Raw genomic sequence first — 57,671 nt, forward strand, 5'->3', positions numbered from 1 at the left:
CTAATTCACGCATGGCATCATCAATGTTTTTTTGGTTTAAGCAATTTTTCCCTTTTAACGTTGCTGCAATGTGTAGATTAATGTTTTCCACAGCCTGTAGTGTACCTTTTCCGCCATACCGCTGTGGATTATTGTCCCGCAGTTCATGGGCTTCATAAATACCAGTAGATGCACCGGAGGGAACACTGGCGGTTCCCACTTTTCCATTTTCCAAAACCACAGTTGCTTCTACCGTTGGATTTCCTCTGGAATCAATAATCTCTCTACCAAAAACCGATTTAATCGTTGACATAATAAACGGCTCCTTTTTTCTTAATTTTAGTTTTAGTATGGGCTGTTTAAGCAATTTTTATCATAGAGTATTCAAAAATCCAGAATATTCCAATTGTTTTTTGGAAAATCCTTGGCATACTAGTAAAGCAAATCAAAGTAATGAACCCCACAATTGCGGGGGATTTTTAAATGGAGATGAAGATCTTATGAAAAAAATATTAGTAACATTGATGGTTTCTTTCTTATGTTTAGTAATGTTATCCGGATGTTCTGGAGATAAGGACAAAGATAACTCATCCAAAAATTCTTCTGCGTCCAGCAGTTTATCCAGTACTGTTTCCGATTTGGAATCCAAAGGTTCTGATGTTGCTAGCGATATAAAAGACACGACAAGCAAAGTAGTAAGTGATGGAAAAGAAGCTGTTAGCAGTATGATGGACCATAGTAGTACCAATGAAAGTTCTAAAGGATAAATGATGAAAAATTATAAAAAAATAGCAATCCAACTGGTAGCAGTTGGATTGGCTAGTACCATATTAACTGGCTGTGGTACAAAAGGAAAAGATAGCTCATCCCAAACATCCTCTAAAGTACCATTGCCGTCAACCAGTTCTTCCCCTGTTATCAATGCAGTTTCCCCTACTTTCGGTAATTTAGATACGAAAAAACAAGGTTGGGGCCAGGGAGTACAGTTTGACGAACAAAATATACCCATTTCCTGTACAACATTTCAAGAAAAATACGGAAAATATAATGCTGTTTTTGTCAAACAGAATTGTGAAAATCAGATTTTCCTTACCTTTGATGAAGGATATGAAAATGGATATACCTCCAAAATCCTGGATGTTTTAAAGGAAAAACAGGTTCCTGCAGTATTTTTTGTTACCTATGATTATGCCAGCAAAAATCCGGATTTGATTCAACGAATGATTGACGAAGGGCATATTGTGGGGAACCATAGTTATAGCCACCCATCTATGCCAGAAATTAGTGTAGAAAAACAGCAAGAAGAAATTACAAAACTCCATGATTATATTAAACAGGAATTTTCCTATACCATGACGCTGTTCCGTCCTCCAAAAGGGGAATTTTCGGAACAAAGCCTTGCAGTGGCAAAAGAGTTAGGATATGAAACTGTGTTTTGGAGTTTTGCCTATTCAGATTGGAATGTGGATAAGCAGCCGGACCCATCAGAAGCTTTGAAAAAAACAGTAGACCGTGCCCATAATGGAGCGGTTTACCTATTGCATGCAGTGAGCAAGACCAATACTGAGATTTTAGGCAATATGATTGACCAACTTCAACAGGAAGGGTACAGCTTCCAACCAATGGCAGAATAATATAAAAACACCTGGATTTTTTAAATAAGATCCAGGTGTTTTTATATTTCAAAATAATTACTGTGGATTAGTTTAAATGTTAGAAAAAGAACACCAATCCAACAATGACTTTCCATTATTTCGCGATTAATTTCTACATAATTGAACCAATTTAGGGATGAATATCATGGCACATACTCCTATCAGGACTATTGCAATTACTACTTTGACATAAAAGAAAGATTTTTGTTCGACAGTTGCATCGTAGATTATTGTTTCCGTTCCGTCCAAATTTACCCTGACCAATTGATTTTTATCTACAAATAGCATGCGGTCCAAAATTTTTGAGGAATTTTGGAGCCGGTAGGTTATTCCATTGGATATTTTCGTGTGGTTCCCTAAGTACTCATAGTAATAACGGCGGGTGTTATCATCGTCTGTGAGTAGATAATTCATATCAACCAATTCCCCTTGCAGAGTGATTTCAGCCATAACGGTAGATATACCAAAAATTAAAATCAAATTATCTTCCTTCCAATCAACTTGAACATCTGTATTACTATCAATATAAATAATAGATTGAAATTCATAGTTTGGGTTGTAAATAGAAATTGAGCTGGGCTCACCAAAGCTGCTAATTGCTACCCATCCATTTTCTGAAACAGCAAACCAATCAGGGATAGGATGTTTTTCCGGCTGTTCCGTTGTGATATGTAAATCGGTATTATTCCAGATAGTTTGTTGTTTGTCAGGACGAATCGTACTTGTTTTGATATTGTTTGGAAAAGCAAATGCTATTGATGGAAACACAAAGAACATACAACAGAATAAAAGTAAAGCAATTCTGATCCGTTTCATATTATCTTCCCCTACTCAATCAAATGGTATTTATAATTTATGGAGTATAAGTTTTACAATATATAAAATACCTCCTGTTATAGAAAATAGAATAACAAGAGGTAATTGTAACATTATTATTTTGTTTTTTCTTCCAGTTTATCCACAGCGGGTTCAATATAACTACTGTCAAATCCTTCAATAGCACCATTGTCACATGCTTTCGCAAATTCTGGGTTGATTGGCAGTTTTGCTAAAACATCTAGGTCAAAATCCTTCGCAATTTCATCAATGTGGCTTTCCCCAAAAATAGAGATTGTCTTACCACAATCTGGGCATTGGAAATAGCTGTAGTTTTCGATGATACCTAAAATTGGAATATTCATCATATTTGCCATATTTACTGCTTTGGCAACAATCATAGAAACCAATTCTTGTGGTGAGGTGACAACGATAATACCGTCCAATGGGATGGACTGGAACACGGTCAATGGTACATCACCAGTTCCTGGAGGCATGTCCACAAACATATAGTCTACATTTTCCCAAAGCACATTCTGCCAGAACTGTTGTACGGTGCCAGCAATGACAGGTCCTCTCCATACAACCGGCATACGTTCATCATCTAATAGCAGATTAACAGAAACGACGTCGATCCCCGTATCGGTTTTAACAGGGTAAAGGGTATCTTGGGTTCCTTGGATTCTTTCGTTTAAGCCAAATAATTTTGGAATGGAAGGGCCAGTAATATCCGCATCTAAAACAGCAGTGTGGTAACCCCTTCTATTAAAAGCGCAAGCCATCATTGCTGTTACCAGGGATTTTCCAACTCCGCCTTTACCGCTGACAACCCCAATTACTTTTTGGATGCTGCTGCCTTCATGAGGTTTTTTTAACAGGCTTTCTTGGGTTCTGGAGCTACAGTCTTTTCCACAGCTACTGCAATCATGTGTACATTCGCTCATTACTTCATCTCCTCATTTTATCCACCATCCAATGATAGGATGGTTCTTTTTATACTCTTTTAAAATTATAATCCGAATCGATGTTATTTGTCAATCTATAAGCATATTAAAATAAAATTTACAATTATTCCGGTTAAAAGCTTGACGCTGTATGCTATAATGATGATATGTTTGTATTATTTGTAATCCAAACTATTTTATGTTAAAGGAAACAGAACATGCTGGTTTCAATTGAATCAATTGATAAATTTTATTTAGGCAATCCAGTATTACAACAGGTTAGCGCCACAATTGAAGATCATGACAGGATTGGTCTGATTGGCGCCAACGGTGCCGGTAAATCAACTTTGCTTCGGCTGATTTGTGACCTGGAATCTCCTGATGCTGGAGAAATTGCCCGTTCTGCAAAAGTGACAATTGGTTTTTTGCAGCAAAACAGTGGGTTGGAATCCAATAATACCATTTTGGAAGAGATGAAATCGGTATTTTCCGATTTGTTAAAAATTCAAAGCCAAATGAAGCAGATAGAAGTAAGATTGGCGGATGAATCCTTAAAATCCAATCCAGAGGAATACCAACGTTTAACGCAGGAATATGCCCATCAACAAACCTATTTTGAGCAACGGGATGGGTATTTAATGGAAGTAAAAATCAACACTATTTTAAACGGGATGGGCTTTGGTGATAAGCCAAAGGAGACCTTGATCCAAACATTAAGCGGCGGTGAAAAAACCCGTTTGGCTATGGCAAAATTGTTATTGGAACAGCCGGATTTGTTGATTTTGGACGAACCAACCAACCACTTGGATTTTAAAACCCTGATGTGGCTGGAAGATTATTTGAGAGAATACAAAGGCGCACTTTTGGTAGTATCCCATGACCGCTATTTTTTAGACCAGACGGTTCAGACCATTTGGGAGGTAGAGCAGCATAAGCTTCTTACATTCCGAGGGAACTATTCTAGATATACTGTATTAAAGCAGGAGTATGTGGAGCGCCAGATGAAAGAATACGAAATCCAGCAAAAGCAGATTGCTTCTATGCAGGATTATATTGACCGGAATATGGCAAGGGCTTCCACTTCCAAGATGGCGAAAAGCCGTCAGCATGCTTTAGACCGGATGGAGATTGTGGAGCGTCCAGCCTGTTTGGAAAAACCTCCCCGTATCCAGTTCTTTTATGATAAGGAACCGGTTAAAGATATTTTGGATGTCCAAGATTTGACTTTGATGGTTGGGCGAGGGGAAACACAAAAAACATTAGTGCAACATCTTAATTTACATCTGTTCCGCGGTGAGAAATTCGCGATTATTGGGGAAAATGGAATTGGAAAATCCAGTTTTTTAAAAGCGGTTCAGCATATTATCCCTATTCCAGAAGGAAAAATTCGTTGGGGTACCAATACAAGGATTAGTTATTACCGGCAGGAAATGGACCAGTTAAATCCAAACAATACTGTTTTGGAAGAATTATGGAGCCGTTTTCCACATATGAATGAACAGCAAATCCGTTCGGCTTTGGGCGGTGTGTTACTGACTGGTGAAAATGTTTATAAAAAAGTAGAAGTGATCAGTGGCGGGGAAAAGGCAAAATTGAGCCTTGCCATTATTATGATGGAACGTCCTAATGTATTGGTTATGGACGAACCAACTAACCATTTGGATCTTCGTACCAAAGAGGTGTTGGAGCAGGCATTGGTTTCTTTTTCCGGTACCATTTTAATGGTATCCCATGATAGGTATCTATTAAACAAAGTGCCTTCTAAAATTATAGACATGCGTCGAGATGGTATCCATGTTTATTCAGGGAAATTTGATGATTATCTGGAACAAACTCAAAAAGAACAGCAGGCGGCCCAACAGCAAGAACAGGATCAGCCAGTTGTTATAAAAAAAGCCACAAATGGCTATAAGACAAAACAGCAAAAAGCCGCAGAAGCAAAAATGCGTACCCGTTTACGGGAGTTAGAACGGTTAATTGAACAGACTGAACTGGATATCGCCCAGCTTGAGGAAGAGATGACAAAGCCAGATGTTTATGAGAACTATTTGGCAATGAATGAAGCTTGCTCCAAATTAGAGGAGTATAAACAAAACCATTCCAGTTATTTTGAAGAATGGGCTGAATTATCCGAATTGGTATAACTTTTGAAGTAGGAGGCAACTATAATGAAAGATGACAAAGACCTTAAATTTGGTGAAAATGCAGAAGAAGATTTCATGGATTCTATGATGGATTCTTCTACAGAGCCACCAATTCCAGAACTTCCAACTTTATGGAAATGGATTAAAAACAAATTTGGAAAAGAAACCCTGGAAATAGAAGACGAGCCAGAAGAGGCTTTTGACGTTCAAGATAAAATCAAGGAAGTGAAAGAGATGAAAGACCATCACACACACACTTCTACTTCAGAACACAACATGCATACTACTACTGTAGATCATAAACCTGCCAGTCCACTTTCTTCTCCATTTTCTTCCCCAGCAACCGTGATTAACCGGGATACCGTTGTAGAAGGTCCGATTAAATCAAAATCCGATGTAAAAATTAATGGTATTGTCCGGGGACATCTAAACTGTGAGGGGAACATCACAGTAGGTGGCCAAGTATACGGCGATATTTCCGGTGAAGGCAATGTGACTATTAGCGGCCAGGCATATGGCGATATTACTGGACGTGATATTCATATTAATGGCGGTATTATCAAAGGAAACATCACAGCTTCCGGCAACGTTACCTTTGATGGAAAAGCTGTTATTATCGGTAATATCAGTGGTAATGATTGTACCATTGATGGTAAAGTAAAAGGGCAGATTTCTGCGAATGGTTCTGTTACTTTGCAGAACAACGCATTGGTACATGGTAATATCTCTGCGAAAAACTTTAGTGCACAAAATGGTGCTGTTATCAATGGTCATGTTATCATTGTATGTGATACCAAACAGAGCGAATCCGAGATTTTCGCTTTACCTGATGTTCCAAAAGAAGAAGCACCTAAAACTGCAGAGGAAACACCAGTAACAAAGAAATCGGATTCCACTACCACAAACCCACAGCAATAATAGAAAGAATCTGGTTTTAGATATTTAAAATTTTTATTATTAAAGGGCAGTCAGTTATTACTGACTGCCCTTTTTATACTTAATTAATATAAATTTATAGTATAAACAGTGATAAAACCTAATTTTGTCATTGATTTGATAATGGAACTACCACAACTTTTTATTGGCAAAATTTTAAATTTTAATCATCAAATAATGGTTTCGTATTATGCAAATAGTAAAAAATTGTGGATACAAAAACACCGCAATGATGGTATCATTGCGGTGTTTCTTTTATAATGCGGTTTGATAAACTTCCATTGCCAATTCAAAGGATGTTTTTTTAATCCGTTCCACTGCTTTGGACATCTTTTCAAAATCGTTATTGTCAATCCCAATTTGGTGAAGGCGGGTTGGCAATCCTATGGAGGTGAAAAAGTCTTCCAGACGGCGGACACCTTCCAAAATAATCGCCTCCTGGTCATAATATTCCAGATCAACATCCATGACTCGGATAGCAAACTGGACAAACCTGGTTGGATTTTCTTTCCAAACGGTTTTAATCCATGCAGGAAATACAATCGCAAGCCCTTGACCATGTGGAATATCATAAATTGCACTTAATTCATGTTCCAATCCGTGGGACACCCAGCTTTCCTTACGCCCAACGCCTAAAATACCGTTGTGCGCAATACTGCCTGCCCACATAATCTCAGCCCATAAATCGTAATTCTGATAATCTTCCAGTAGTTTTTTTCCATTGTTCATAATGGAACGCAGAACGCCCTCACACATCCGGTCGGTAACATCTACATGGGTAGAAGGGGAAAAATACCGTTCCATAATGTGCGCCATCATATCACAGATACCATTTGCCGCCTGGTTCTTTGGCAGGGTTAAGCACAAATCAGGGCTTAAAATACTTAAAACAGGGCGGACAAGTTCGCTACTACATCCATATTTCCTTCCAGTTTCCATATTGCTCAGCACAGTACTGGCACTGGTTTCACTTCCTGCTGCTGGGATCGTCAAAATAGTAGCTACTGGCAATGCTTTTTGTGGTTTGGCTGGATTTTCTTTGTCATATAGATCCCACACATCCCCTTCATAAGGGACGCCAATCGCAATCCCTTTCGAAGAATCAATGACAGAACCTCCTCCAACTGCCAAAATAAGCTGGACATTTTCCTTCCTTGCCAATTCAATTCCTTGACGGGTCAGTTCTACCCTGGGGTTTGGTTGGACACCGCCCAGTTCCACAAATTCGATACCAGCCCGGTTCAAGCTGGATACCACTTTGTCATATAATCCGCTGCTTTTAATGCTTCCTCCACCATAATGCAACAATATTTTTGTTGCATAAGGCTTTAGATATTCTCCTATGTTTTGATACTCCTCTTTTCCAAAAATGACTTTGGTAGGTAAACAAAGCTGAAACGATTCCATTCTGTTTTCCTCCTACGGAATTATCGAGGTAAGAAACCAACTTTTTTATAAACTTTTTCCAAAGTTCTGCGGGCAAAACGCTCTGCTTGTTCTGCTCCTTTGCGGTACATTTCCTGCAAATATGCTTTATCTTTGGAGTAGCGTTCAAAGTTTTCCCTTACTGGGCGTAGTTCTTCCGCAACCACTTCCCCGACTGCTGTTTTAAAATCTCCATAGCCTTTTCCGGCAAATTCTTGTTCAATTTGCTCATAGTTTTTACCAGTAATAACAGAGTAAATGGTCATCAGGTTATTAATGCCGTCTTTACCTTCCCGGTAAGCGATTTCCATCTCCGAATCGGTCACAGCACGTTTAAATTTTTTCACAATAACACCTGGGTCATCCAAAATTGAGATAAATCCATTGACATTTTCGTCAGATTTTGACATCTTTTTGGTGGGGTCCGCCAAAGACATAATTTTTGCCCCAGCCTTTGGAATATATGGTTCTGGCACTACAAAAGTATTGCCATATAAATTATTAAAACGGTTTGCCACATCCCTGGTTAACTCTAGATGCTGCTTCTGGTCAGCCCCTACCGGGACAAAATCAGGCTTATATAGCAAAATATCTGCGGCCATCAGATCTGGATAGGTAAACAACCCTGCGTTTACATTATCCGCATGTTTGGCACTTTTATCTTTAAATTGAGTCATACGAGAGAGCTCTCCAAACTGGGTATGGCAGGAGAGTACCCAGCCTAATTCTGCATGGGCTGGCACATGGCTTTGGATAAAAGTTAAGCTTTTTTCTGGGTCAATTCCACAAGCCAACAATAAAGCAAAGCATTCCATTGTCTGCTTTTTCAGTTTAGCAGGGTCCTGTCGTACAGTAATGGCATGCAAATCCGCAATAAAATAAATACAGTTGTATTCTTCCTGTAAATTTCCCCAGTTACGGACAGCTCCAATATAGTTGCCCAAGGTAAACACACCGGTTGGCTGGATACCACTAAGCATTACTTTTTTTCGTTCTGGTTTTGGAGTTGTATTTTCCATTGGACTAAATTCCTCCTAATTTTCTTATTTCATCAAATCCCCAAGGATTTTTACACCGGCAATAATTTGTTCGTCAGTAGGTGTAGAGTAGTTCATACGGAATGAGGTAGTTGGAACATCATCACTAGTCATAAATGCATTGCCTGGTACCACCGCAACCTTATGATTTTTCACTGCATCCTGGCAGAACGCCAACATATCTTGATCTTCTGGCAGGGTACACCATAAGAACAATCCTCCCTGTGGAATCGTCCAGGTAACATTTTTACTAAAGTGTTTATCCATTTCAGAAAGCATTAATTCCGCTTTGTGTTTATAAATTTTACGGAGGTTTTCCAAATGACCAACAAAATCACACTCGGTCATAAAGTGGTACGCTACCATTTGTGCCAGAATATTGGTATGTACATCATTTGTCTGTTTTAACACGGTAATTTTTTGGATAATATCCGCATTTGCGCAAACAAAACCAACGCGCAATCCTGGGGACAACACTTTAGAAAAGCTACCACAATAAATCACGATACCATCTTCATCTAATGTTTTGATAGCTGGAACATCTTCTCCTGCAAAGCGCAGATCGCCATATGGGTTATCCTCAATAATACACACCCCATACTGCTTTGCCAGCTGGTACATTTTACGGCGTTTTTCCATACTCATGGTGATACCAGACGGATTCTGAAAATTTGGAATGGTGTAGATTAATTTAGCAGTTGGGTTCGCTTTCAACGCATCTTCCAATTGTTCCATATTCATACCATCTTCATCCATTGGAACGCCAACCAAAGTAGCTTCGCTTGCTTTAAACGCATTTAGAGAACCAACAAAGCTTGGGCTTTCACAGATGATAACATCACCTTTGCTGCAAAAGGATTTTACAGTTAGGTCAATCCCTTGCTGTGCGCCGGATGTAATGATAACACGGTCGGTATCAGCTCCAATATGCAGCCTGTTTTTCAAGTCGTTGGTTACCGCTTCAATTAATTTTGGATAACCTTCGGTAATGCTGTACTGCAATGCCGCAATTGGTTCCTTTGCTAGGATATTCGCAGAAATTGCCTGAACCTTTTCCACTGGAAATGCTTCTGGAGCTGGGTTTCCAGCAGAGAATGGAATAACAGCTGGATCAGAGGAATATTTTAAAATTTCACGGATCACCGATGGCTTTAAATGATCCATTTTTTCGGAAAATTTATAACTCATATTGAACAACCTTTCTAAAACAATATCAATATACCATATTTTTTCATATGCTATCATGGTGATTGTTTTAATTTTATCACAATTTTGTGAAAATGAAAAGCCAAATACAAAGAAAAATACGTAATTATGCTGATGCTAATTTTAAATTTTACGATTCTTTCAAAAATAAGCATAAATTTTTCATCAAATCAGACGAAATTTGCTTGCAACTTCCTTTCTAGAAGGTTACAATAAAAATAGGAAAATATCTTATTCTTATTGAAAAAATAACGTTTAAAATTACGGTTAGCACAGCATCTATAAATATTATTTATTTTTACGTTATATACTTAATAAAAGCTTTTTATTTGGGAGATTTTTTATGAAACAACGTAAACAAGAAAAAGAACACGGATGGTACCGTCTGGACAATGCAGCCAAACTGTTCCCCTCGATTAGCAATACAGAAAACAGCAATGTATTCCGTATGGTCTGTGAGTTAACCGAACCAGTTGACCGTGCTATTCTACAGGTAGCAGCGGAAAAAACTTTAGCTGTATTTCCTTCTTTCCGGGTCAGGCTGCGCCGTGGCCTCTTCTGGAATTTTTTAGAATACAATCCAAATCCATTTAAAATTCATCGGGATATCCATCCTCCCTGCTCCTATTTTAAAGGGATTTCTCAAAGAGGATACTTATTTGAAGTAAGTTATTACAAAAATAAAATTAACCTGGATTTATTCCATGTATTAGCGGACGGAACCGGAGCAATGCAATTTTTGCGGATGTTGGTTTACCATTATCTACAGATTGCCCATGAGCGGGAATTAACCGAAAGTACGATTCCAGACAACTGTCTGGCAACTCCCAGCTCCCGTTCGGAAGACGCTTTCCATAAATATTACCAAAAAAGCAAAAAAGACGCCCCTTTTGAGAAAAAAGCCTACCGTATTACGGGAAGCAAACTAATGCCAGGGGAAATAAAAATCATAACAGGGCATATGCCAGTAAAACAGGTATTACAATTAGCAAAATCCCATCAGGCTACCTTAACTACTTACTTAACAGCAGTTGTGATTTATAGCATTTATGAAAATATGCCGGCAAGGAAAAGAAAACGCCCGGTAAAGGTAAATATTCCGGTTAACCTACGCAATCACTTTCCTTCTGTCACCTCCCGTAACTTTTTTGCTTGCATTGAAACCGGTTATACCTTTGATCAGCAGCAGCCAACTTTTGAACAGGTACTGGAGCAAGTAAACCAACAAGTAAAAGGACAACTGAGTTCGGATAAATTATCCCAACGGATTAATTTTACGGTGGCAACAGAAAAAAATCCTATTGTGCGCTGCCTTCCCTTGGCGCTAAAAGATATTGGTTTAAAAATCGCCTACAAACAAGGGGAAATTGCATATTCTACAGCCCTATCCAATATGGGTAAAGTTTCTATGCCAGAATATCTGCAGCCATACATTAAAAATTTTAATCTAATTATGAGCCCTTCTCCGTTTCAGCCAGTGAAATTTGGAGTTTGTTCTTATGGGGATACCCTCAATTTTACCTATTCCGCCGCAATGGAACCGGTAGATATCCCCCGGCATATTTTCCGTTATTTATCCAAACAAGGGGTAGAGGTTACCATTACAACAAATGAGGTGAAACGTGATGAAACAGTGTAAACAATGTAACATCAATATAGCGGAAAACCTGGATTATTGCCCGCTTTGTGCTTCTTTACTCTCTGGAGATGATACTGGTTGTGTACAGAGCTATCCAAAAACAATTACATTTTTTCGGAAATACAACCTTGTTTTGCGGATTTTAATTTTTCTTTCAATTGTTGCTTCAGTAATCTGCCTAGTGGTAAACTGGCAATTCCCCACTTCTCCTTATTGGTCTTTATTGGTAGTAGGAGGAATTATCTATTGTTGGGCTGCTACCATGATTTCCATCAAAAAAGGGTATAACAGCGGTATGAATATCTGGATTCAAATGCTGGTTTCTTCTGTTTTCGTTCTATTGGTCGATTTGCTGCTTGGATTTCATCGGTGGTCATTGTCCATTGCTATCCCTACCATCTGTATTGTTGGAAATATCGCCATGATTATTATGATGATTATTCGCCATTTTGATTTAAAAGATTTTATTATCTATATTTTGGCTTCCTGCCTATACGGAATGATACCATTGATATTTTTCTTACTTAATTGGGTAGATATCAAATGGATTTGCTTGTCATCCGCTGCTTTTTCCCTGATTGTACTCATTGGTGCGTTTGTATTTGCGGACAGAAAAACAAAACTGGAATTGAAAAAAAGGCTTCATTTATAGTTGTGGAGGTTTTATGTTAGAAAAAATAAAAGAACAAAATGTATGGGATTGTTTACAGCAAACGAATCTTCCTGTTGTGATGTACGGCATGGGGGATGGTGCTTTAAAAATATTCAAGGTGTTCGAGCAATATGGTATCCAAGTGGAAGCTATGTTCGCCAGCGATGAATTTGTACGTGGTCATTCTTTTCAGGGATATCTAGTACAAAAATACAGCGATATCTGCCGTCAGTATCCAGAGTTTCACACTGTAATGGCATTTGCTATCCACGATGACCCCACTTTGAAACGTTTATTCCAGATGAATCAAGAGCATCCCATTGTCGCACCGGATGTACCAGTAGCTGGGGATGGGTTGTTTACACGGGAATACATAGCAGAACACGAAGCGGAATTCGATCAAGTATACGATTTGTTGGCGGACGAAACCTCTAAAAAGACCTATTTGGATATCCTGAATTTTAAGGTTAGTGGAAAAATAGAATACCTCTATCAATGTCGTTCGGAGAAACCAGAGGTCTACACCAATCTATTAAAACCAAATGACCAAGAAATTTTTGTAGATTTAGGCGCCTATGATGGGGATACCATTGCGGAGTTCCTACAATTTGTATCGGATTATCAGCATATTTATGCGCTAGAACCCGATGCAAAAAATTTTAAAAAGCTGGAAAAGAACACCGCTCATTTAGAACGGATTACCCGTTATAATATGGCGGCATGGAACCAAACAGATACCCTGTATTTTAGCAAAAAAGCTGGACGTAATTCTCGTTTATCCAATAAAGGGGTAGAAATTCCAGCAGATTCTGTTGATCACTTAATTCAGCAGCCGGTATCTATTTTAAAAATGGATATTGAGGGAACGGAGTCCAAAGCATTGGAAGGAGCTAAAAAAACTATTCAGCAATACCGGCCAAAACTATATGTGTGCGCTTACCACCGCAATGAGGATTTGTTCGCGTTACCATTGCAGATTATGGATCTCTGTCCAGATTATAAAATCTACCTCAGGCATCATCCTTACATACCTGCCTGGGAGACTAATTTTTACTGCATTCCAAAATAGGAGGATTTATGGAACGTTTGACAGAAAAAACAGAAACAGGCTATATTGTTGCTGACCCAATCCAGGCAGTAAATAAATTAGGCCGTCTGGAAGATATGTATGAAGCACTCTGCGAAGAAAAACAAAAAATTGAACGGGATATGAAACAGCTTTCGGATAGTGGCAAAACCAAAACAGTTACTTACAAGCAATTGTTTGCCAATAAATTAACTGTTATCAATTTACTTTCCCGTTTTGAGGTGTATGGAAACGAATAAATTTTGCACCACAAAAGAACAGAAACGATATCTGGTAGATTCATTTTATTTTTTTATATAAAAAATGTACTGATAAATCGCGATGGTGATTGATATAAATTATAACCTTTTATCTTTCTAATACGGATTGTTTATTAATATGATAGTGATCCTTAGTTCTAACTGACACCATTCTTTACAGTGAAATAAGGAGAACATTTCATAAAAATATAACAATTACTATATTAAAATAACCCTGTAACGTATGAAACTACAGGGCTATTTTTACGAAAAAGGAGATACATCATGAAAGAAAACAAATAGGATGATAATAATTTTTTTCAAAAATATAGTCAGATGAATCGCTCTATCTATGGTTTAGAAGGTGCTGGGGAATGGAGCGAACTGCAAAAATTACTGCCTGATTTTCAGGGTAAACGGGTTTTGGATTTAGGATGTGGATACGGCTGGCATTGCCTTTACGCTGCACAACATGGGGCGGAATTCGTACTTGGAATTGATCTATCGAAAAAAATGCTAGCAGTAGCCAAACAGAAAAATAAATTTCCACAAGTACACTATCAAAATTGTGCAATGGAAGATTTTGAGTTCCCAGCCAATGAATATGATGTCGTGATTAGCTCGTTAGCATTCCACTATATCGAAGATTTTGATGGTATTGTAAATAGTGTTTTCCGCAGTTTAACTAATGGAGGAGTATTTGTTTTTTCGGTAGAACATCCAACCTTTACTGCGTATGGAACACAGGATTGGTACTATGACAAAAGCGGAAAAATTCTCCATTTTCCAGTTAATAACTATTATTATGAGGGAAAACGGGAAGCCGTTTTTTTAGGGGAAAAAGTAACCAAATACCACCGCACACTCACCACATATCTGAATACATTATGGGATCATGGCTTCCAAATCCAACGGGTTGTAGAACCACAGGCACCAGAAAATAGAATGGATCAGCCTGGCATGAAAGAGGAAATGAGGCGGCCAATGATGCTGCTGGTATCTGCAAAAAAATAGGAGGTAGTCATGTTTTCAGAAGAGCATTATACAAATATGGATTTTTCCAATCAAGTCATAGAAGAAATGGAATTAAGTCGAAAAAAGTTTACTCATTGTCGTTTTATAGGAGCTGATTTTTCCGATGTTTCTATTTGTTACCATTGTGAATTTGATAATTGCAATTTTTCATCCGCAATATTGAGTAGTGTCCATTTCAAAAATTGCATCTTTTTGAATTGCAGGTTTCGTTTTGCAAACCTTTTTGCAGTTAATTTTGATGGATGTAAAATGATTGGGTCCAGCTTAATGGATACGGATTGTAGTTTAGTATCTATTACAGATGGAGATTGGTCGTACACTGAAATGCGTTTTTTAGAGTTTGATAAACAAATGATAGAAAGGGTTAATTTTACTGGCTCAGATTTTACAGGGACGAGTTTTATCCGGTGTATCCTATCAGAATGTAATTTTACAGATATCATTACTCATAATCTAAGCTTTCGTCATTCAGATATCAGGACATCTCATCTTGGGCTTGATCAAAATTCATTGCTCTCGATTGATTTTCAAAACACAAAGGTGGATTTACAACAATGTATTCTATTGGCAGAAGCTATTGGAGCAACATACTCCCCTTAAAGAATACATATAAAAAGAGGTATCCAACTGGATACCTCTTTTTTCACCATATCATGGTTTGGGGTTCTAGAAAACGCGACCAGACCTATAAGCCGAGTTCTGTTTTTGTGACAATCTATCTTGGTACTATATTGCTATAGCACTCCAGCCATCCGTCGGGAGCGTCGAGCCAACGATAGCCTCCCAGTCGATGTTGCATCGGATAGGGTTTACATGGCAGCAGGGTTCCCCCTGCTCCGGTGAGCTCTTACCTCGCCTTTCCATCCTTACCGGATTGCTCCGGCGGTATCTTTCTGTTGCACTTTCCCTAGAGTCGCCTCCGCCTGCCGTTAGCAGGTACCCTGCTCTGTGATGCTCGGACTTTCCTCACCGTAATTGTACAGCGCTGCCACACAGTCTGCTCGCATTTAACAGTATACCTGAAATAAAGGATAGTGTCAAATTGTTTAAAAGATCTGGTTAAAGATTGCCACCGTAGCCACGCCCGGAATCCCTAATATCGCTGAGATTGCCAATGTAGCATAATTAATTGCCAATACTCCTGAGGTAACCCCATTTACCACAAATAGCGCGGCAATGCCAGAGATACTTCCCAATAAAAACGACCTAACAGGTTTTTTCCTGTGTTTGTAGTAAAATACCATAATGATTGCCAACAGGCTGAGTACGATCCAAACAACCATTTTGTTTAACCTCCTCTTTTACGTCCACATACTCATTATAACGGAGGCCTTGTGCTTTGGCTTGTTTGACCAAATAGTTATATTTTACTTCTAATGACTCAATCTGAAAAATACAGGCATCAATTAAATCCAGATTTACCAAGCAGTCAAAATGGTTTTGGGCAGCCAACAATTGCAGTTTGGTATCCCTGATTTCCTCCAGCAATGGCGGGGTAGTTTCCTGATCTTTACCGACCAATTTGTATAGTTTCGCTCTGATAGATTGAATAAACTCCATTATGATCAACTCCGTTAACATCAATTTATGCAGATAGTATGGGCAAATAGTACAATCGTATACAGTTATTTCCAAACAAAAATAAAATATTGGCGCTTTTCACGATTTTACCCGTTCCAATATGGTTGTTTTCGACTATACGGTGTGATATAATAAACAACATAACTTGCTCGTTACGATTATTTTGATGGGAGGGGCCACCTTTATGAAAATATTAGATAAAATGGAACGGAAGTTTGGAAGGTTTGGAATTCCAAACCTTATGTTGTATCTTGTCATTGGAAATTTATTGGTATATATTTTTGATATTTTCTTTGTTCTAAAGGCAGGTACTACTTTTAGCCAATACCTTTATTTTTCTCCTGCCCTGGTTATGCAGGGGCAAATTTGGAGGATTATTACCTTTGTTTTTGTTCCGCCTAATTCCTCTTTGGTGTTTATTGCGTTTACTCTATATTTTTACTATTTTATTGGAGTTAGCCTAGAACGGGAATGGGGTAGTTTTCGGTTTACCGTTTATTATTTAACTGGTATGGTTGCCACAATTATTGGAGGATTTATCTCTTATTTCCTTCCAGTTGGTGGAGGAATTTCCGATATTATGGCTGTTTTATCCATGTCAACGATATCAGCTACCTATTTAAATCTCTCTTTGTTCTTTGCGTTTGCCACACTGTATCCAGACCATAAATTGCTATTATTCTTTTTTATTCCAATCAAAGTAAAATACCTGGCATTTGCGGATGCTGTAATTTTCCTGTATTCTTTGATTGTATACCCTTGGCCAGTAAAAATTAGTATTATTATGGCAATCTTAAACTATTTATTATTCTTTGGACCGGATTTTATCCGTACCCTCAAATTAAAAGCCCAAGTACGCAAAAACCGGAAAAATTTTCAGCAAAAAATGGATAATACCTGGAATCGATAATCATAAAAATAGATGGCGGACTCTATTTGCGGTTGGATATTGAAAAACCACCAGAAAATAACAGAAAAATTCCAATTGTCCGGTTATCAATGATAAGCAAGGGTAAAGGAGGCCTACAAATGGATGAAATACTATGCCGTCTGTTAGAAGATGCTCTGCACCATCCCGAATTAAAACAGAAATTGCTGCAAACGGAACAGGCAGATGATCCAATGGATGCCTTTTGTCAGCTGGCAACACAATTGGGGTATCCCATTAACATCGGCGATTTATTTGCTATGGGACAAGATTATCACGATAATCTGATGAAAAGCGTCAATGGTGGCGGAGTAGAAACACCGGACGGATGGGATGACGCATACGAACAATTTTTTGCTGCATTGCATACAAAATAGCAAAAACAGGCATGGTGAGTTACCATGCCTGTTTTTTTATTGTAGCTTTAGCGAGGAACTCTCCGCTATGCGGGTGAGATTCAAGCTTAACCAAAGGAATATCTTTTCTGGTATAACGGTGATTGTTCCATTCTTCTCTTTTAGGGATGATCGTAACTATAGCTTTTACTTCAGTTACTAGAGCAATAAACTGTGAATGAAAGTATCTAAAATAAATAAAACTTTATTAAAAGGGGAATTATGCGTTTACGAACGATCAAATAATCAATCTGTGGTGATTTGTTGGCATTTCTCGTGAGACCTTTTTTATTTTCTTCCAAGTTTTTATCCATGCCATTTGTTATCCAATGATTTTGACCGTATTTTTGTATGGCACAATCTCTAATTTTACGAAAGGCCAACAAAAAATGCTTTTGATACAAATCCAAAATATTCTATGATAAGAGAAACATGAAAGGTTTATAATAAAAAATTCCTTTTTGGTGTGTTTGCTATCTGACAACAACAAAACACCAAAAAGGAGAATATAAATCGATAAATCATCATATTGGAACAACAAAGAATGACCTATCTTTATGTTCAAATACAATTGCAGATTAAATATAATTCTTTTAAAATCACATTGTTTTACCTGTTAATACCAAAACAAAAGGGAATCTCATAGAGAGTACAACCTTTATAAGCATATAGATAATAGTTATTTTGGTTTGTCGGATGGTTTGGTTGCCCCCTTATCAATTTCCTCTAAAATAGTATTGATATCATCATCCTGCTGTGTAACGCCTTCTGTGCTGTCTTTCTTTAAAAAGACTATCATGGTTTGTAAAATCAGCTTAATATCCAACCAAATTGAATATTGGGCAATATACTCCAAATCCAGCGCCAATTTATCTTTTGGCGTTGTATTGTATTTACTCATAATCTGAGCTAATCCAGTTAAGCCGGCTTTTACTTTCAAACGGTACCGGAACTCTGGCAGCTCTTTTTCATATTCTTTCGCAATTACTAAACGTTCTGGACGAGGCCCCACAACACTCATATCTCCTTTTAGAATATTGAATAGCTGTGGCAGTTCATCTAAACGGAATCGGCGCAATATTTTTCCTACTGGAGTGATGCGGTCATCATTTTCAGTCGATAACATAGCACCCGTGTTTTTCTCCGCATCTACAATCATGGAACGGAATTTAAGTACATTAAATTCTCTGCCGCCTTTGGTCAAACGTGCTTGTTTATAAAAGACAGGACCTCGGTCATAAATTTTAATAGCCAAAGCGGAAATAATCATAAACGGGCTGCTAAGGAGGATCATAATCACAGCGAAAATAATATCGCAAATCCGCTTGATAATCATCTGCTCAAAACTCATACTTTGTTTTGTAGAAGCAAACATAGCGGTATCATCCACTACTACATGGCTGGCATGATTTAAAATAATATCCGAAACATCCGGCAATATATAGATATTCTTATTATGCGCATAACAGTATTCCACCTGACGGGTGCGTTCATTTTTGGGAACATCTAAAAAGAAAATAGTGCTATGCCCTAACAGTGCCCCTTTGATATCCGGATCATCGTATTTGATCAGCCGGTTAATCCTCCACTGTTTTTTATACTTTTGGATTTTTGGAATCACGGTCGGCAGCAAACTTTCATCCTGATATACAATCAAAGATTTTTGAGGATGGTTGATTTTGAAGTAAACAAAATTTCCAAAATAGGAAAAGATATAAAGCAACAATACCTGTAGCACAAATACGATAACCAATAACCCCAATCCCGGCAATACACGGGTGGTAAAATAGTACTGTAGGAAGTATTTCATCGGAATATCCTGCAAAGGCGGAATAACAGATAAATTCAAGTGGTTGTCCGCAAAATTATGGATTTGTGTAGTACTCAATCCCATAATATACATTTCCAGAAAGGTAATGATATCTGCCATTAAAGTTGCCAACAGCATAGAGTTGACAATTTCTTTACTTTTCTTCTCACCAACTGAAAATCCACCATAAATACGGATAAATAACAGAATGGCTACCACAAAAGTTCCATATGATATGATGGATGTACGGTTAAACACACGTAATTCCGGTATCAAATAAGAATATACTCCAAAAAAAGCTACAAATAAACTGACAAGCATAATTGTCTTAATAGCAAATAAAACGGTATTTTCACAGCGCCGTATTATATATTTGAGTTTGCGATTCACTCAATTACACCTCCCAGTTTAAGAACGAACTTTTTTCAAGATCATCTTTACAAAATCTTTGATGATACCACGTAATACAATGATACAATAAACCGCAACTACTACGGCAAAAATAACATTCATTAAAATAGAACCTTTAAAGAAAACCAACGAAGCAAGGGCAAACATCAATCCATAGTGGACTAAATAACCCATCTGATAGTTTAACTTTACAACATCCCGCAGGTTGATTGTACGCATAATCACAACCGCTAAAAAGCAGAGGATAGTGGCCAAAGGTGCGGCTTGGAACCCAATAATCGGAATCGTCCCAAACATCACGACTACAGTAATAATAGCACCTACTACAGTGGATGTAAGTTGAGATTTCATCCGTTGTTCCGCACACATCACAGAACCCAGGAAGTTGGCAAGAGAATCCATAAACGCTCCCAAATATGCTAACGGGATAATCGCCAACCCCGCCTGGGAACCATTTCGAACAAAGATGGGAAATACAATCCTAGTAACTGGTACCAGGAAAAGCAAACCACAGGATACAAATAGCAAAAAGTTTTTCAACATCAAGTTATATTTTTTTGCTCTGTCCGCATCATGGCTCATAGAGAAGGTCATTTCCTGCCAAGCAAGATTGAACACCATTACCACCAATTGTATAATAGATGTAAATTTATTCGCCCAGTAAAATACACCAGTTGCTGCCAATCCCATCATAATCGTAATAATCTGAGTATTGGCACGGTTGGTAATCCAATATGCGCCCTGGTTCAAACTATAGGGGAAACAATATCTTGCCATTGTTTTTACGACAGACCAATCCAAATCGCGCAAACGGACTTTTTTCAAGGTGCGCGCAAAGAACTCCATAAATAAAGCTGGAACAAAATAGGAAAGTGCCGCTGCCAAAATCAGTGCGGCAGAACCCCAATGGAATACTAACACTAAAATCAGGTTAGTAGAAAAGGAAACGATACTGCCTAAAATGCCGGAGCAAACATACAGTTTGTTGTACCCCAATCCACGCACCGTAAAGGCAACATTCTGATGCAGCATATAGGCAACACAAAAGAAATAAACAAAACCAGCTTCCCGTATTGGCGCAAAGAAATTGACTATAATAAAGCCAACTGTAAATATTACAAGTGAGATAATCTCAATAGTATAACCAGCGGTAATGACTTTACGCTTCATCCTCCGGCTGTCATAATCCTTATCCAACAAATATCGGAGGATGCCGGACCAAGCGGAGATAAACAGCATAATAACAACAATATTGACCAATGCCTCTACTGTTGCAAAATAGCCAGAATCTTCATTGCTTACATGTTGGGTGATAAAAGGCATCACCAAAAACGACATCAATCGGCTTGCTGTATTTCCAATAAAATACAATCCAAAGGTCTTTAAAAATCTACCCATGTAATAACCTCAATCAAATCTTATAGTTTTAACGTTCTCGACATGATATTACATCTTATCATTATAGCAAACTATTCCAAAAAAGTCTATGGTATCCTGGTTTGTTCAACTTGTTTCTTTATTTTTCGGAAATGTCCCGAAAAAAACAATAGAAAAGCATTTCAATTTAGACAAATCTATGTATCTATCTTACAACAAATATGGTATAATAATTTGGTAATTACAGGATTTTCACTGGAAAGCATCGGTAAGGTTTTTTATTTTTATAGCAACACAAATAGAAAAAACGGATTGTACACCAATCATAATAGAAGGATGTCATAAGATTGTGATAGAAAAATGATTAAAACAAGAATATCTATTTACTTTATTTTTTAATTAGGAGGTTTTTCATGCTAACAAAAGTCCAGCGGTGGTTTTCCCCCACCCGATCAGAGTCAAAAAACTGCATTAAAGTTTTTTTGCTGGCTGCTTTGATAACTACTATTATTTTTCTGCCTTTTATCATTTGTGACAAAGGATTATTTATCTTTTATGGGGATTATAATGTACAGCAGATTCCATTTTATCAATACGCCCATGACGCAATTCGCTCTGGAGAAGTAGGTTGGAGTTGGTACACCGACCTTGGCTCCAATTTTGTAGGTTCCTATGGGTTTTATTTACTGGGTAGCCCTTTCTTTTGGCTGACAATCCCCTTTCCATCCTCATGGGTCCCCTATTTAATGGCACCATTATTTATTTTAAAATTTTCTATTGCAGCTACTACATCCTACGCGTTTATCCGGAGGTTTACCAAAACCCCGCATATGGCGATTATTGGTGCCATGATGTACGCGTTTTCCAGCTTTTCCATTTACAATATTTTCTTTAACCATTTTCATGAAGTCATTGCATTTTTCCCATTACTGTTAATCGGTTTGGAAGAACTGGTGATGAATAACAGAAAAGGCCTTTTTGCTATGGCTGTCGCATTGAATGTATTTACAAACTATTTCTTCTTTGCGGGGCAAGTTGCCTTTTTGGTTCTGTATTTCTTTTTGCGCTGTTTATGTTTAGATTTCCGCATAAACCTGAAAAAATTCGGCTTACTGGCAGCGGAATCCATTATTGGCGTTTTAATCGCCCTTGTCCTGTTTCTACCATGTATCTGTTCTTTGATGGGAAATCCCAGAACAGATAATATGTTAACTGGGTTTAACATGCTGTTTTATTATAATCCACAGCGCTATGGATTGATTTTACAAAGTATGTTCTTCCCTGCGGATATGCCAGCTCGCGCCAACTTCTTTCCGGATTCCAACGCCAAATGGTGCTCAGTTGCGGCTTGGTTACCACTGTTCAGTATGGCGGGTGTCCTCACGTTTTTAAGGGAAAAAAGAAAACATTGGCTAAAAACATTGATTATTGTTTTAGTTATTATGTCATTGGTACCAATCCTGAACAGCGCTTTCTTTGCGTTTAACTCTTCCTATTATGCCCGCTGGTTCTACATGATGGTGCTAATGATGTCCCTTGCAACCGTCATTGTACTGGAAAATAAAAAAATGGATATTAGCTTTGGTATTAAAACGACATTTATTATTACCTGCCTATTTGCTGTCATTGGTATTATCCCTACTACAGAAGATGGAAAAACCACCTATTTTTCAGCGCCAGGATATCCAACTATATTCTGGATTAATGTTTTGATCGCAATCCTCTGTATTGTCATCGCAGCGTTTATCCTACAAAAATACCGAAAATCCAAAACAAGACTTTACCGTTCTTCTTTGATAGCGCTTTGCGCCATTATTATAGTAAATGGAGTGGTACAGGTTTCCTGGGGAAAAATGCAGAATGTAGATTATGTTTACCGCAATGTAGTAGACCGTGGATTGAACGCGGAATTTCAATTGGATGACAGTGAATTTTACCGGATTGATGTTTATGATGGAATGGATAACTGGCCTATGTATTGGAGGATGCCAACTATACAGGCATTCCAAAGCGTTGTACCAGCATCCATTATGGAATTCTATCCAGCGGTTGGAGTAGACCGTGATGTTGCTTCCCGTCCAGAACCAAAGTATTACGGGTTAAGGGAACTGCTCTCGGTAAAATATATTTTCGCAGAAAATAATGCCGACAACAAAAAAACCAACCTAGATTTACCTCCTAACTGCGTCCTCTATGACAACCAAAATGGTTTTGACATCTATGAAAATAAAAACTTTATCCCCATGGGATTCACTTACGATTCTTATATTACTCAAGAGCAGTTTGACGATTCTTTTGAAGATACTCGTGACCGCCTATTGGTAAATTCAATCCTATTAGATGAAGAACAAATCCAAAAATACAGTGATTTATTGGAACACTATATTGGAGATACCAATATTTCTGATGAGGAGCTCACAGATATCTGTGAGGACCGTCGACGGTATACCTGTGATACCTTTGAAATCAGTGGAAACGGTTTTGACGCCACCATTACATTGAAGGAAGAAAATCTGGTATTTTTCTCCGTCCCTTATGATAAAGGATGGACAGCCACTGTAAATGGAGAACCCGTTGAGATTGAGAAAGTAAATGTTGGTTTTATGGCGGTAAAATGTGCCTCTGGGGAAAATACAATTGAGTTCCATTATTCTACCCCTGGACTAAAACTTGGATTTATCGGTACCATTGTTGGGGTAGCTTTATTCCTATTGTACCTGCTATTGTGTAAAAAACTAGAAAAACGCAATCCAAAAGAATTTGCTTATAATCCTAAAGGACATCTGGAAGAACTGAAAAATGATTCTTTACAGCCAACCCGTACGGAAATTTACCAGGAATATGAGCTTAACCATCCAAATATCCTTATACGGCAGGTATCTTCATCTGAAAAAGATACGGGTCTGTCAGATCAAGATGATCCAATAGATAAAACCTAAACACTTATAGAAGGTTTGACAGTATCAAAAATCCCACCTTGTATTTACGATAAAGTGGGATTTTTATATAGATAAATTTGTCCAATGATACCTATTATGATAAATACAGAAACGGAGTGAAATAAAATGAAAAAATCCACTGTAAAACACATCAACTTTTACAGCAAAATACTCAATAAAACAATGGGTATAAATGTATACTTACCAAAAGAATACGATAACATGCATCCCTTGCCAGTATTATATTTCCTACACGGAAGAAGCGGTGATGAAACAATTCTAACTGAATTGAAAATCGATGAAATAGCAGATAAACTAATTGAACAAAATAAAATATCCCCTCTGATTATAGTTTGCCCTAGAATTGAAAATAGCAGAGGAATCAATTCGTCCCCTACTTGTAAAGAAATTTTAAGTCCAGGAGATAGTGGGATTATGATTAATGTTGGACGGTATGAAGATTATTTTATTAAAGAGGTAATCCCATTTATCGACCAGACATTCTATACTATTCCAACGAAAAATGGAAGGTATCTTGGTGGCATCTCCGCAGGCGGATATGCAGCATTGCACAATTCATTCCGCCACCAAGAATTGTTCAGTAAAGTTGGCGGCCATATGCCAGCAATCGAATTAACATTGGAACCAGAAGATATACCATATTTTCAGGATAGAGCAATGTGGGAAAAATATGACCCTATCACAATCGCTAAAAATAACATGATTACAAAAGAGCTGAAAGTATATCTTGATGCTGGCAATCATGATGAAGGCCGTTTTTATGAAGGATGTAAATATCTACATAAAATATTAAAAGAAAAAGGTATCGAATCACAAAACCATGTATATGAAGGACATCACAACATAGAATATATACAATCTAATTTGGAAAAATATTTAATATTTTACACTAATCACTGAGAATATAGATTATTGCGAATGAACTTTAGAAATTTTTCAACTTATCTTTTGGTTTAAAGCTATAGAGATACTATTTTCAAACCGCAAAATTTATATAAATCAGTTCTACGTACATATTGAATTTTAAATTCAATAAAAGTATTTTTAAATAATTACATTTAGTATATTAAAGAGGTGTTATAAAATTTTTCCATTAATAAAGAATAGCGTCTTTTCGCTATTTTATTTGTTTGGAAAATCATAACGCTTGTATTTCAATTGGTTGCGCATATAGTAATGTTGGGCGAAATGCCCGGCCTCCTTTTTTCGTTTGAAATTGCGGCAATCAATTTTGCCAATCTACAAACAAAGGAGCATTCATGAGAAAAATCATTCGTTTTTTTGCAGGTATGACAGCGATAATGGTTTTTTCGGTACTAGGATTAACTGGTTATTATCAGGCAACCATACCGGACCATTACTATGTACACCAAGGAGAACAGCTCACGATTAATTCTTTGGTCTCTTCGTCCCAGCCTCAGCAAATCATTAGCACGGTGTCTTCCAACCAATCTTCTGGTAAATCCGTTCAATTAGATCTGTTTGGAATTATCCCCATTAAGCAGACGATGGTCTCAGAGGTAAACCAAACAGAGGTAATTCCAGGCGGTACTCCGTTTGGGATTAAATTGTTAACCCAAGGGGTAATGGTTGTAGGGCTAAACGCAATTGACAGTGAAGATGGATTGAAAAATCCAGCAAAAGACGCAGGTTTAAAAATTGGGGATGTCATTACAGCGGTAAACGGCCAACCAGTTTCTTCCAATAAAGAAATTTCGGCTCTGGTACAACAAAGTAATGGTGCTGCAATTACAGTAACTTATACTAGAGGTTCAGAATCCCAGACGATTTCGATCCAGCCAGTGATTTCCCGGGTGGATAAACATCCAAAAGCTGGAATATGGGTACGGGATAGCTCGGCCGGCATAGGCACAGTAACTTTTTATGACCCTAATACCCAATTATTTGGCGGATTAGGACATCCGGTCTGCGATGTGGATACTGGTATGACATTGCCGATTTCCTATGGCGAAATGGTTTCCGCCACAATAAATGGAATCAACAAAGGGACAATTGGGACACCTGGTGAATTAATTGGTGCATTTACCACCAATTCTCCAATTGGGTCCGTTCTGTTAAATACAGATTGCGGTGTATTTGGAGAAATGTATGAACAGCCACAGGGAGAATCAGTCCCGTTGGCGTTAAAGCAGGAAGTGCACACAGGGAAAGCGACTATTTTATCTACCTTGGATGGAACAACACCACAGGAATATGAAATTGAAATTGAAGAACTAAATTTAAACGAAAAGTCAGTAACCAGGAATATGGTAATTCGGGTAACTGACAAAACGCTATTGGAAAAAGCTGGAGGAATTGTTCAAGGTATGAGTGGAAGCCCTATTTTACAAGATGGTAAATTAGTGGGCGCAGTGACCCATGTTTTTGTCAATGATCCAACCAAAGGATATGGTATCTTTGCCGAAAATATGATGTCTACTGCACTTAGTCTGGAACAGGACCAAGAAAAGAAGGCTTCTTAGCGAAAAACGGGCTAACAATTTGTTAGCCCGTTTTTTATGATTACTTTGAAAATCAGAAATGAATAAAGGAAATTTGTGAGTTCCTAGAGAAACCGAATTTTTATCACAGAAAGATATCGGAAAGAGCTAAAATTTATGGAAGGTAGAGATCATATCAGCAATTATGATAGATCAAGCTTTTTTTGGAAGATGGAGTAAGAACAAACCTCTTATTATAGTTTGATATAGGATTAAGCAACAGAGGATAAAAATAAAGATTGGGAAGTTGTATCCTCTATGGGTTCAAACGTACATTGTAAATCCATTGCCTTTAATTCTAAGGAAACAGGCAATCCTGTTTTTTGTTCTACCACCAATTTGTATTCTCCATTTTCTGTATTGCCTTGGATGACATATTGTTCCCCTTTTTCTTTTATGGTAGTATCGGCTCCTAACAAGGCATGGTTTACCGCCTGTATCATTCCACTGGAAACAGAATTTAATAAGGTACTATCTTTTGTTACATCAACAGATAACCCTAAATAAGAAACCGTTACTTTATCACCATCATAGATAAATTCCATTCCATCCACCGACTCTGGAGAGGTTAACATAATATGATAGGTTCCGCCAGTTTTTGATAGAATACCTTCCGTCTCCCAATCCTGATAGGACATCGTTGTTTTTAATGAAAAATCTGTTTTTAATGGGGTTGTTACCTGGTTTACCGTACGGCCAATACAACCAACTAAAAATACTACAATTATACCAATCAATCCGACGACAGCCCATCTCTTTACCATTGTTACCACCTCATGGTGTATCCTATGCGTAACAAATGTGGTTTAGCACTGAAGTATGTGAATAATTATTGAAATGATATCCAATTATTATAGCGTTTTGCTCCTGGGATAGGGTTTTTGTTCATCTGTTAAGCCCAGTAAATAGTCTGTACTAGTTTGGTAATAAAGGGCTAATTTCATTAATAATTCAGCAGGGATATTTAAATTTCCCAATTCATAATCAGAATAGGTGGTTTGATGTACCTGCAAATATTCCGCAACTACTTTTTGGGAAAGGTCGTGGTCTTCCCTTAAATTTCGTATCCGTACAAACATGATATCACCTCATATACAAGTATGTAATAGAGTATCGGAAGAGGTTGACTTTTAAGGGCATAACCCTTAAAACGAATTAATAGAGGCGATAGAATGAAGCTTTACATTGATATTTTAAAAGGAATTTTAGAGAAAGAGGACATTAAAGTGATATTCCCAAACTTAAATGGTATCAATATCAAGGATATTTGTGAAATGCAGTGCTACAAAACTTTAGCTGAAATAAAATCGGTGATTGAAGATGATACTTTAGAGGATAGGGAATGTTTTTGGAAGATTGAAAAAATCATTTCTATTTTTGAATAATTAGGTAGTGATGGCGGAACTCGCCACGATTTTTAAATAAGCAGATTGTTTTGCTATTGCAAACAAAATCAAATCATTATATACTGGAAGAAAAGGATTTTATCAAAGATTAAGGGGTTTTGGGCAATGGTAGAAGGAAGTTATCAAATGCCAAACACAGATTGGCAGGAATTTTTGCATTTGATGTATGATTATGAAAATGGTGTAGAATCAGCGCAAAGGGAAATCCAAAAAATGCTGGAAATTGGGCCAGAAGAAGCTGTTTTTGAAAAAATAAATCTGGCGAGGGAACAAATTTATCGGAATGACGCTATGAGAGGGGTTCCTGTAGCGATGTACCGGTACGCACTGGCAATACAGTTTACCCGGCCACAAGAAGCATTTCAGCTATTAGTGCAGTTAGCAAACCAAGGGGATACAGAAGCGATGAAAAGCATCGCATTAGGATATACGGAATATGGAGGTTTTGGGGAAAATCCAGAGCAGGAGCTACAATGGTATTTAAGGGCTGCTAACGCTGGGGATGCAGAAGCACAAGCATCTGCTGGTTTATGGTATGCTTGCCAGGGAAATAATGACCAGGAATATAGATGGTACAAAGCATCTGCTGAACAAAAATATCCAAAAGGGCTTATTGGCCTTGCCAACTGGTACTCGAAAAACTGGGTACATTGTGAAGGAGTTTTAAAAGAAGAATATAAACAAAAGGCAATCGCTTTATACTGGGAAGCTTTGAACCATGTAACTCGAATCAACGAAGCGGAAGATATTTATTTTTCTTTAGGGCTTTGTTATGAAAGCCTACCACAGTACCGGAATGCCTTTGAATGCTTTTACAAATCCTTTTTATTAGGCAATGATTATGCGGCTGTTACTTATTTAAAATTGCAACTGAAATGCAATACCGTAATTCCACTCCAGCAATTAAAAGATTGGAAAATAGAATTGGGGGATAATTGTAGGCGCTAATTTGGGTCTGCAAAAATACATTGGTCGATTCATTGCATTTTGTCGAAATTGCCAGGGGAAAATGATTGCATCCTCATAAAACTTGTGTTATAATAAAAAATATAAATTTTAAATTTGTTTTATTATTTTACTTTTATATATTTTTACAGAAGAAAGAAGGATGGCTTTTATGATGGATCTCAGGGTTGAATTGACGAAGAATCCAAAAGAAAAACCACAAGGAAACTTAGGATTCGGTAAGTATTTTACTGACCATATGTTTGTTATGGATTATAGTCCAGAAAACGGCTGGTATAATGCTGCCATTGTCCCTTTTGGGCCGATTGAAGTTTCCCCAGCTTGTATGTGTTTGCACTATGGCCAGGAAGTATTTGAAGGGATGAAGGCATACCGCAATAGTGAAGGTGGTGTTCAGTTATTCCGTCCAGAAGAAAACTTTAAACGTTTGAACGTCTCCAATGACCGTATGTGTATCCCAAAATTTGATGAAGCGTTTTTGCTGGATGCATTAATGAAATTAGTAGAAATCGACCAGGAATGGGTTCCAAGAGAGGAAGGCGCCTCTTTATATATTCGTCCGTTTATCATTGGTACAGAGCCATCTTTGGGCGCGCATAGCTCTACTCATTTTAAATTTTTAATTATTATGTCACCATCCGGCGCTTATTATGAAACCGGCTTAGCTCCAGTTAAAATTTATGTGGAAACCAAATACGTTCGAGCGGTAACCGGTGGGACAGGTTTTGCGAAAACAGCGGGCAACTATGCTGCTTCTATGAAAGCACAGGATGTTGCGGCCGAAGAAGGATATTCCCAGGTATTATGGCTGGATGGCGTTGAACGAAAATATGTAGAAGAAGTAGGCGCTATGAATGTATTCTTTAAATTAGGGGATGAAATTGTAACCCCTGCTTTGGATGGTAGTATTTTATCCGGTATTACCAGAAAATCCGTTGTTGACATTTTAAAATCCTGGGGCATGAATGTTCAAGAAAGAATGCTTTCTATTGATGAATTGGTACAAGCATATAAAGATGGAAAACTGGAAGAGGCGTGGGGTACAGGTACCGCAGCTGTTATCTCTCCAATTGGCGAGTTAAAATACGGCGATTTGGTTATGGAAATTAATCAGAATCAAATTGGGCCTATTTCTCAAAAACTGTATGATACATTAACTGGCATCCAGTGGGGTAAAATCGAGGATACCTTTGGTTGGGTAAAAAAAGTAGACTAATCATACATATGAATTAATGCCTATATTTTAATGGAACTAGAATAGTCATCCTTAAAATATAGGCATTTTTATTGTTTTTTTGGGTTTTATTTTGTTTTTTTCGTTTAATTAACCGTAATTGATGGATTAACCTTGCAAAATGCTATCGAGTATGGTAAACTCATAAAATGTATAATATGAATATTTATACAAAAATAAAGAAAGTAACTTTTTATAAATTTTAATGTTAAATTGTAGGAGGATTATGTAATGAAAAAATTAGTCGCTGTATTATTGGCTGGAGTATTAGCTCTGGGAGCTTTCGCTGGTTGTGGCGGAGAAAAATCATCGGTAGAATCTATTAAAAAATCTGGTAAACTGGTTATGACAACCAATGCTGCATTCCCACCATTTGAATATGTAAGCGATGGAGATAAAGTAGTTGGCGTTGACGCTGACATCGCACAGGCAATCGCGGATGAATTGGGTGTGGAATTGCAAATTGACAATGTTACATTTGATGGTGCATTAACCGCTATTTCTACTGGTAAAGCTGATATTGCCGCTGCTGGTATTACTGTAACAGAGGAAAGAAAACAAAATATGGATTTCTCTGATACTTATGCAACTTCTGTACAGTATGTAATCACTAAAAAAGGTGTAACTGTAAATAACATTGAAGATTTAAAAGGCAAAAAGATGGGCGTTCAGATGGGCACCACTGGAGATTTGATTTTAACAGATGAGATCAATGGCTATCAAGATGATGATGGTAACAATGTAGAAGGTGTTTTACAAGGCAGTGGTGCTGAAGTAATTCAATACAAATCTGCATTAGAAGCAGCTTTGGACATGAACAATGGCAACTTGGATGCTGTAGTAATTGACAAACTGCCAGCTGAAAATATTGTTGCGGTAAATGATAATATGACCTGTACAGAACTGGTTTATGCAGATGGTAGCAGCACACAGGAAGAATATGCAATTGCTGTACAAAAAGGGAACCAAGAATTATTAGATGTTATTAACGATGTATTGAAAAAATTAGATGAAGAAGGTAAAATTGACGAATTCATTTTGGAACATACTGGTGCAGCAAAGGTTCAATAATTTTTGTAGATTGGAAATCATAAAAAACAATACAGCAGGCGGCTTCACCTGCTGTATTTGTGGCATTTTAAAGGAGGTTTGTGGATTTTATGGACTCATTGGTTCAAAAGTTTATCTCTACGTTTGTAACGGATGACCGCTGGGTATTATTCCTCAAAGGTTGGGGAACAACTGTAGCAATCTCTATTTTTGCTGTATTGGTTGGCGTTGCTCTAGGTGTATTGATTGCTGTATGTAAAGTATATACTGCCCAAACAGGAAAATTAAAAATATTGGATAAAATCCTTAGTGTTTATGTCGCAATTGTGCGAGGAACACCAGTTGTCCTACAGGTTATGATTATGTATTATATCATTCTGGTATCTGTAAGTAATACATTATTTGTAGCTGTTATGGCTTTTGGTATTAACTCCAGTGCATATGTATCCGAAATTGTGCGTGCAGGTATTAGTTCTATTGACCCAGGGCAAATGGAGGCTGGTCGCTCTTTGGGACTAAGTAGGATGTCTACTATGCGGTATATTATTTTGCCTCAGGCCATTAAGAATATCTTGCCTGCATTAGGAAATGAATTTATTGCTTTGTTAAAAGAGACCTCTGTTGTTGGTTTTATTCCACTAACCGATTTAACCAAAGCCAGCGACTTTGTGCGTAGCAGAACTTATGATGCGTTTTTCCCACTGATTGCTGCTGCATTGATTTATTTTGTTATGGTGATGCTGTTATCCTTGTTGATGAAAAAATTGGAAAAGAGGTTGGCGAAAAGTGATAGACGTTAAAAATCTTCAAAAATCTTTTGGTGACAACCATGTATTGTGTGGCATTAATGAGCACATTGAAAAAGGGGAAAAAGTTGTTATTATCGGACCATCTGGTTCTGGTAAAAGTACTTTTTTACGCTGTTTGAATTTGTTGGAACAGCCCACTGGTGGACAAATCTTTGTAGATGGAACTGAAATTACAGATAAAAAATGTAATATCAATCAGGTTCGTCAAAAGATGGGGATGGTATTCCAACATTTTAATTTATTCCCACACTTAACCGTATTAAAGAATATTACACTGGCACCTGTAAAATTGAAATTGATGACTCAAGAAGAAGCTGATCAAAAAGCTTATGAGCTACTGGAACGGATTGGGCTCCGCGATAAGGCGGAAGAATATCCAAACATGCTTTCCGGTGGGCAGAAACAAAGGATTGCCATTGTTCGTGCGTTGGCGATGAATCCGGAAGTTATGCTGTTTGATGAACCAACTTCTGCATTGGACCCTGAAATGGTTGGGGAAGTACTGGAAGTTATGAAAGAACTTGCCCAAGCTGGGATGACAATGGTGGTAGTAACCCATGAAATGGGATTTGCCCGTGAGGTTGGAACTCGTGTCCTGTTTATGGATGGCGGTAAGGTATTGGAACAAAATGAACCAGAAGCATTCTTTTCAAATCCACAACATCCGCGTTTAAAAGATTTCCTATCAAAAGTGCTATAATTATACAAATATAAGTCCAGATGAAATTTTTCATCTGGATTTTTTATGGTGTTTTAGATGTGAAGAAAATCCCTCAGTTTAATCGGGGGAAAAAGAGTAATACAACGATAATAATGGCTAAAAAGTTATGATAGCAGCATAACTTGTTCCCATCTGATACGGCTATTTTATAGCGGTGAGGAGATGTTATGTTAGTGGCAATTCCAATTCGACATAAGAGGATTTCTCTTTCAGTTCATAAAAAATCTATTATGTGTAGTTCAAAGGATGTATAAACTTCTAGGTACTTATTAATAAAAAGCTTAAAGTAGTAGATATATCCAAATCCTCTCTTTCCATTATGAATTAGGCAATTTTGAACGATTTATCCATTTGTCTTTATTACAAGATCCGCAATATAGGTAATTTATCAAGATAACAGACGAGTAGAACTCTTACCCTAGATGGAAAACAAGATGAATATTTCGATATAGTTGATTCGAAATAAGCAAAAAATAAGAAATAATAAAAGGCAGCCAATTGGCTGCCTTTTATTATTTTGAACTTTTTCGGATTGCCGCATGGGCACCTTTTAATTCTTGCAGATTGGTTAACAGAGTTTCCTCTGATTTCGTCAAAACTCGTTCCACATATTCATTGGTCATTTGCTTAATCTCATTGGATTGGTTATGTGCTTGAGTCAACATCTGGTTTGCACGGGTTTTTGCTTCTTTTAGGATTTCGGTATCCGAAACCAGTCGTTTTGCTTTTAATTCCGCATCCCGGATAATCTGTTCCGCTTCTTTTTTCGCATCGTTGATAATATCTTGTCGATCTGCAACAATCATTTTAGATTGTTTAATCTCTTTTGGCAGCTGCAGGTGAATTTCACTGATTAAATCCAGCATTCGCTCCACATTTACAACAGATTTTCCACCGGATAATGGCAAAGACCAAGCTTGCTCCAACATATCCTCCATGGTATCCAAAATTTCGTTGATATTCACAACAATAACCCCCTCTTTTTTTAATGCTCTTTATTATTTTTTCCTCAATCCAGTTTCAATATCATGTAAAATTTCCGGCGGTACAAAGGTACTGATATCCCCACCTAAACGCCCAATTTGGCGAACTAGGCTGGAACTAAGGTACATATTTTCGCCCTGAGTAGTTAAGAATACTGTTTCCGCATCTGGATTTAATTTTTTATTTGCCATTGCCATCTGGAATTCATATTCGAAGTCCGAAACTGCGCGCAATCCTTTTACAATTGCGCACGCACCACAGTCACGCATATAGTCTGCCAATAAGCCGTCGCTAAAATCGGTTACTACATTTGGTAGGTTCGCAGTGGCCCGTTCAATAAATTCCATCCGCTGCGTAGCGGAAAAAGTGGCGTCTTTATCTGGGTTAACAGACACCAAAACAATCACACGATCAAATAACTGGCTGGCACGTCTAATAATATCCAAATGCCCTTTGGTAATTGGGTCAAAACTGCCAGGACATACTGCAATTTTTCTCATTGTTCCACGCTCCCTTTGTCTTGGACACTTAAGCTTCTACCATACGGTAGGTTGTCAATTTGATTTTTCCATATTGGTAAGTACGGTACTGCTGGAACTCTCCAACTTGTTCAGGGAGTTCATCGCGGATACCGGTTTCACAAATAATAACGCCATTTTCGGTTAATTTTCCACTTAAAGCTTGTAGTGCGGCCGGGATCATTTCTTTATGATAAGGTGGATCCATTAGGACAATATCATATTGGTCCTTTGTGCCAGCTAAAAATGTAAGGGCGTCATTTAATACAACTCTGGCCCTACTCATTAGATTACAGTGTTGTAAATTTTGTTTTTGTACCTCCTGCGCTTTTCTGGACTGGTCTACAAATACACAGGTGCTTGCCCCACGGCTTAATGCTTCAATTCCTAATTGGCCAGATCCGGCAAATAAATCCAATACCATCGCACCAGGAAGGTCAAATTGGATAATGCTAAAAAGCCCTTCCTTTACACGGTCGGTTGTAGGACGGACATCCATTCCTTCTAAGGTAATGAGTTTACGACCTTTTGCGGTGCCTGTAATTACTCGCATAATAATCTCCTTTTATAATTAAAATAAATGGTCTTTTTTTGTTGTATTCATTCGGACACTTAGGGCAAGCCCTAGTATCATATAGGTGGTTAAAGCGGATGTCCCTCCCGCACTGACAAATGGTAATGGAATACCGATAACCGGAAGAACACAAAGCACCATTCCAATATTAATAACTGACTGGAAAAACAGCACAGCAAATACACCAACAGAAATATAGGATCCCAATGGATCATCCGCCGAACGTGCGTTGATAATGAGTTTGATACACATTACCATAATCCAGATTACCAGGGCAATACAACCAACAAAACCGAATACCTGGCCTACATGGGCAAAGATAAAATCGTTGTACAATTCTGGAGTAGTGGTAATCAATTTATCTGACAAAAGCCCTTTTCCGGTCAATTGGCCGGAACCCAAGGTAATTTTACCCCAGTACTGTTGTAACGTATCTCCAAGCCTATTTTCATATAGATATTCGTCCGATAACAAAAATCTCTTTTGTAGGTAATCATCCATGACGAAATTAAAAAAGACAAATCCAGCAATTACCGCTGCCCCCAAACCGGGAAGAATTAGTTTCCAACTTAATCCAGAGGTGAATAAAATACAAAGGAAAATCAAAATGAACACTAACATTGTTCCATAGTCTCCAGATAGGAAGCCCAATCCAATGGGAACCAATCCATGCAGAATTAAGAACAACAGGGTTTTTGGCTGATTAATATGGTCTCTCACAGACGAGGCGTGAAGCGAGAACGTAAGGATAAATCCAAGTTTTAAGAATTCAAATGGTTGAATGTCCATAAAACCAATATTCAAAAGGATACGGTCATCAGATCCCATACCATCTCCGTTTCTCATAGAACCCAATGGGGTAAACAAAGTCAATCCAATTAAAATTAAAATAATGGGCACATAAAGCTTCCATAATTTTGCTAGGGTATGGTAATCAATTAAAGAGATAATGATTGCTGCTACAATTCCCACACAGCTAGAAGCTATTTGCATATAAAACGGCCTCCATTGGATAGCACCAGCGGTTGCCAATGAATATTGTAATGTACAACTTAGAATAGATAACATAATTGCCATCACCAATAACATCTTGTCCGTTTCCCGGACATAGTCTCGTATGGCACTTCCAATTTTAAAAACAAAATTTTTCATCAAAAATTCCCCAAATTAATCGATCCTGAATTTTATTCGATTTTTCGATATGAACTCTATTTTATTATATCGATAACCAGTAGAAAATTCAACCTTTTAGTAGCACTATTCACAAAAATGTGATATAATAAATGCAACTTTAATTTTTCTATCTGACTGGAACGAATATCGTCAGAAATAATTATGCCTGAAATGATTTTAGGCGGTACAGGTAAAGATTATTCAGGCAAAGCAGAGGAGAGATACTATGTTAACGGATATTGAAATTGCTCAACAGGCAAAGATGCTTCCAATCACAAAAATTGGAGAACAGTTAGGGTTAACCGAAGATGATTTGGAATTGTACGGGAAGTACAAAGCGAAAATCTCAGCAGAAGCGGAACAACGTTTTAGCACAAAACCGGATGGTAAACTGGTTTTAGTCACTGCAATTAATCCAACTCCTGCTGGCGAAGGAAAGACAACGACCAGTGTTGGCTTGGGAGAAGCCATGTGTAAAATGGGGAAAAAAGCGGTTTTAGCTCTGCGGGAACCTTCCCTTGGTCCTGTATTTGGCATTAAAGGTGGCGCAGCTGGTGGTGGCTACGCCCAGGTGGTACCAATGGAGGATATCAACCTACATTTTACAGGGGACATGCACGCTATTACTGCGGCGAATAACCTGCTTTGCGCATTGATTGACAACCATCTGCAACAGGGAAATGAATTGGGGATCGACCAAAGGAGAATCCTTTTTAAACGTTGTTTGGATATGAATGACCGTGCCTTGCGGTATGTAAACGTTGGATTAGGTGGGAAAGTAAATGGAATCCCCCGCGAAGATGGATTTCAGATTACAGTAGCTAGTGAAATTATGGCGATTCTTTGCTTGGCAAACGATATTGAGGATTTAAAACAGCGCCTTTCCAATATTTTAGTCGCTTACCGTTATGACAATACCCCAGTTTATGCAAGAGACTTACAGGCACAAGGTGCCATGACAGCTTTATTAAAAGATGCAATCAAACCAAATCTGGTACAAACATTGGAAAATACCCCAGCCATTATGCACGGAGGTCCATTTGCAAATATTGCACATGGGTGCAACTCGGTACAAGCGACTAAATTGGCGATGAAATTAGGGGATTACGCAATTACAGAAGCAGGATTTGGCTCTGACTTGGGGGCAGAAAAATTCTTTGACATCAAATGCCGTTATGCAGGATTATCTCCTGATTGTGTTGTGGTTGTTGCTACAGTGCGTGCGTTAAAATACAACGGTGGTGTTCCAAAAACAGAGCTGACTACCGAAAATGTAGCTGCTGTTGAAGCTGGTATTGTCAACTTAAAAGCACATATTGAGAATATGCACAAATATGGTGTTCCAGTGGTAGTGGCAATCAACCAGTTTGGTACAGACACTGATGCGGAGTTAAAAGTAATCAGCGATTGCTGCGAACAGCTTGGCTGTGAATTCGCATTGTCTGAAGTATTCGCAAAAGGCGGAGAAGGCGGCTTAGATTTAGCGGAAAAAGTAATCAAGGCCTGTGAAAAACCTGCAAATTTTAAACCTTTGTATGATTTAGATTTAACAATCAACGAAAAAATTGAAACCGTGGCAAGAGAAATTTATGGCGCTGACGGTGTCGCCGTTACTCCACAAGCACAAAAAGCTATTGACGAGATCACAGCATTAGGTTTTGGTAAACTTCCAATTTGCGTGGCCAAAACCCAGTATTCTTTATCTGACGATGCCTCGAAATTAGGACGTCCATCTGGTTTTACCATTACCATCCGGGATGTTAAAGTATCCGCTGGGGCAGGATTTGTTGTTGTTTATACCGGCAATATCATGACAATGCCAGGGTTGCCAAAAAAGCCGGCAGCACTCTCTATTGATGTGGTAGATGGCCAGATTACAGGATTATTCTAATATGAAACAGTTTATTACCCATAGCCCGTCTGAAACAGAACAGGTAGCGAGCCAGTTTGCCCAGCAACTAAAACCGGGGGATGTGATTGCCTACCGTGGCGGATTGGGAGTAGGAAAAACCGCATTTACAAGAGGCCTTGCGGAGGGATTGCAAGTAATAGGGGAAGTATCTAGCCCTACTTTTAGTTTGGTGAATGAGTATCAAGGGAAAATTCCACTGTATCATTTTGATATGTATCGTATCAATACATTGGATGACCTATACTTTACAGGATTTTTTGATTATCTGGAAAACGGCAGTATCCTTGCGATTGAATGGAGCGAAAATATTGCCGATTATCTGCCAGAAAACACGATTACTGTAGAATTGAAACGGTTGGATGAAACCACCCGGGAAATTACAATTGATGGAGATGAGCGTTTTTGAATATCATGGCATTTGATAGTTCCGCCAAAGTGGCAAGTGTTGCAGTTTGCAGTGAAACAGAAATTTTAGCGGAATTCAGTACCAACACAGGGCTGACCCATTCCCAGACCCTTTTGCCAATGGCAGAACAGGTGTTGGCCTGCGCAAATATTTCCATGGAACAAATTGACGCTTTTGCGGTTGCTTCTGGTCCGGGCTCTTTTACTGGCTTGCGGATCGGGATTTCCGCTGTGAAAGGGATGGCCCAAGTATTGGACAAACCATGTATTGGTGTTTCTACCTTAGAAGGGCTAATCCAGAATTTACAGGGGTTTGATGGAATTGGATGCGCAGTTATGGACGCTAGATGTAACCAAGTATACAATTGTCTATATTCCCTAGGGGAACAGCCAAAACGGCTCTGTGATGACCGTGCCCTTACGATTGCGGAACTAACAGAAGAACTGAAAACATATCATCAAAAGATTATTTTAGTTGGTGATGGAGCGGATTTATGTTATAATAAAATGGATGGGCAACTGGAACAGCTTGTTCTGGCTCCCATTGCTTTGCGGAAACAACGCGCAAGCAGTATAGGGCTTTGTGCCCATGTTTTATATCAACAAGGAAAAGCAGTACCTGCTCAGGCATTGATGCCATCGTATTTGCGGCTATCTCAGGCCGAACGGATGCGTCAAGCCGCACAACAGAATCAATAGGAGGATCAATAAAATGATAGCATTAGGTAGTGACCATGGCGGTTTTGAATTAAAACAGGAAATTATGGCTTATTTAAAAGAGAAAAATATTCCCTTTAAAGATTATGGCACTTATTCTACAGAATCCTGCGATTATGCTGATTATGCGGAATTAGCCTGTAATGCGATTGTTGCTGGCGAATGTGAAAAAGGAATTTTGATTTGTGGAACAGGCATTGGTATTTCTATGGCTGCGAATAAAATAAAAGGAATCCGGGCTGCTGCATGTTCCGAGCATTTTTCCGCAAAATATACCCGTTTACACAATGATGCCAATGTACTTTGCCTGGGCGGCAGAGTAATTGGACCTGGTACTGCTTGTGAACTGGTGGATTTATTTTTAAATACTGAATTTGAGGGTGGGCGCCATGCGCTCCGTGTAAATAAAATTACGGCGTTGGAAAACAAATAAGGAGGAAAATACAAATGAACAAACCTGTTATTATGGATCATCCATTGATCCAACACAAAATGTCTATTTTAAGGGATAAAAGCACTGGTTTTAAGGAATTCCGTGAATTGGTGTCCGAAATTGCAATGTTAATGTGCTACGAGGCTACCAGAGATTTACCTTTGGCGGAAGTGGATATTGAAACCCCTTTGGCAATTGCAAAAACCAAAGTAATCGCTGGTAGAAAGATTGTGTTTGTACCAATTTTACGTGCTGGACTTGGTATGGTGGATGGTATGTTAAAATTGGTTCCAGCTGCACGTGTTGGGCATGTTGGGATGTACCGTGATCCAGAAACTTTTGTACCACATGAATATTACTGTAAATTGCCACCAAACATGGACCAAAGGGAAGTTATTGTATTGGATCCAATGTTGGCTACCGGCGGTTCCGCCATTGATGCGATTGACGCAATTAAAAAGCGTGGATGTAAAAGCATTAAATTTATGTGTTTGGTAGCTGCTCCAGAAGGTTTGAACGCATTGCAGGAAAAACACCCTGATGTTCAGATTTATGCAGCTGCTTTGGATCAGTGCTTGAATGAACACAAATATATTGTTCCTGGTCTTGGCGATGCGGGAGACCGTATTTTTGGAACAAAATAGTATTCGTTAAAAATACAGATAGAAAGTATTTTTATGGTATATTCATTTGCATGATTGCTTTCTAACAGAAATGGGACACTCGGGAGAAATTTCCTGAGTGTCTTTGTATATCAGCTGTATGTGATAGGAATAAATACCATATACTGATTTTGGGGGTGGAAATATGAAATTTTGGCCTATTTCAAAAAAATCAATTTTTGTACAGGATTTATTTTGCATAATCATTTGGTTTGTATTATCTATTTTTCCTTTTTTATATATTCAGCAATATACCATTTGGTGGTATGTTACTTTACTCCCTTTACTGGTGCTTTTTCTTTTTTTTGCCGTTTTTTATTTTCCAGCCCGATACCGCAATAGTGGATACTGTTTCACAAAAAACCATGTGGCATATCAAACTGGGGTTTTTGTAAAACGTCAACATATTGTAAAACGCAACAGGATTGTTTCAGTGGCTTTGATTTGTAACCCTTGGACTCCGATTTTGGGGATTGCTTCTGTTACTGTTAAAACCACGGGGGCAAACTTGCATATTCCTTATCTACCATTCAATCAAGCAGAAGCAATTGTCGCGCAATTAACGACGGAAAGGGGCTAATATGGAATTTCAACACCCACATCCTGTCCAAATTATCCGCAATACTTCTCGTTTTTGGCTTTTATTACTATTGCCAGTGTTGCGTGGCTTTTTATTTTCTGGAGGAAACTTATATGTTTGGATGAAAGGCGCTTGGATGGACCTTTTAGTATTGGTTGCCATTGTACTCTTTGGATATTTAAGTTGGTATTTTAATACGTTTTATGTGGGAAAAGATGGCGTTTATATCCATAAAGGAATATTTTTAATTCAACAGTATGTTATCCCATACGAAATGATTTCCTCCATCACAGTGGAAAATCCTTTTTATCTATCCCCAATACGAGGTAGTTATGTAAAGTTGGATACTGATGCAGGGAATGTTCGTCAAGCTGATTTATCTTTTGTGATGAAACGGAAGGATGTCGAACGTTTAGTAAAATATGCCCAGGAAAAACTGGTTGGAGATGCAAAAAACATGGGACGCATCTATAGCCCTCGATTGTGGTATATTGCTATTTTGTCCTTGATTTCCTCGAATAGTTTAACAGGGGTTTTGTTTGCGTCCACTTTAATTTCCCAAAGCGGAAATCTGCTTGGGAAAGAGTTTGAAGATATGTTGGTGACGAATCTCACAAAAATAGCGGAGCTACTAGCGTTTGGAATTCCACCTGCGGCAGCTATTTTAGCATATCTTTTATTGGGTGGATGGGGATTGGCTTTTTTGCTCAATATTATCCGCAACAAAGATTTTTCAGTCAACCGTCGAAATCAGAGTATGACAATCCGTGCGGGTATTCTAATCCCAAGATATTATTGTTTTAATATTGGGAGGATTAACTTGGTAGAAATCCGTCAAACCTTGTTTACCAAAGTATTGGGGTATTATTCTGTGTATATCAATTGTGCTGGATATGGTAAACTCAAAAACGGGACATCTGTGTTAATCCCAGCGGCAGAGCGGCGGGAAGCGATGCGAAACCTTAATCTATTGTTTCCCGAAATCCAATTTGTAAAGCGGGATATTAAACCAAAACCAGTGGATTTTAGAAGATTTATTTTTATCCCGACTATTATTATTGTTGTTTTTGCGGTTATTATTGCAGGATCTTATCTGTTTTTTCCGGGGTTCCGCGGATTAATTTTGTTTGTGGGAATTATGATTGAGATTATTCCGGTGCTGTACTTGATTGTCCGCATGATTAGTTATAGCCATACAGGGATTGGATATAGCCAGGGAATGTTAACAGCCAGCTATACCAAACGGTTATTATTTTGCCGTGTTTCTATGCCAAGGGAAAAAGTATCCAAAATTGTATATCGCCAAAATTTATTGCAAAAAAGTACAGGTTGTTGTGATGTAGTTATCTACACATATTCTGAAGGTACAAAACGGCATATTATTCGGAATTTAAATCAAACAGAAGTGCAAGAATTGTTAAAACACAGTATTTAGACGAAAAGTGACAGCGAATTTGTCGATAAAATAAGAATTTTTTATTAATAAAATGATGAATAACTATTGCGAAATTATAAATAAAATGGTATACTTAATTTAGTGGAAAAAACTAGGAGGGGATACTATGCGCAATGGTTTATCTGAAAAATCGATTTTTAATGCTGGTAATCTGAAAACCGCATTATTTATTATGGGAGGATTGCTATTTTTATTGGTATTGCCTTCTTTTATATTGTTATGGTTGTTTGTTATTCGTTAAGAAAAAGGGTTGGCATTGGATAGATGCCAACCCTTTTTCTTAAATAGGATATTATATACAGTTGAGAAATTTAAATAAGTATTATCATCGAAAATAGTGTATTTATTTATCTCAAACATTTGTATTTTGAGCATGGCAGTATAAACGAATACTTCCTAATATAAATTGCTAAAGTTACAGTTTAAACAAAAATAATTCCTTTTTGATAAAGCATAAAAATTAAATTGGAGCACATTCCATCTTTTGCGTTATCTATAGTTTTGAGATGGAAAAATCAAGTAGATTTATTGTATTATTGGTTTTTGAAGGTAATCTTGCCCTGCTTTTTGGATTTGCGGTGTGGTCATATAAAATAAATCGGTCGCTTTGCTGTCCAGTGCTGCTTGTTTGGGAAACTGTCGCGCTAATTTAGGAAAATCAGGTGATACTGGAATGGTAGAGGCTGTCCTGATTTTGGATAACAATTCTTTTCCTTTTTGGTTCATGCCCAGTACACGGCCATAAAGAGGGGAGGACTCTAGGTTTGCTTTTTGTATGTCAAGGAAACGGTAAGATAAAATCCTCCTCAAACGGGACATCGTGTAACGCTTTGTTTTTACAATAGATAAAAATTGCTCAGAAGATGTGGCAATCTTTCCAGATTCGTAAAGGCGGTTTTCTAAGCCTTCGGACACATCAGGAAGCTCTGCCCACTGTTGCTTGGTAGTAGTGCGTATTAGATAAAGCAATACCATCTCTAACTGTTCCGGATTGGAACGCAGAGAGGGCTGATAAATATCTCGGCAGTTTTGGGGGATAAAATTTTCCCAGCTAGTTTGCCCTCTGAGATAGGAAGCACTGGCGAAATCTCCGGTTGGTATCTCACTGTCATGGCTAGCTCCCTGGCGCTGTATAGTCAACCATTCAAACTGGAAACCCAACTGTTTTGCGGCCTTAATATATTCAACTCCCAATGTGTTGTTAGGGAAATCCAGTAAATATCCCTTTTTTCCAAGTGCCCTTCTCCGTGCAGCGGGATAGCTTAACCCCTGTTTTAATAATTGTTGCATTTCTGGGGATTGGTTGATATTAAGGCATTGGTTTGCACATTCCATTAAGGAGGAAATATCACCGGATTCACTTCCAAAACTGATACAATCCACAATTCCCAGGCTTCCTAAAAGTCCAATTCCCCCCAAAGCAAAACGTTCCGCTGAACTACATGCAAATGATGTGGGAAGTTCTAGTACCAGGTCAACGCCGGATTGTATCGCAGCTTTTGCCCGAATCCATTTAGAATAACAGGAAATAGACCCACGTTGAGTGAGATGGCCACTCATGACAGCAATGATATGGGTAGCTTGTTTTCTGGTTTGTTGGATTTGGTAAGCATGACCGTTGTGGAAAGGGTTGTATTCTGCAATAATGCCAGCTACTTTCATTGTGATTCTCCTTTGAAATTTTTGTGGAATCTAAGGGTTTGCCTTGAAATTTACCGGTGTTTGTAATATTATATAGTATAGCAAATATACTGGTTTTTTACCAGAACAATAGGAGGATAACATATGAAAATTTTGGTTTCTAATGCAGGAAGCTCATCCCTGAAATACCAGTTGATCAATATGGATGACGGACAGGTCATCGCAAAAGGGGTATGCGGTAGAATTGGAATTGGTGGGGAAATTTCCCATAAAACATTTGATGGTAGAAAATTTGAATCTGATTGTGATTTTCCAACCCATACCGAAGCGTTCCAGAAAGTTGTGGAACTGTTAATAAGCAAAGAATATGGTGTGATCCAATCTATGGATGAAATTTCCGCTGTTGGCCACCGTGTTGTACAGGGAGCGGAATATTTTTCAGAATCTGTTCTAATTACTCCAGAGGTAATTGACGTGATCCGTAAAGTTTCTGATTTAGCTCCATTACATAATCCAGCACATATTTTAGCAATCCAGGCATGTGAAAAGGTATTGGATCCATCCACTCCACAAGTGGCTGTTTTTGATACCGCATTCCATCAAACAATGCCTCCAAAAGCATTTTTATATGGTGTTCCATATGAATATTATGAAAAATACAATATCAGAAAATACGGTTTCCATGGGACTTCCCACCGCTTTGTCAGCAACCGTTTGGCTGCTTTGTTGGGAAAAGATATCAAGGATCTGAAAATCATCACTTGCCATTTAGGGAATGGTTCTTCCATCACTGCAATTGATGGTGGAAAATCCGTGGATACCACCATGGGCTTTACTCCATTGGATGGTTTGTTAATGGGCACACGTTCTGGTGCGGTTGATCCATCCGTCGTAACTTATATTATGGAAAAGGAAAACCTGACACCTGCACAAATGAGTGACCTGCTGAATAAAAAATCCGGTTATTTAGGTGTTTCCGGCGTGTCTAGTGATGACAGAGACTTAAAAGCTGCTGCTGAAGAAGGAAATAAACGTGCCCAGATTACAAGGGAAATCCAATCTTACCAGATTAAAAAATATATTGGTTCCTATGCGGCTGCGATGGGCGGTGTGGATGCCATTGTATTTACTGGTGGTATTGGGGAACACAATGCGGAACTGCGTTACAATGTTTGCTCTGATATGGAATTTATGGGCATTGCAATAGACGCTGCTAAAAATGAGGAAATGAATGCGAAAGAAGCAAAAGTTTCCGCAGAAAATTCCAAAGTACAGGTTTGGGTTATCCCAACCAACGAGGAACTCTTAATTGCACAGGATACCGAAAAAATTGTAAATGGCTTAAACAAATAAGGAAATAAAAATAATGGTCCCTCATTTGCGACTATCTAGCAAATGAGGGATTATTTTATTTTTTAAAATAAAATATTTCTGGAGGATCAAAACATCGGATAACGTGGTATAATAGGTTTTATAGAGTTCCTCAACTGTTGGTTGAGGAAAAAACAAACGGATGGTTTACAGGATTTCCGCAAATACAACCAATGGTACATTCTGTTTTGAGCTGGAATCCGATAAAATAAAGGCATAAACAAAAAAGGAGTGAGTAATCATGGAAACAACACTAGGTAAAAAATTTGCGGAATTACGAAAATTAAATGGATTTACACAAGATGAGATGGCGGAAAAACTCGGCGTATCTCCCCAGGCGGTTTCCAAATGGGAAAACGATTTATCCTGTCCGGATATTATGCTGCTGCCGGATATCGCAAAACTATTTGATGTGACCATTGATGAATTGTTTTCTGATCAACCAACAGCAAAAACGGTAATCTTACCAGAAGAGCAGCGGGTAGATATTGACAAGATGATGTTTAAAGTGGTAGTGGACTCGAAAAAAGGGGACCGTGTTAGAGTAAATCTGCCCATGCCTTTGGTGCGTTTGGGGATTAGCATTGGGATGAAATTGCCACAAATCACGCAAAATGAGGCGTTGCGTGATTTGGACATAGAAAGTATTTTAAAATTAGTGGATAGCGGGGCAATCGGTCAGATTGTAGATGTGGATTCTTCTGATGGCGACCGTGTCCGGATAGTAGTGGAATAATGTATGAAGATTGTAATAAAACAACGTGGAAAAATCCCACTTTATTTTGGAATTCCCCACCGCCTGCTAACTGGAAAAGCAATCTATAAACTTGCCAATTTGATTTTAAAAGAGGTAGGGAAACACCACAACATGGTGCCTTATTTTGATGGAAATGATCTGGAACAGTTGGCATTAGAGTTAAAAAGGACCAGAAAACAGTATGGAAAACTGGTATTGGTAGAAGTGGATGATTGTAATGGGGATTATGTTAAAATACAGTTATAGATTAATCTTGTTTTTAGGGATACTATCAGTAAAAATATGATAATAATGCGAGTTTAATATCTGAAAACAACAGCAACAATCCTCCATAAAGAAATATTTTTACGGGAATATAATAATTTTGTATAGCGAAAAGCATAGATTCCCTGATAAAATCTTTTAAGAGATTTTTCCTTATAGAACAATTTATCAACGCAAGAAAAAAACCTACAGGAGATTTCCTGTAGGTTTTTTATTTTATTTTTCCAACGCTTTTAATGCCCTTTGACCAATATCCTTACGGAAATGCGCCCCTTCAAATGAAATAGAATTTACTACTTGATAGGAACGATCCAATGCTTGCTGTAAGTCTTTTCCCAGCGCAGTGATGCCCAGTACACGTCCTCCAGCAGTCTTAAATTCCCCATCGAATTTGGTTCCAGCGTGATAGATTATCGCGTCGTCAGCCTGTCCATCTTCGTCTAATCCGTGGATGGTCAATCCAGTTGGATATTTTTGAGGGTATCCACCGGATGCCATGATGACGCAGGCAGCGGATTCCTCTGAAAATTCAATATCCAGATCAGCCAAACGTTCTTCATAAATGGCATTGAAAATATCGAACAGGTCGGTTTTTAACAATGGCAGTACAACCTGAGTTTCAGGGTCGCCAAAACGGCAGTTGTATTCAATTACTTTTGGACCATTTGGTGTAATCATCAAGCCAAAGTATAAGCATCCTTTAAATGGTCGTCCTTCCTGTTTCATTGCCTGGATGGTAGGCAGGAAGATTTCATCCATACAACGTTGTGCCACTTCTGGAGTGTAGTATGGATTTGGTGCGACAGTACCCATACCACCAGTATTTTTCCCTTTATCCCCATCCAGGGCACGTTTGTGGTCCATGGAAGAAATCATTGGTTTTACCACATGTCCATCTGTGAAGGATAATACGGAAACTTCTGGCCCGGTTAAAAATTCTTCTACCACCAACTGGCTTCCGCTGGCGCCAAAGATTTTATCTTCCATGATGGAAACAACGGCTTCTTTTGCTTGTTCAAAATTTTCGGCAATAATAACGCCTTTACCCAATGCCAGTCCATCCGCTTTTACTACGGTTGGATAGGTGTTTTGCTCTTGAATATAGGCAATTGCCTGTTCAGAATCGGTAAACACCTCATATTTCGCGGTTGGGATATGGTATTTTTTCATCAGGTCTTTGGAAAAAACCTTGCTTCCTTCCAGAATAGCGGCGGCTTTATTTGGTCCGAAAGTACGGATGCCTTCCGCTTCAAAAGCGTCTACCATACCGGCAACCAAAGGGTCGTCCGGTGCTACAACGGCAAATTCAACACCGTTTTGTTTTGCAAAGGATACCATCCCTTCGATATCCATTGCTTTGATGTCAACACATTCCGCATCCTTGGAAATACCGCCGTTTCCAGGAGCACAGTAAATGTGGGAGATTGTTTTATTTTCTTTTAATTTGCGGATAATCGCATGTTCACGTCCACCGCTGCCAACAACTAAAACTTTCATTGATCTTTTCTCCTTTGGTATTAGTGGTGGAACAGGCGGACACCGGTAAATGCCATGGCAATACCGTATTTATCGCAGGTTTCAATTACATTGTCGTCACGAATAGAACCGCCTGGCTGAGCGATGTAGCTGACACCGCTGCGGTGAGCACGTTCGATGTTATCACCAAATGGGAAGAAAGCGTCAGAGCCCAAGGAAACACCAGTTAACTGGTCTAACCAAGCGCGTTTTTCTTCTCTGGACAATGGTTCTGGTTTTTCGGTAAAGAACTGTTCCCAAATTCCATCTGCCAGAACGTCTTCATAATCATCAGAGATGTAAACATCAATGGTGTTGTCACGATCTGGACGGCGAATATCTGCTTTAAATGGCAGGTTCAATACTTTTTCGTGCTGGCGTAAGAACCAGATATCCGCTTTGTTTCCTGCCAGACGGGTACAGTGGATACGGGATTGCTGTCCAGCGCCAACGCCGATTACCTGGCCATCTTTTGCGTAGCAGACAGAGTTGGATTGGGTGTATTTTAATGTAATCAACGCCAAAATCAAATCACGTTTTGCGCTCTCTGGCAGTTCTTTATTTTGGGTTGGGAAGTTTTTCAGCAGTTCTTCGTTTAACTTGATTTCGTTTCTGCCCTGTTCAAAGGTGATGCCATAAACTTGTTTGCGTTCAATTGGGTTTGGCACATAATTTGGGTCGATTTTAATGACATTGTAGCTGCCTTTGCGTTTGGATTTTAAGATTTCCAGCGCTTCTTCTGTATAATCTGGAGCGATTACACCATCGGATACTTCCCGTTTTAACAGGGTAGCGGTTTCTTTATCACAGGTATCGGATAAAGCCACAAAGTCACCGTAAGAGGACATTCTATCAGCCCCTCTTGCTTTTGCGTAAGCAGATGCGATAGGAGAGAGTTCCAGATCATCCACAAAATAGATTTTCTTTTCTACTTCGGATAGTGGTGTGCCAACAGCAGCGCCAGCAGGGCTGACGTGTTTAAAAGAAGCAGCAGAAGGAAGCCCGGTTGCTTCTTTTAATTCTTTTACCAGCTGCCAGCTGTTTAAAGCGTCCAAAAAGTTGATGTAGCCTGGACGGCCGTTTAATACTTCGATAGGAAGTTCTCCTTCTTCCATGAAGATACGGGAAGGTACCTGGTTGGGGTTACAACCATATTTTAAGGTCAATTCTTTTGCCATTACAACATTACCTCCTATTTGTTTTTATTGACAATACGTGTTTGGATTTCCCCGGTTTTTAAATCAATAAAGCGGGTGAATAAAGAAACTTTATTATCCTGATTTAAATTGTTCCAGATGGTTTCGGTAAAGGTGTCCAAATCATTTGGAATTTCCACCTGGTCAGGTTCCCCTTCAAAAGATGGGATTGGATTTCCATCACAGCGGTAGGTATGGATAAAATGCCCTTGGCCGTTGATTGGCTGGCTGTATTCAAAGAAAAAGCGTTGGCAGGAGCTACCATCATTATAAGCGCTTTTTAAAATGGACATTTTATAGGACATATCTCCATTTTCCACTGTAACAATACCGGAAATTCGAGGGGTATAATTTGGTGCGTCTGGTTCAAATTCACGGGTACATAGGGCGTCCTCAAAGGGTTTACCTTGTTTTAAGAATTCCGCAACTGTATCGGTCTGGTCGCCATTGGTGACAATCGTCTGGTTTCCATGAACACGGATTGGATAATAAATAATCAAAGAAGGGTCAACCAATTTGGCAGGGTCAAATGCCTGGGTTTTCATCTCATTCCCTTCGGTTACAAAAACACGGTTACGGCTGTTTTCGCTTCTGCCCATAATAAAGTAAGCGATTGCCGCATGGGTACCATCCTGGGTTTTCCCGATGACAATACCACGGCCAGGATAGCTGTTTTCCTGTAAATCTTTTATAAGGTTAATCTGCATCTGGAATTACTCCTTTACAATAACTTTTCCGTCTATAATTTCGATTTTATCTTCACATAGCAGGCTTACTGCTTTGGGAAGAATGATCCATTCCGCCTGTTCCATTACACGGCGCTGTAATGTTTCAGGGGTATCCCCGTTTTCCACTGGAACACTTTTTTGCAGGATGATTGGTCCACCGTCCGCTACTTCGTTTACAAAATGTACAGTAGCGCCAGTTAATTTTACTCCGTAATCCAGGGCGGCTTTGTGGACACGTAACCCATAATAGCCTTCCCCACAGAAGGAAGGAATCAGAGCAGGATGCACATTGATGATTTTATAAGCGTATTTGGATGTAATCTTGCTGCTGAGGATGTACATAAAACCAGCCAATACGATAATATCCGCCTGGGCTTTTTCCAGTTCCTCATAAATACGGCGGTCGAACTCGTCCGGATTATTGATTGCCTTCCGATCCACAACTACCGTTGGAATACCGTTTTCCTCTGCCCTGGTTAAAGCGTAGGCGTCTGGTTTAGAGGAAATGACTAGGCTAATCGTTCCATTTGCAATAAGGCCGTCCTTTTGCGCCTGGATTAACGCTCCCAAATTGGTACCGCCTCCAGAAACAAGAACAACAATTTTTTTCATGTTTTGCTCCTTTGTTTATTCCACTATTTAATCCAGGATTTCAATTCCTTTTTCCCCGTTCGCCAGTTCGCCAATGATATAAGCATCTTCGCCATTTGCTTTCAGGATTTCCAACGCTTTGTCCGCATCGTTTTTATCAACGGATACACACATACCAACACCCATATTATATGTATTGAACATATCCCGTTCTGGAATATTCCCCACTTGTTGGATCAACTGGAAGATTGGCAGTACACGTACCGCTTTTTTTTCAATTTTAGCGTATAATGTGTCTGGCAGGGAACGAGGAATATTTTCATAGAAACCGCCACCAGTAATATGGGAAACAGATTTTACTGTAACCTGTTTAAAGAGTTCCAACATTGGTTTTACATAAATTTTAGTTGGGGTGAGTAAGGTTTCGCCCAATGGTTTTTCCAAGCTGTCAAATGTTTTGTTCAAATCAGCGTTTTCTACATCAAATACTTTACGGACTAAGGAGAAGCCATTGGAATGTACGCCAGAAGAAGGAAGAGCAATCAAAACATCCCCAGCTTTTTGAGAAGTAGGGTCCACCATTTTTTCTTTGTCCACCATACCTACACTAAAACCGGCTAAATCATATTCATCTTCCGGATAGAAACCTGGCATTTCAGCGGTTTCGCCTCCGATTAAAGCACAGCCAGCCTGTACACAGCCTTCCGCAACGCCGCTGACAATATCAGCGATTTTTTCCGGATAATTTTTGCCTACTGCAATATAATCCAGGAACAGTAATGGCTGGGCGCCGCAGCAGATAATATCGTTGACACACATTGCAACACAGTCAATGCCGACAGTGTTATGTTTATCCAATAGGAAAGCCAGCTTCAGTTTTGTTCCAACACCATCTGTGCCAGAAACCAAAACAGGCTGTTTGATACCAGCCATATTTGGGGCAAAACATCCGCCAAATCCACCAATATCACCTAAAACCCCTTCTGTCATGGTACGAGCAACATGGCTTTTCATTAATTTTACAGCTTCATAACCAGCGGTTACGTCAACGCCGGCCTGTTTATAGCTATCGCTAAAACTTTTCATATTGATACCTCTCAATTTCGGTGCTTAATAGCACAACAAATTTTTTCTTCTAAAACGAACTTGACAGACCACTATTGGAACTAGTGGCCTGTTGGGTTCTAACACAAAGTACAATCTTAATCCAGCAAGGATTATTTTTTCTTTTGGTCTAACAAAGGCATTTCAAATTTATCTTTTGGGGTTTCTTTTGGAGGGGTTACAGGGTATTTCCCAGTAAAACAGCCAGTACAGAAATTGCAGTGGGCGTTTTTCGCGATTTTCTTTACATTTTCCACACTCAAGTAGCCAAGGCTGTCCACCCCAATATGCCGGCGGATTCCTTCCAAGTCCATCTGACAGGCAATTAAGTTTTCCTTACTGTCAATATCCGTCCCAAAATAGCATGGGCTGACAAATGGGGGAGAAGAAACCCTCATGTGGACTTCCTTTGCGCCTGCTTCTCGGAGGAGTTTTACAATCCTTCCACTGGTAGTACCCCGCACAATGGAATCGTCCACCATAACTACCCGTTTTCCTGCTACCGTAGATTTGATCGGATTTAGTTTGATTTTTACAGCATTTTCACGCTGTCCCTGGGTTGGCTGAATAAAACTTCTGCCAATATAGCTGTTTTTTACAAAACCAACTCCATAGGGGATACCGGATTCCCTAGAATATCCCAAAGCGGCATCCAAACCGGAGTTTGGAACCCCAATCACAACATCGGCATCGACTGGATATTCTTGGGCAAGGAACGCCCCCGCGCGTAATCTTGCTTCATGGACGCATGCCCCTTCGATGACAGAGTCAGGGCGGGCAAAGTAGACAAACTCAAATACGCACATGCTGCTTTTGTTACCACAGTGAGTTTTGATAGAGCGGAGGGAGCCATCTTTCCCTACCACTACAATTTCCCCAGGTTCAATATCCCGGACAAACTGCGCCCCAATGCTATCCAAGGCACAGCTTTCAGAGGCAAATACAATGGAGCCGTCTGAGGTTTTTCCCATACAAAGCGGGCGGAATCCATGAGGATCCCTGGCAGCGATCAATTTTTGCGCTGACATTACTAAAATGGAATAAGCCCCTTGTAAACGTTCCATTGATTTTTCAATTGCCTGTTCAATAGAACCTGTTTCCAAACGGTTGAGGGTAATCAAATAGGCAATTGCTTCGGTGTCGCTGGTCCCGTGGAAGATAGCCCCTTTCAGTTCAAACTCCCGGCGTAGTTCATAGGCGTTTGTGACGTTGCCATTATGGACTAGAGCCATTGGCCCTTTTACGTGTTTGATTACTAACGGTTGGGCGTTACTGCGGTTCAGGTTGCCTGTGGTAGAATAGCGTACATGCCCTACTGCCATATGACCTTTCCCTAGTTTTTCTAGACGTTCTGCGGTCAGTGTGTCTGGAACTAGTCCAAGGTCCCGGTAGTGCCGGATGACGCCACGGTCATTTAACGCGATACCACAGCTTTCCTGCCCCCTATGTTGGAGCGCATACAAACCGTAGTAACAGGAATTGACTACATCTACTGCGTTTGGGCTGAAAATGCCAAAAACGCCACATTCTTCCTTGATTTGATTGAACATGAGATACCCCCTCATTTTTCGCCCAATTGTTTGGGCATGATTGATGATGAAACCAGAGAGAATATCCATATTTGCTAGGTGAATCGGTAGCGGTTGGATTTTGCTATCCCCTCCGATTAGGATTTGTATTATTCACCAATGATACGGCGCAACATTTCCTGGTAAGCGTGTTCCTCGCCACCCATATCGCGGCGGAAACGGTCTTTGTCCAGTTTTTCGTGGGTGTGTACATCCCAGAAACGGCAGGTGTCAGGGGAGATTTCATCTGCCAGTACAATCGTGCCATCACTTGTTTTACCAAATTCCAGTTTAAAGTCAACCAGTTCAACATCAAATTTTAACAGATATGCTTTTAACAGGTCATTTACTTTGAAAGCCATTTTTTCAATGGTATCAATTTCTTCCTGGGTAGCGATACCAAGGGAAAGTACATGGTAAGTGTTAATCAGTGGGTCGCCCAGGTCATCGTCTTTATAGCTGAATTCCAAAGATGGCTGTTTTAAAGCGGTGCCTTCTTCTACCCCGAAGCGTTTGGAGAAAGAACCAGCGGCAATGTTGCGGATGATTACTTCCAATGGGATGATGGAAACTTTTTTAACGATGGTTTCACGGTCGGAGATTTCTTCTACTAAATGGGTTGGCACACCGTTTTCTTCCAGCATTTTCATAAAGTGGTTGGTCAAACGGTTATTGATCACGCCTTTTCCGGCAATAGTGCCTTTTTTCTCTCCGTTAAATGCAGTAGCATCATCCTTGTAATCTACAATATATTTTTCCGGATCTTCTGTTTTAAATACCTTTTTTGCTTTTCCTTCATACAATTGTTCCAGTTTTTTCATGGTGATTTACCTCCAAAAAATATTTTATTGATTTAAAGTTTGTTGCAACTTTTTATCTTTTTCGATTACTTTTGCTTCCATATCCGCTTTCATGGCTTCCAATTTGTCTGCTAACTCTTTATTTTCCAGCGCCAACATTTGAACCGCTAAAATAGCAGCGTTTTCAGCGCCATCAATCGCAACGGTTGCAACTGGGATACCACTTGGCATTTGTACGGTAGCCAATAAAGCGTCCAAACCGTCCAAAGTAGAGGACTTAATTGGTAAGCCGATAACTGGCAGGGTGGTATGTGCAGCCAATACACCGCCTAGGTGTGCAGCCTTTCCAGCAGCGGAAATAATCACGCCAAATCCGTTTTTCTTTGCGTTGGCGGAAAATTCAGCAGCCTGGGTAGGGGTTCTATGGGCACTCATTACATGTACTTCGGTTGGTATACCAAAGGATTTTAATTTGTCAATTGCCTTTTGTACAACAGGAAGATCACTGTCACTTCCCATAATCACCGCAACTTTTTTACATTCTGCCATAAAAAAACATCCTTTCTAATTATAAAAAATCTATCCTGATGCAGAAAATATTTTTCTACGATTTGACTGAAAAGCATAAAAAGCCGCGGCAGTGTCTGCCGCAGCTTCCTTTTTATTTAGTCCAGTTTACGAAAAGGTACACTGATGGTGTGCAAACCAAATATTTACGGCAAAAACTAAAATTGTAGTTTTGAGTCATCAGTTCCACCCCGTTCTATTTTTCTTATAAGATTTTATTTGTCAACAGGTATTACAAAGATATTGTTACCTATACCAATTATTTTATATGATTTTGTAGCAAATTGCAAGAACCCAAACTATCCAAACAATACAAGTTTAAACGTTAAGTTATGTGCTTTTTTTACAACAAATAATTGAATGATGAGGCATTATTTCGTAACAATCCGTTTTATTTTATCAATAGTGCAAAATAGCATTGTTTTATAGCATACAATAAGTAATATTTGATGCATAAAAACAAATAGTAAGAAAAGGAATACTATACAAGGGTTAAGACTTCCTCACATAATAACTCTAAATCTTGGATAGAATTTAACATTCCACATCGATTTCGAAACTGCGCTGCCCCATGAATCCCTTTTAAGTACCAAGCAGCGTGTTTTCTGGCCTCTTTCATGCCAATGTATTCCCCTTTATACTCACAGATCATCCTGACATGGTTCATCATAATTTTCATTTTTTCTTCTAAAGAAGGTTCGGGGGAATAGCTGCCTGTTTCCAGGAATTCTTTAATTTGACGGAATAGCCAGGGACGTCCATAGCTCCCCCGAGCAATCATCACTAAATCTACCCCAGTTTCCTCATACATTTGTTTTGCCAGTTCCGGGCTGGTAATATCACCATTTCCAATCACAGGAATCGAAACTGCTTGCTTCACCTGACGAATGATATCCCAATCTGCTTTTCCGGAATACATCTGCATCCTTGTCCTGCCATGGATTGTTACTGCGGATGCCCCTGCATCTTCCATCCTTTTGGCAAATTCCACTGCGTTGATTGAATTATCATCCCAGCCTTTACGAAATTTTACTGTTACCGGCACAGTAGAGGCTTGTACTACAGCTGTTACAATTTCCGCTGCCAGTTCCGGATTTTTCATCAGGGCACTGCCACTTCCGTTTCCCGCTACTTTCGGGACAGGGCATCCCATATTAATATCAATGATTTCTGGTTGGTAATCCAATGCCTTTTCCGCAGCTTGTGCCATAAAGTCAGGATTATCTCCAAATAGCTGTACTGCCATAGGGCGCTCGATATCGGTTACCGTAAGCAGTTGGGCTGTTTTCCGGTCGCTATAGTACATCCCTTTGGAGCTGACCATCTCCCCAACCACATAGGCGGCGTTGTATTCTTTACAAATGGTACGGTAAGCACGATCTGCTACCGACGCCATAGGCGCCAAAGCTGCTGTTTGTTCAATTGAAACATTGCCGATTTTAATTGTTTTCATGAAATAAACTCCCTTTGGTTGACTATTGTTTATTTTAAAGGTAAAATTATAATTAGTCAACTATGGAAAAAATAAAACCAAAGAACTGGTTACAATATAGGAGGAACTATGAAACTGCTGGCAATTGACGGAAATAGTATTTTAAACCGATCCTTTTATGGGGTACGTGGGTTATCTAATTCAAAAGGGATGCCAACCAATGCTATTTTTGGATTTTTAAATATGTTGGATAAAATGATGGCAGAAACCCAGCCGGATATGGTAGCGGTGGCATTTGACCGCAGTGAGCCTACATTTCGTCATCAGCAGTTTGACGGCTATAAGGCAAACCGCCATGGCATGCCGGAAGATTTGGCGGTACAGCTTCCAATCGCAAAACAATTAATGGACGCTTTGGGATACCATGTGTTGGAATGCCCTGGTTTTGAGGCGGATGACATCATGGGGACGTTTGCCCGCCTATGCAGGGAGCAAAAGGTGGATTGTGTGATTTCCTCTGGAGATAGGGACAATTTGCAGTTGGCAGGGGATGGGGTTATTGTCCGTCTGGCAACCAATAAGGAAGCTATTTTTTACGATGCGGAAAAAGTAAAGGAACAATACGGGGTGACCCCAGCGGAATTAGTAGAAGTAAAAGCCTTGATGGGGGACAGTTCGGACAATATTCCAGGGGTGAAAGGGATTGGGGAAAAGACTGCCCTTAGTTTAATCTCCAAATACCATACGATTGATAGTATTTTTGAGCATATTCCAGAATTGGATGCTACCACCCGGGTAAAAAATCTTCTTGGTGGGGATACTGCCCGTCAGATGGCGGAAATGAGCCGGGAACTGGGCAAGATTGTGGATAATGCCCCCATTGATGAAGATTTGAATGCTTATTTAGTACAGCCTCAGAACAAAGAGGAGTTATATCGGATTTTATCCGAGTTGGAGCTAAAAAAATTCATTGAAAAATATGGCCTGAGTGGGGAGCAAAGGACTGAAACACCAGCAGCAACCGAGCAGGCTATCCAATATGAAATTTTGCAAAACCTTTCTTTGGAATCGGCAAAGGAACTGCTTCAGAAGGCAGGACAAATTGATTTTTTATATGGACAGGCAAGATTGTTGATCGCGGTGAATGATAAGATTTTAGAATATACTTTTGGGGCAGAACAGGCCTTCAGCGAATTGGTGTTGCAATCCTCCTTGCCGAAACGTACCCATGATGTCAAAACCATTTATCATGTGGCTTCATCCATAGGGGAAGAATTGGAAAACATTGTTTTTTCTACTGATTTGGCAGCCTATTTATTGGACGCCCTTGCCAAAAGCTACGACTTACCAATTCTAATGGAAAAATATTTGACCAAGGCTATTTCCGTAGAGGAACAATATCAAGAAATAGCGGCTTTCCCATTGTTGTGCGACACCATGAAGGAATTGCTAGAGCAAAAGGGGATGGCAAAGCTACTGGCAGAAATTGAGTTGCCTTTGAGCCGAGTGCTAGCAAGCATGGAAATTGAAGGGTTCCAGGTAGATGTACAAGGGGTACGCCAGTTTGGAGAAATGCTGCAACTAGAAATTGACCAGTTAACAGCAGAGATCCACGATATGGCTGGGGAAGAATTCAACATTAATTCCCCGAAGGAATTGGGGCGCATTTTATTTGATAAATTGCAGCTGCCTACTGGAAAAAAAACCAAAACAGGATATTCCACCAATGTAGATGTTTTGGAAAAGCTGTCGGCTTACCATCCCATCGCCAATGCAGTGT

58 protein-coding genes, 1 other RNA gene and 1 pseudogene (2 of these 60 only partly in view) are annotated in these 57,671 nt (G+C 39.0%); 33 read left to right on the forward strand and 27 right to left on the reverse strand.

What is annotated here, in order from left to right:
• On the reverse strand, positions 1-292 hold the beginning of the coding sequence (gene eno, locus BQ2683_RS01325; protein ID WP_069986928.1) for a phosphopyruvate hydratase. The gene continues 983 nt to the left of window position 1, outside the view; only the first 292 of its 1,275 coding nucleotides appear in the window; the start codon lies at positions 290-292; its stop codon lies beyond the left edge, outside the window.
• Between the two features lie 187 nt (positions 293-479).
• Here eno and BQ2683_RS01330 point away from each other — a divergent pair, with 187 nt between their 5' ends.
• Both BQ2683_RS01330 and BQ2683_RS01335 read left to right on the forward strand, forming a co-directional pair.
• Positions 480-746 carry a hypothetical protein gene (locus BQ2683_RS01330; protein WP_069986929.1) on the forward strand — a complete coding sequence of 89 codons (267 nt, stop codon included), beginning with the start codon at positions 480-482 and terminating at the stop codon, positions 744-746.
• Positions 747-749: 3 nt separating this feature from the next.
• A complete protein-coding gene (locus tag BQ2683_RS01335) occupies positions 750-1,613 on the forward strand; it encodes a delta-lactam-biosynthetic de-N-acetylase (RefSeq protein ID WP_069986930.1) in 864 nt (287 codons plus the stop codon).
• A gap of 126 nt (positions 1,614-1,739) precedes the next feature.
• Here the strand turns inward: BQ2683_RS01335 and BQ2683_RS01340 are convergent, their stop codons facing one another.
• Together BQ2683_RS01340 and BQ2683_RS01345 are read right to left on the reverse strand one after the other, a co-directional pair.
• Positions 1,740-2,450 (reverse strand): hypothetical protein, encoded by a 711-nt coding sequence (locus tag BQ2683_RS01340; protein WP_069986931.1) that lies wholly within the window; start codon positions 2,448-2,450, stop codon positions 1,740-1,742.
• 116 nt (positions 2,451-2,566) lie between these two features.
• On the reverse strand, positions 2,567-3,394 hold the full coding sequence (locus BQ2683_RS01345) for an Mrp/NBP35 family ATP-binding protein (protein ID WP_069986932.1): 828 nt from the start codon (positions 3,392-3,394) through the stop codon (positions 2,567-2,569).
• A 218-nt stretch (positions 3,395-3,612) separates the two neighbouring features.
• Here BQ2683_RS01345 and BQ2683_RS01350 point away from each other — a divergent pair, with 218 nt between their 5' ends.
• Both BQ2683_RS01350 and BQ2683_RS01355 read left to right on the forward strand, forming a co-directional pair.
• Positions 3,613-5,538, forward strand: a complete 1,926-nt coding sequence (locus BQ2683_RS01350; RefSeq protein ID WP_069986933.1) for an ABC-F family ATP-binding cassette domain-containing protein — start codon at positions 3,613-3,615, stop codon at positions 5,536-5,538.
• A 24-nt stretch (positions 5,539-5,562) separates the two neighbouring features.
• Complete coding sequence (locus tag BQ2683_RS01355) at positions 5,563-6,456, forward strand: bactofilin family protein (protein ID WP_069986934.1); 894 nt, start codon at positions 5,563-5,565, stop codon at positions 6,454-6,456.
• A gap of 273 nt (positions 6,457-6,729) precedes the next feature.
• Here the strand turns inward: BQ2683_RS01355 and BQ2683_RS01360 are convergent, their stop codons facing one another.
• From BQ2683_RS01360 to BQ2683_RS01370, 3 genes are read right to left on the reverse strand one after another with little or no spacing between them, the layout of a single operon-like run.
• Positions 6,730-7,881, reverse strand: coding sequence for an iron-containing alcohol dehydrogenase (locus BQ2683_RS01360; RefSeq protein WP_069986935.1), 1,152 nt, complete (start codon positions 7,879-7,881; stop codon positions 6,730-6,732).
• Between the two features lie 20 nt (positions 7,882-7,901).
• Positions 7,902-8,918, reverse strand: coding sequence for a tryptophan--tRNA ligase (gene trpS, locus BQ2683_RS01365; RefSeq protein ID WP_069986936.1), 1,017 nt, complete (start codon positions 8,916-8,918; stop codon positions 7,902-7,904).
• A gap of 24 nt (positions 8,919-8,942) precedes the next feature.
• Entirely contained in the window at positions 8,943-10,124 is a 1,182-nt protein-coding gene (locus BQ2683_RS01370) for an aminotransferase-like domain-containing protein (protein ID WP_069986937.1), read from the reverse strand.
• 361 nt (positions 10,125-10,485) lie between these two features.
• On the opposite strand from BQ2683_RS01370, the gene BQ2683_RS01375 reads away from it, so the two are divergent.
• From BQ2683_RS01375 to BQ2683_RS01400, 6 genes and pseudogenes are all read left to right on the forward strand, one after another.
• Positions 10,486-11,781: a hypothetical protein gene (locus BQ2683_RS01375; RefSeq protein ID WP_069986938.1), complete on the forward strand. Its 1,296-nt coding sequence runs from the start codon at positions 10,486-10,488 to the stop codon at positions 11,779-11,781.
• Positions 11,768-12,433 (forward strand): DUF6320 domain-containing protein, encoded by a 666-nt coding sequence (locus tag BQ2683_RS01380; RefSeq protein ID WP_069986939.1) that lies wholly within the window; start codon positions 11,768-11,770, stop codon positions 12,431-12,433. Before BQ2683_RS01375 ends, BQ2683_RS01380 begins: the two co-directional genes overlap by 14 nt.
• Positions 12,434-12,446: 13 nt before the next feature.
• Positions 12,447-13,502 (forward strand): FkbM family methyltransferase, encoded by a 1,056-nt coding sequence (locus BQ2683_RS01385; RefSeq protein WP_069986940.1) that lies wholly within the window; start codon positions 12,447-12,449, stop codon positions 13,500-13,502.
• Between the two features lie 8 nt (positions 13,503-13,510).
• Entirely contained in the window at positions 13,511-13,759 is a 249-nt protein-coding gene (locus tag BQ2683_RS01390; protein ID WP_069986941.1) for a hypothetical protein, read from the forward strand.
• A 285-nt stretch (positions 13,760-14,044) separates the two neighbouring features.
• Positions 14,045-14,773 (forward strand): annotated as a pseudogene (locus BQ2683_RS01395) (class I SAM-dependent methyltransferase).
• A 9-nt stretch (positions 14,774-14,782) separates the two neighbouring features.
• Complete coding sequence (locus BQ2683_RS01400; RefSeq protein ID WP_069986943.1) at positions 14,783-15,394, forward strand: pentapeptide repeat-containing protein; 612 nt, start codon at positions 14,783-14,785, stop codon at positions 15,392-15,394.
• A 72-nt stretch (positions 15,395-15,466) separates the two neighbouring features.
• Here BQ2683_RS01400 and rnpB read toward each other — a convergent pair.
• The 3 genes from rnpB to BQ2683_RS01410 all read right to left on the reverse strand — a co-directional run bounded on the left by rnpB (position 15,467) and on the right by BQ2683_RS01410 (position 16,354).
• Positions 15,467-15,798: RNase P RNA component class A (rnpB, locus tag BQ2683_RS01405), an RNA gene on the reverse strand.
• Positions 15,799-15,840: 42 nt separating this feature from the next.
• Entirely contained in the window at positions 15,841-16,077 is a 237-nt protein-coding gene (locus BQ2683_RS12795) for a pro-sigmaK processing inhibitor BofA family protein (RefSeq protein ID WP_083256321.1), read from the reverse strand.
• On the reverse strand, positions 16,001-16,354 hold the full coding sequence (locus BQ2683_RS01410) for a DUF2508 family protein (protein WP_069986944.1): 354 nt from the start codon (positions 16,352-16,354) through the stop codon (positions 16,001-16,003). Before BQ2683_RS01410 ends, BQ2683_RS12795 begins: the two co-directional genes overlap by 77 nt.
• Before the next feature lie 205 nt (positions 16,355-16,559).
• On the opposite strand from BQ2683_RS01410, the gene BQ2683_RS01415 reads away from it, so the two are divergent.
• A complete protein-coding gene (locus BQ2683_RS01415; protein ID WP_069986945.1) occupies positions 16,560-17,285 on the forward strand; it encodes a rhomboid family intramembrane serine protease in 726 nt (241 codons plus the stop codon).
• Between the two features lie 119 nt (positions 17,286-17,404).
• On the forward strand, positions 17,405-17,680 hold the full coding sequence (locus BQ2683_RS01420; RefSeq protein WP_069987140.1) for a Nif11-like leader peptide family natural product precursor: 276 nt from the start codon (positions 17,405-17,407) through the stop codon (positions 17,678-17,680).
• 697 nt (positions 17,681-18,377) lie between these two features.
• On the opposite strand, the gene BQ2683_RS01425 is transcribed toward BQ2683_RS01420, so the two are convergent.
• Entirely contained in the window at positions 18,378-19,898 is a 1,521-nt protein-coding gene (locus tag BQ2683_RS01425) for a sugar transferase (protein WP_069986946.1), read from the reverse strand.
• 18 nt (positions 19,899-19,916) lie between these two features.
• Positions 19,917-21,317 (reverse strand): lipopolysaccharide biosynthesis protein, encoded by a 1,401-nt coding sequence (locus BQ2683_RS01430; RefSeq protein ID WP_069986947.1) that lies wholly within the window; start codon positions 21,315-21,317, stop codon positions 19,917-19,919.
• A gap of 392 nt (positions 21,318-21,709) precedes the next feature.
• Between BQ2683_RS01430 and BQ2683_RS01435 the strand changes: the two genes are divergently transcribed.
• The 3 genes from BQ2683_RS01435 to spoIVB all read left to right on the forward strand — a co-directional run bounded on the left by BQ2683_RS01435 (position 21,710) and on the right by spoIVB (position 26,739).
• A complete protein-coding gene (locus tag BQ2683_RS01435) occupies positions 21,710-24,235 on the forward strand; it encodes a YfhO family protein (protein ID WP_069986948.1) in 2,526 nt (841 codons plus the stop codon).
• Positions 24,236-24,361: 126 nt separating this feature from the next.
• Positions 24,362-25,156 carry an alpha/beta hydrolase gene (locus tag BQ2683_RS01440; protein ID WP_069986949.1) on the forward strand — a complete coding sequence of 265 codons (795 nt, stop codon included), beginning with the start codon at positions 24,362-24,364 and terminating at the stop codon, positions 25,154-25,156.
• A 359-nt stretch (positions 25,157-25,515) separates the two neighbouring features.
• Positions 25,516-26,739, forward strand: coding sequence for a SpoIVB peptidase (gene spoIVB / locus BQ2683_RS01445; RefSeq protein WP_069986950.1), 1,224 nt, complete (start codon positions 25,516-25,518; stop codon positions 26,737-26,739).
• A 230-nt stretch (positions 26,740-26,969) separates the two neighbouring features.
• Here spoIVB and BQ2683_RS01450 read toward each other — a convergent pair whose 3' ends face one another.
• Positions 26,970-27,521, reverse strand: coding sequence for a hypothetical protein (locus BQ2683_RS01450; RefSeq protein ID WP_069986951.1), 552 nt, complete (start codon positions 27,519-27,521; stop codon positions 26,970-26,972).
• Between the two features lie 87 nt (positions 27,522-27,608).
• Positions 27,609-27,836, reverse strand: a complete 228-nt coding sequence (locus tag BQ2683_RS01455; protein WP_069986952.1) for a helix-turn-helix domain-containing protein — start codon at positions 27,834-27,836, stop codon at positions 27,609-27,611.
• A 93-nt stretch (positions 27,837-27,929) separates the two neighbouring features.
• On the opposite strand from BQ2683_RS01455, the gene BQ2683_RS01460 reads away from it, so the two are divergent.
• The 6 genes from BQ2683_RS01460 to BQ2683_RS01485 all read left to right on the forward strand — a co-directional run bounded on the left by BQ2683_RS01460 (position 27,930) and on the right by BQ2683_RS01485 (position 32,922).
• Entirely contained in the window at positions 27,930-28,142 is a 213-nt protein-coding gene (locus BQ2683_RS01460) for a hypothetical protein (RefSeq protein ID WP_069986953.1), read from the forward strand.
• A 147-nt stretch (positions 28,143-28,289) separates the two neighbouring features.
• Positions 28,290-29,111, forward strand: a complete 822-nt coding sequence (locus BQ2683_RS01465) for a tetratricopeptide repeat protein (RefSeq protein WP_141720161.1) — start codon at positions 28,290-28,292, stop codon at positions 29,109-29,111.
• A 172-nt stretch (positions 29,112-29,283) separates the two neighbouring features.
• Entirely contained in the window at positions 29,284-30,345 is a 1,062-nt protein-coding gene (locus BQ2683_RS01470; protein ID WP_069987141.1) for a branched-chain amino acid aminotransferase, read from the forward strand.
• Positions 30,346-30,594: 249 nt separating this feature from the next.
• Complete coding sequence (locus tag BQ2683_RS01475) at positions 30,595-31,434, forward strand: transporter substrate-binding domain-containing protein (protein WP_069986955.1); 840 nt, start codon at positions 30,595-30,597, stop codon at positions 31,432-31,434.
• 89 nt (positions 31,435-31,523) lie between these two features.
• Entirely contained in the window at positions 31,524-32,213 is a 690-nt protein-coding gene (locus tag BQ2683_RS01480) for an amino acid ABC transporter permease (RefSeq protein ID WP_069986956.1), read from the forward strand.
• Positions 32,200-32,922 carry an amino acid ABC transporter ATP-binding protein gene (locus tag BQ2683_RS01485; RefSeq protein ID WP_069986957.1) on the forward strand — a complete coding sequence of 241 codons (723 nt, stop codon included), beginning with the start codon at positions 32,200-32,202 and terminating at the stop codon, positions 32,920-32,922. Before BQ2683_RS01480 ends, BQ2683_RS01485 begins: the two co-directional genes overlap by 14 nt.
• A gap of 533 nt (positions 32,923-33,455) precedes the next feature.
• Here the strand turns inward: BQ2683_RS01485 and BQ2683_RS01490 are convergent.
• From BQ2683_RS01490 to BQ2683_RS01505, 4 genes are read right to left on the reverse strand one after another with little or no spacing between them, the layout of a single operon-like run.
• On the reverse strand, positions 33,456-33,908 hold the full coding sequence (locus BQ2683_RS01490; RefSeq protein ID WP_069986958.1) for an ATP synthase subunit B family protein: 453 nt from the start codon (positions 33,906-33,908) through the stop codon (positions 33,456-33,458).
• Positions 33,909-33,941: 33 nt separating this feature from the next.
• Positions 33,942-34,427: a pantetheine-phosphate adenylyltransferase gene (coaD, locus tag BQ2683_RS01495; RefSeq protein WP_069986959.1), complete on the reverse strand. Its 486-nt coding sequence runs from the start codon at positions 34,425-34,427 to the stop codon at positions 33,942-33,944.
• Positions 34,428-34,455: 28 nt separating this feature from the next.
• Positions 34,456-34,998, reverse strand: a complete 543-nt coding sequence (rsmD, locus tag BQ2683_RS01500; protein WP_069986960.1) for a 16S rRNA (guanine(966)-N(2))-methyltransferase RsmD — start codon at positions 34,996-34,998, stop codon at positions 34,456-34,458.
• Positions 34,999-35,016: 18 nt separating this feature from the next.
• A complete protein-coding gene (locus tag BQ2683_RS01505) occupies positions 35,017-36,171 on the reverse strand; it encodes an FtsW/RodA/SpoVE family cell cycle protein (protein ID WP_069986961.1) in 1,155 nt (384 codons plus the stop codon).
• Positions 36,172-36,418: 247 nt separating this feature from the next.
• Between BQ2683_RS01505 and BQ2683_RS01510 the strand changes: the two genes are divergently transcribed.
• From BQ2683_RS01510 to BQ2683_RS13710, 8 genes are all read left to right on the forward strand, one after another.
• Positions 36,419-38,083 carry a formate--tetrahydrofolate ligase gene (locus BQ2683_RS01510; RefSeq protein ID WP_069986962.1) on the forward strand — a complete coding sequence of 555 codons (1,665 nt, stop codon included), beginning with the start codon at positions 36,419-36,421 and terminating at the stop codon, positions 38,081-38,083.
• A 1-nt stretch (position 38,084) separates the two neighbouring features.
• Positions 38,085-38,510 carry a tRNA (adenosine(37)-N6)-threonylcarbamoyltransferase complex ATPase subunit type 1 TsaE gene (gene tsaE / locus BQ2683_RS01515; RefSeq protein WP_069986963.1) on the forward strand — a complete coding sequence of 142 codons (426 nt, stop codon included), beginning with the start codon at positions 38,085-38,087 and terminating at the stop codon, positions 38,508-38,510.
• A 5-nt stretch (positions 38,511-38,515) separates the two neighbouring features.
• Complete coding sequence (tsaB, locus tag BQ2683_RS01520) at positions 38,516-39,208, forward strand: tRNA (adenosine(37)-N6)-threonylcarbamoyltransferase complex dimerization subunit type 1 TsaB (protein WP_186997137.1); 693 nt, start codon at positions 38,516-38,518, stop codon at positions 39,206-39,208.
• Between the two features lie 13 nt (positions 39,209-39,221).
• A complete protein-coding gene (rpiB, locus tag BQ2683_RS01525; RefSeq protein WP_186996986.1) occupies positions 39,222-39,659 on the forward strand; it encodes a ribose 5-phosphate isomerase B in 438 nt (145 codons plus the stop codon).
• 14 nt (positions 39,660-39,673) lie between these two features.
• The gene (gene upp, locus BQ2683_RS01530) at positions 39,674-40,303 is read left to right on the forward strand and encodes a uracil phosphoribosyltransferase (RefSeq protein ID WP_069986966.1); all 630 of its coding nucleotides are present in this window, start codon (positions 39,674-39,676) and stop codon (positions 40,301-40,303) included.
• Positions 40,304-40,466: 163 nt separating this feature from the next.
• Positions 40,467-40,901, forward strand: a complete 435-nt coding sequence (locus BQ2683_RS13865; RefSeq protein ID WP_069986967.1) for a PH domain-containing protein — start codon at positions 40,467-40,469, stop codon at positions 40,899-40,901.
• 1 nt (position 40,902) lies between these two features.
• Positions 40,903-42,336: a PH domain-containing protein gene (locus BQ2683_RS01540; protein ID WP_069986968.1), complete on the forward strand. Its 1,434-nt coding sequence runs from the start codon at positions 40,903-40,905 to the stop codon at positions 42,334-42,336.
• A 127-nt stretch (positions 42,337-42,463) separates the two neighbouring features.
• Positions 42,464-42,598 (forward strand): hypothetical protein, encoded by a 135-nt coding sequence (locus tag BQ2683_RS13710; RefSeq protein ID WP_268873765.1) that lies wholly within the window; start codon positions 42,464-42,466, stop codon positions 42,596-42,598.
• A 284-nt stretch (positions 42,599-42,882) separates the two neighbouring features.
• On the opposite strand, the gene BQ2683_RS01545 is transcribed toward BQ2683_RS13710, so the two are convergent.
• Positions 42,883-44,019, reverse strand: coding sequence for a tRNA(Met) cytidine acetate ligase (locus tag BQ2683_RS01545; RefSeq protein WP_069986969.1), 1,137 nt, complete (start codon positions 44,017-44,019; stop codon positions 42,883-42,885).
• 123 nt (positions 44,020-44,142) lie between these two features.
• Here BQ2683_RS01545 and BQ2683_RS01550 point away from each other — a divergent pair, with 123 nt between their 5' ends.
• From BQ2683_RS01550 to BQ2683_RS01560, 3 genes are all read left to right on the forward strand, one after another.
• Positions 44,143-45,351 (forward strand): acetate/propionate family kinase, encoded by a 1,209-nt coding sequence (locus BQ2683_RS01550; protein ID WP_069986970.1) that lies wholly within the window; start codon positions 44,143-44,145, stop codon positions 45,349-45,351.
• A 259-nt stretch (positions 45,352-45,610) separates the two neighbouring features.
• Positions 45,611-46,105 (forward strand): helix-turn-helix domain-containing protein, encoded by a 495-nt coding sequence (locus BQ2683_RS01555; protein ID WP_069986971.1) that lies wholly within the window; start codon positions 45,611-45,613, stop codon positions 46,103-46,105.
• A gap of 3 nt (positions 46,106-46,108) precedes the next feature.
• The gene (locus tag BQ2683_RS01560; RefSeq protein ID WP_069986972.1) at positions 46,109-46,372 is read left to right on the forward strand and encodes a hypothetical protein; all 264 of its coding nucleotides are present in this window, start codon (positions 46,109-46,111) and stop codon (positions 46,370-46,372) included.
• A 234-nt stretch (positions 46,373-46,606) separates the two neighbouring features.
• Here BQ2683_RS01560 and purD read toward each other — a convergent pair whose 3' ends face one another.
• The 9 genes from purD to dusB form a co-directional block, all read right to left on the reverse strand.
• Positions 46,607-47,887, reverse strand: a complete 1,281-nt coding sequence (purD, locus tag BQ2683_RS01565; protein WP_069986973.1) for a phosphoribosylamine--glycine ligase — start codon at positions 47,885-47,887, stop codon at positions 46,607-46,609.
• Between the two features lie 20 nt (positions 47,888-47,907).
• Positions 47,908-49,083 (reverse strand): phosphoribosylaminoimidazolecarboxamide formyltransferase, encoded by a 1,176-nt coding sequence (locus BQ2683_RS01570; RefSeq protein WP_069986974.1) that lies wholly within the window; start codon positions 49,081-49,083, stop codon positions 47,908-47,910.
• A 14-nt stretch (positions 49,084-49,097) separates the two neighbouring features.
• A complete protein-coding gene (locus BQ2683_RS01575; RefSeq protein ID WP_069986975.1) occupies positions 49,098-49,808 on the reverse strand; it encodes an IMP cyclohydrolase in 711 nt (236 codons plus the stop codon).
• Between the two features lie 6 nt (positions 49,809-49,814).
• Positions 49,815-50,441 carry a phosphoribosylglycinamide formyltransferase gene (gene purN, locus BQ2683_RS01580; RefSeq protein ID WP_069986976.1) on the reverse strand — a complete coding sequence of 209 codons (627 nt, stop codon included), beginning with the start codon at positions 50,439-50,441 and terminating at the stop codon, positions 49,815-49,817.
• 27 nt (positions 50,442-50,468) lie between these two features.
• Positions 50,469-51,506 (reverse strand): phosphoribosylformylglycinamidine cyclo-ligase, encoded by a 1,038-nt coding sequence (purM, locus tag BQ2683_RS01585; RefSeq protein WP_069986977.1) that lies wholly within the window; start codon positions 51,504-51,506, stop codon positions 50,469-50,471.
• Positions 51,507-51,637: 131 nt separating this feature from the next.
• Complete coding sequence (gene purF / locus BQ2683_RS01590; protein ID WP_069986978.1) at positions 51,638-53,074, reverse strand: amidophosphoribosyltransferase; 1,437 nt, start codon at positions 53,072-53,074, stop codon at positions 51,638-51,640.
• 128 nt (positions 53,075-53,202) lie between these two features.
• A complete protein-coding gene (purC, locus tag BQ2683_RS01595; protein ID WP_069986979.1) occupies positions 53,203-53,913 on the reverse strand; it encodes a phosphoribosylaminoimidazolesuccinocarboxamide synthase in 711 nt (236 codons plus the stop codon).
• A 24-nt stretch (positions 53,914-53,937) separates the two neighbouring features.
• Complete coding sequence (gene purE / locus BQ2683_RS01600) at positions 53,938-54,441, reverse strand: 5-(carboxyamino)imidazole ribonucleotide mutase (RefSeq protein WP_069986980.1); 504 nt, start codon at positions 54,439-54,441, stop codon at positions 53,938-53,940.
• A gap of 499 nt (positions 54,442-54,940) precedes the next feature.
• A complete protein-coding gene (gene dusB, locus BQ2683_RS01605; RefSeq protein WP_069986981.1) occupies positions 54,941-55,912 on the reverse strand; it encodes a tRNA dihydrouridine synthase DusB in 972 nt (323 codons plus the stop codon).
• Positions 55,913-56,020: 108 nt separating this feature from the next.
• On the opposite strand from dusB, the gene polA reads away from it, so the two are divergent.
• On the forward strand, positions 56,021-57,671 hold the 5' portion of the coding sequence (polA, locus tag BQ2683_RS01610) for a DNA polymerase I (RefSeq protein WP_069986982.1). It continues 905 nt past the right edge of the window; 1,651 of the gene's 2,556 nt are visible here — the first part of the coding sequence; the start codon lies at positions 56,021-56,023; its stop codon lies beyond the right edge, outside the window.

It is taken from the genome of Massilioclostridium coli (assembly GCF_900095865.1).
Taxonomy (GTDB): domain Bacteria; phylum Bacillota; class Clostridia; order Oscillospirales; family Ruminococcaceae; genus Massilioclostridium; species Massilioclostridium facile.

Coding starts and splice junctions, on each gene's coding strand:
- BQ2683_RS01330 (WP_069986929.1), top strand. CDS start 480: ATGAAAAAAATATTAGTAACATTGATGGTTTCTTTCTTATGTTTAGTA.
- BQ2683_RS01335 (WP_069986930.1), top strand. CDS start 750: ATGAAAAATTATAAAAAAATAGCAATCCAACTGGTAGCAGTTGGATTG.
- BQ2683_RS01340 (WP_069986931.1), bottom strand. CDS start 2,450: ATGAAACGGATCAGAATTGCTTTACTTTTATTCTGTTGTATGTTCTTT.
- BQ2683_RS01345 (WP_069986932.1), bottom strand. CDS start 3,394: ATGAGCGAATGTACACATGATTGCAGTAGCTGTGGAAAAGACTGTAGC.
- BQ2683_RS01350 (WP_069986933.1), top strand. CDS start 3,613: ATGCTGGTTTCAATTGAATCAATTGATAAATTTTATTTAGGCAATCCA.
- BQ2683_RS01355 (WP_069986934.1), top strand. CDS start 5,563: ATGAAAGATGACAAAGACCTTAAATTTGGTGAAAATGCAGAAGAAGAT.
- BQ2683_RS01360 (WP_069986935.1), bottom strand. CDS start 7,881: ATGGAATCGTTTCAGCTTTGTTTACCTACCAAAGTCATTTTTGGAAAA.
- trpS (WP_069986936.1), bottom strand. CDS start 8,918: ATGGAAAATACAACTCCAAAACCAGAACGAAAAAAAGTAATGCTTAGT.
- BQ2683_RS01370 (WP_069986937.1), bottom strand. CDS start 10,124: ATGAGTTATAAATTTTCCGAAAAAATGGATCATTTAAAGCCATCGGTG.
- BQ2683_RS01375 (WP_069986938.1), top strand. CDS start 10,486: ATGAAACAACGTAAACAAGAAAAAGAACACGGATGGTACCGTCTGGAC.
- BQ2683_RS01380 (WP_069986939.1), top strand. CDS start 11,768: ATGAAACAGTGTAAACAATGTAACATCAATATAGCGGAAAACCTGGAT.
- BQ2683_RS01385 (WP_069986940.1), top strand. CDS start 12,447: ATGTTAGAAAAAATAAAAGAACAAAATGTATGGGATTGTTTACAGCAA.
- BQ2683_RS01390 (WP_069986941.1), top strand. CDS start 13,511: ATGGAACGTTTGACAGAAAAAACAGAAACAGGCTATATTGTTGCTGAC.
- BQ2683_RS01400 (WP_069986943.1), top strand. CDS start 14,783: ATGTTTTCAGAAGAGCATTATACAAATATGGATTTTTCCAATCAAGTC.
- BQ2683_RS12795 (WP_083256321.1), bottom strand. CDS start 16,077: ATGGTTGTTTGGATCGTACTCAGCCTGTTGGCAATCATTATGGTATTT.
- BQ2683_RS01410 (WP_069986944.1), bottom strand. CDS start 16,354: ATGGAGTTTATTCAATCTATCAGAGCGAAACTATACAAATTGGTCGGT.
- BQ2683_RS01415 (WP_069986945.1), top strand. CDS start 16,560: ATGAAAATATTAGATAAAATGGAACGGAAGTTTGGAAGGTTTGGAATT.
- BQ2683_RS01420 (WP_069987140.1), top strand. CDS start 17,405: ATGGATGAAATACTATGCCGTCTGTTAGAAGATGCTCTGCACCATCCC.
- BQ2683_RS01430 (WP_069986947.1), bottom strand. CDS start 21,317: ATGGGTAGATTTTTAAAGACCTTTGGATTGTATTTTATTGGAAATACA.
- BQ2683_RS01435 (WP_069986948.1), top strand. CDS start 21,710: ATGCTAACAAAAGTCCAGCGGTGGTTTTCCCCCACCCGATCAGAGTCA.
- BQ2683_RS01440 (WP_069986949.1), top strand. CDS start 24,362: ATGAAAAAATCCACTGTAAAACACATCAACTTTTACAGCAAAATACTC.
- spoIVB (WP_069986950.1), top strand. CDS start 25,516: ATGAGAAAAATCATTCGTTTTTTTGCAGGTATGACAGCGATAATGGTT.
- BQ2683_RS01450 (WP_069986951.1), bottom strand. CDS start 27,521: ATGGTAAAGAGATGGGCTGTCGTCGGATTGATTGGTATAATTGTAGTA.
- BQ2683_RS01455 (WP_069986952.1), bottom strand. CDS start 27,836: ATGTTTGTACGGATACGAAATTTAAGGGAAGACCACGACCTTTCCCAA.
- BQ2683_RS01460 (WP_069986953.1), top strand. CDS start 27,930: ATGAAGCTTTACATTGATATTTTAAAAGGAATTTTAGAGAAAGAGGAC.
- BQ2683_RS01465 (WP_141720161.1), top strand. CDS start 28,290: ATGCCAAACACAGATTGGCAGGAATTTTTGCATTTGATGTATGATTAT.
- BQ2683_RS01470 (WP_069987141.1), top strand. CDS start 29,284: ATGGATCTCAGGGTTGAATTGACGAAGAATCCAAAAGAAAAACCACAA.
- BQ2683_RS01475 (WP_069986955.1), top strand. CDS start 30,595: ATGAAAAAATTAGTCGCTGTATTATTGGCTGGAGTATTAGCTCTGGGA.
- BQ2683_RS01480 (WP_069986956.1), top strand. CDS start 31,524: ATGGACTCATTGGTTCAAAAGTTTATCTCTACGTTTGTAACGGATGAC.
- coaD (WP_069986959.1), bottom strand. CDS start 34,427: ATGAGAAAAATTGCAGTATGTCCTGGCAGTTTTGACCCAATTACCAAA.
- rsmD (WP_069986960.1), bottom strand. CDS start 34,998: ATGCGAGTAATTACAGGCACCGCAAAAGGTCGTAAACTCATTACCTTA.
- BQ2683_RS01505 (WP_069986961.1), bottom strand. CDS start 36,171: ATGAAAAATTTTGTTTTTAAAATTGGAAGTGCCATACGAGACTATGTC.
- BQ2683_RS01510 (WP_069986962.1), top strand. CDS start 36,419: ATGTTAACGGATATTGAAATTGCTCAACAGGCAAAGATGCTTCCAATC.
- tsaE (WP_069986963.1), top strand. CDS start 38,085: ATGAAACAGTTTATTACCCATAGCCCGTCTGAAACAGAACAGGTAGCG.
- tsaB (WP_186997137.1), top strand. CDS start 38,516: ATGGCATTTGATAGTTCCGCCAAAGTGGCAAGTGTTGCAGTTTGCAGT.
- rpiB (WP_186996986.1), top strand. CDS start 39,222: ATGATAGCATTAGGTAGTGACCATGGCGGTTTTGAATTAAAACAGGAA.
- upp (WP_069986966.1), top strand. CDS start 39,674: ATGAACAAACCTGTTATTATGGATCATCCATTGATCCAACACAAAATG.
- BQ2683_RS13865 (WP_069986967.1), top strand. CDS start 40,467: ATGAAATTTTGGCCTATTTCAAAAAAATCAATTTTTGTACAGGATTTA.
- BQ2683_RS01540 (WP_069986968.1), top strand. CDS start 40,903: ATGGAATTTCAACACCCACATCCTGTCCAAATTATCCGCAATACTTCT.
- BQ2683_RS13710 (WP_268873765.1), top strand. CDS start 42,464: ATGCGCAATGGTTTATCTGAAAAATCGATTTTTAATGCTGGTAATCTG.
- BQ2683_RS01545 (WP_069986969.1), bottom strand. CDS start 44,019: ATGAAAGTAGCTGGCATTATTGCAGAATACAACCCTTTCCACAACGGT.
- BQ2683_RS01550 (WP_069986970.1), top strand. CDS start 44,143: ATGAAAATTTTGGTTTCTAATGCAGGAAGCTCATCCCTGAAATACCAG.
- BQ2683_RS01555 (WP_069986971.1), top strand. CDS start 45,611: ATGGAAACAACACTAGGTAAAAAATTTGCGGAATTACGAAAATTAAAT.
- BQ2683_RS01560 (WP_069986972.1), top strand. CDS start 46,109: ATGAAGATTGTAATAAAACAACGTGGAAAAATCCCACTTTATTTTGGA.
- purD (WP_069986973.1), bottom strand. CDS start 47,887: ATGAAAGTTTTAGTTGTTGGCAGCGGTGGACGTGAACATGCGATTATC.
- BQ2683_RS01570 (WP_069986974.1), bottom strand. CDS start 49,083: ATGGCAAAAGAATTGACCTTAAAATATGGTTGTAACCCCAACCAGGTA.
- BQ2683_RS01575 (WP_069986975.1), bottom strand. CDS start 49,808: ATGCAGATTAACCTTATAAAAGATTTACAGGAAAACAGCTATCCTGGC.
- purN (WP_069986976.1), bottom strand. CDS start 50,441: ATGAAAAAAATTGTTGTTCTTGTTTCTGGAGGCGGTACCAATTTGGGA.
- purM (WP_069986977.1), bottom strand. CDS start 51,506: ATGAAAAGTTTTAGCGATAGCTATAAACAGGCCGGCGTTGACGTAACC.
- purF (WP_069986978.1), bottom strand. CDS start 53,074: ATGTTCAATCAAATCAAGGAAGAATGTGGCGTTTTTGGCATTTTCAGC.
- purC (WP_069986979.1), bottom strand. CDS start 53,913: ATGAAAAAACTGGAACAATTGTATGAAGGAAAAGCAAAAAAGGTATTT.
- purE (WP_069986980.1), bottom strand. CDS start 54,441: ATGGCAGAATGTAAAAAAGTTGCGGTGATTATGGGAAGTGACAGTGAT.
- dusB (WP_069986981.1), bottom strand. CDS start 55,912: ATGAAAACAATTAAAATCGGCAATGTTTCAATTGAACAAACAGCAGCT.